Below are 56,975 nucleotides of genomic sequence, written 5' to 3' on the forward strand. Positions count from 1 at the left end.
CAACGCGGCGCGACTAAGCTGGAAACGCCCGATATAGAGACTCCTCAGGCCGTTTCTATCATTACGCGCGACCAGATTCAGGAACAGGGTGCGGCCAGCGTTCGTCAGGCGGTCGGCTATACGCCGGGTGTGTACAACAACCAAATCGGGGCGTCCAACCGCTTTGACTACATGGTGCTGCGTGGCTTTTCCGACGGCAGCCTCGATAACGTCTATCTCGACGGGCTGAAGATGATGGGGGATACCAACTCCCATAGCTCGCTGGTTATCGATCCCTGGTTTCTCGACAGCATTGAAGTGGTCAGAGGCCCAGCGTCCGTCCTCTACGGGCGTTCTTCTCCGGGTGGGATTGTGGCGCTGAATTCCTGTCAGCCGTCGTTCGATCGCAGCGGACAGATCAAGCTGTTTGCAGGCAACAATGCCCAGCGCGGTGCCGCGTTTGACGTTACCGGTCCGCTGGATGATGACGAGCGTTTTGCATTTCGTCTGGGTGGGATGGTGCGTGAGGCGGATACCCAATTTGGGCCGCTGAAAGAAGAACGCTATGCGATTGCACCTAGCCTGCTGTGGCGGATTTCCGACAAGACCCGCCTGGAGTTGATGGCGTACCTGCAACGCGATCCAGAAGGCGGCAGTCACTCGGGGTTGCCGTATGACGGTACGGTGGTCGCGCACAACGGGCGGAAAATCTCGAACACCTTCTATGAAGGGGAAGAGAATTATGAGAAATACGACCGTAAGCAAAATATGGTGGGATACAACGTTGAACACGGTTTTGATAGCGGCTGGGCGGTGCGCCAAAAAGTGCGTTATCTGCGTACCAAAGTACATTTGGATCAGGTGTACGCCTATGGCTGGACGCAGCCGACCGCCGATACGCTGACCCGTTATTACTCGGGTTCCCGTGAGTCGCTGTCTGCGCTAACGTTAGATAATCAGCTTGATGGCAGCGTGGATACCGGTGCGGTGAACCACCGCCTGCTGGTGGGGATCGACTATCAGCAGCGTAATAATAATATGGACTGGCCTTCGGGTTCCTTCCCTGCGATCGACGCATTTAACCCCGTTTACGGTTCCGGCCCAACGGACATGTCCGGTACGCTGGAAAAGCACAAGCTGCAACAGACGGGCATCTATCTACAAGATCAAATGAGCTGGGAGCGCTGGCGCTTAACGCTGGGCGGTCGTCACGATCGGGTAAAAGTGACCCACGTTAATCATACCAAGGGGACACACAGCGAGTTAGATAAAAATAACTTTAGCTCGCGTGCCGCCTTGCTCTACCTGTTTGATAGTGGCTTTGCGCCGTATGTCAGCTATTCCACGGCCTTTACGCCGACTAGCTTCGCCGATGATAACGGCAACGTGCTGGAACCGATGAAAGGCAAGCAGTGGGAAGCCGGGATGAAGTATCAGCCTGAGGGTTCTCAGGATCAGTACAGCCTGTCGGTATTCCGTATTAACCAGAAGAATGTGGCGACAAAAGTTCAGCCTAACGATCCTTACCGGTCCGTGGGTGAAATTGAGTCTGAAGGGCTGGAACTGGAGGCTGTGAGCCACATTACCGATAATCTGCGTCTGCAAGCGGCCTATACCTATACGGATATTCGCTATAAGAAAAGCAGTGTGGCTGAGCAAGGAAAACGCGCGGTGTACGCGCCGCGCAATCAGGCCAGCGCCTGGGCCAGCTATGATGTCAAAAGCGGTCCACTGGACGGTCTGACGATTGGCTCTGGCGTACGTTACGTGAATGGCGTGACCTCCGATCGCGCCAACACCCACACGCTGCCGTCTTACACGCTGGTGGATATGGCGGTGGGATACGATCTCTCGAAGGTCGGCCTGAAAGGGCTAAGTGCACAGCTTAACGTCAATAACCTGACCGATAAACGCTACGTGGCGTCCTGTAACTCGCTGGAGTTTTGTTACTTCGGTGCCGAACGCAGCGTAGTTGGTAGCGTCTCTTACTCGTTCTGATCGCGTGTTTTGCAGTAATAAACGAAAGCCGGGTTTCCCCGGCTTTTTTCACATCATGTAGTAGATAACGATCAATACAGGCCAATAACTTTCCACCACAGCAGACCCGCGCTCATGAAGATCGCCTGATTCACCAGACTGACGACGAAACCGGTGCGCCACCAGACGGCGGTGGGAACGTAGCCCGCGCCGAACAAGATGGGGCCGCGTGCGTGAGTATATTGCGTCAGTGAACAGTACAGGCTGCTGGTAAACGCCAGCATGAACGCCATCGGCACTGCTGGAATATTCAGGTTGATCCCGACACCGAGGAACACCGCAAAAAGTGCCGCGATCTGCGCGTTGCCGCTGGCGAAGAAATAGTGGGTGTAGAAATAGGCCGCATTTAGCAGTAACAACACCAATACCCAGCTGGTTCCCTGCATTAAGTGGCCGATGTTGCTACCGATGAGATCGCCAAACCAGTTGGTGAAGCCGAGCTTTTTCAACTGGTTCGCCATCATCAGCAGGGCGGCGAACCAAATCAGCGTATCCCAGGCCCCTTTCTCGCTCTTCACGTCTTCCCAGCTCAGTACGCCGGTTAACAGCAGGAAAGACAGCCCGACGAATGAGGCCGTCGTGGCATCCACACCTAATTTATCGCCAAAAATCCACAGTACCAGCAGCAGGACAACGGTGAAGGCCATCAGCCATTCACCGCGGCTCATGTTGCCCATTTTTGCCAGTTCGGCGACGGCCAGTTTTGGTGCATCCGGCGTATGGCGAATTTCTGGTTTGGTCAGCCAGTAGACGAGCAGGGGGACAACGGCCAGAGAAATCAGACAGGGAACAAGCGCCGCCAGAAACCAGCTTCCCCACGTGATGGTCACGCCCGCGTTGGCCGCCAGTTTCACCGCCAGCAGGTTTCCGGTGTAAGCGGTCATAAACAGCGCAGCGGTCACGTCGTTAACATTACCGATGCAGGTAATCAGGAAGGTGCCAATCTTACTGCGCGAGGCATCTTCCGGTTTGGAGTCGAAGCTGCGCGACAGCGAATCGGCAATGGGATAAATAATCCCGCCGCAGCGTGCGGTGTTGCTCGGCATCGCGGGGGAAAGCACCAGATCGGCAAAAGCCAGACCGTAAGCGAGACCCAGCGTGCGTTTTCCCAACATGCGGATCATCTGCAAGGCGATGCGGCGACCCAGTCCTGTTTTGATAAAGCCGCGCGCGATCATGAAAGCGACAACAATCAGCCAGATCAGCGAGCTGTTCAGGTCGCTAAGCGCGGTTTGTATCGCGCCGCTGGCCGTTGTATCTCCTGCGGCGTACGTCAGCGCAAAGAGCGTGATACTGATAATACCGATAGCCCCAATCGGGAGAACATTCGCGACAATGCTCACGATCGTGGCGACGAAGAGGACGGCGGAGTGCCAGGCGGCGGGGCTTAAGCCAGTTGGGGGTTCCATTTGCCAAAAAAAGGCGGCGATGGCGAGAATAATGATTAGCGGGAGCCAGTTCAGTCCATATGAGGTTTTCGTTTTCATCCATTTTCCTTACTCGCGGGCTGCAAGATTACGCGGGGTTATAACCCATAAGAGTTATAGGGATAAAAAAAGCATAGCGCTAACCGGGAAACGCGTGAGGCAAAATTATTGGCTTATTGATTTGGATTCTGTTTTTTAAATATTATCAGTTAAGTAATTTTTATCATGAGTTGATTGGTGGGGGATTTTGCTTCGGCGCGGGCTGCCTCGCAGTACGGTTCGCCAATATCTGGTAAGATGGTCGTTCATTACGTCATCAATACACGTTTAGCTGGAGGCGAGGACTTTTTGTTAACACTGCTGAATCTCCTTTCTGCGATTGCGTTACTGGTGTGGGGCACTCACATTGTCCGCACCGGTATCATGCGAGTTTATGGCACCCAGTTACGGCGGGTTCTCAGCGATAGCGTTGAGAAAAAACCGTTGGCTTTTATGGCCGGTATTGGCGTAACCGCGCTGGTGCAGAGCAGCAATGCGACCGCGTTGCTGACGACCTCTTTTGTCTCACAGGGGCTGGTGGCATTAACGCCTGCGCTGGTGATTATTCTCGGGGCGGATGTCGGTACGGCACTGATGGTGCGAATTCTGACGTTCGATCTGTCCTGGCTTTCTCCGCTGCTGATTTTTCTGGGTGTAATATTTTTCCTTAGCCGTAAGCAGACGCGGGTGGGGCAGGTTGGTCGCGTAGCGATTGGGCTTGGGCTGATTTTGCTGGCGCTGGAAATGATTGTCGTGGCCGCGGCTCCGATCACGCAAACGTCGGGTGTGAAGGTGCTGTTTTCTTCGTTAACGGGCGACGTCATGCTGGATGCACTGGCTGGTGCGCTGTTCGCGGTGATTACCTATTCCAGTCTGGCAGCGGTGCTGCTAACGGCAACTCTGACAGCAAGCGGTGTGATCTCGCTGGAAGTGGCGATGTGCCTGGTGATTGGTGCCAATCTGGGCAGCGGATTGCTGACGATGATGAGCACCTCGACGCAGAATGCGGCGGGCCGACGCGTGGCGCTCGGCAGCATGCTGTTCAAGCTAATAGGCTGTTTGGTCGTGTTGCCGCTGGTCGAGCCGCTTTCGCGCTGGCTGACGCGTATTCCGTTAAACGCCGAAGAACTGGTCATCTATTTCCATCTGTTCTACAACCTGATTCGCTGTCTGCTGCTGATTCCGCTTACCGGAGTGGTGGCGCGGCTGTCCTGCGCGATGATTGCTGACTCGCCGCAGGTTGATCTCCAAATGAAACCGCGCCATCTGGACACCAGTTCGCTGGATACGCCGGCGCTGGCACTGACCAACGCCGCGCGGGAAACGCTGCGCATTGGCGATGTGCTGGAGCAGATGCTGCGTTTGTACCGCGAAGTCTTGCAGGGCGACCATATGCAGCGGCGGGAGATTCGTCGACTTGATGATGATGTCGATATCCTTTACACCGCGATTAAGCTCTATCTGGCGCAGATTCAGAAAGACGGATTGGATGAGCGAGATTCCCGGCGCTGGGCGGAAGTGATCGAAGTGGCGCTGAACCTGGAGCAGGCGGGGGATATCATCGAACGCATGGCTGATGACATTGCCAATCATTCCTCTGGCGTACGCATGGCGTTTTCCGCGCAGGGGCTAGAAGAGTTGAACCATCTGCATGAACAGCTGCTGGCGAATCTGCGTCTGGGACTGTCGGTTTTCCTGTCGGAGGATGTCACCAGCGCGAAACGCCTGCGCCGTGCCAAACACCGCTTTCGTATTATGAACCGCCGTTATGCCCATGCGCATGTCGATCGCTTACATCAGCACAACGTACAGAGCCTGGAAACCAGTTCGCTCCATTTGAGCTTACTCGGGGACATGAACCGACTGAATTCACTGTTCTGTGCGGTAGCGTATAACGTCTTGATTGTGCAGCAGGATGGGGATGAAGAACGTGAGGAATCGCCGCTGACGCTGTGACAGAATCTTGTGGGGTGTTTCCCCCACAAGATAGAGTAGCTTACTCGAACAAGCTGCGGTGCAGCGTTTGCACGACTCGCTCGGCGTCATCACCCGGCACTAAGAAGCACAGGTTGTTGCTGCTGGCGCCGTAGCAGATCAGGCGAATACGGAAGGGTTCCAGTACGCCAAACACTTCTTTCCCGACGCCACAGGCCTGAGACAGATTGTTGCCGATCAACGCGACCAGCGACAGATTCTCTTCAACCTCAACCCGACACAGCGATGACAGTTCGGTCAGCAAGGCGCTGGAGAGCAGGCTGTCGCCCGTTGAGGTGGATCCGGTGGTGTCGAGCGTCAGCGCGACGTTGACTTCTGACGTCGTGATCAGGTCGACGGAGATGTTGTGACGCGCCAGAATGCTGAACACTTCGGCCAGAAAACCGCGTGCGTGCAGCATGTTCAGGCTATACAGCTTAAGCAGCGTTTGTTTACGACGCAGCGCTAACGCGCGGAATAGCGGCGGATTTTCGGTTTTATTGCACACCAGCGTACCGCCAGCGGCCGGATCTTTACTTGAGCCGACGAACACAGGGATATCGCTACGTACCGCAGGCAGCAGCGTGGCGGGGTGCAGGACTTTCGCACCGAATGTCGCCATTTCGGCGGCTTCTTCAAACATGATTTGGTCGATGCGTTTTGCCGTCGGCACCACGCGTGGATCGGTGGTGTAGATGCCGGGAACATCGGTCCAGATATCAATCCGGCTGACGTTGAGCGCTTCGCCCAGCAGCGCCGCCGTATAATCGCTACCGCCACGACCCAACGTGGTCGTGCGGCCTTTCGCTTCGCTGCCGATAAAGCCCTGAGTGATCACCAGACCTTGCTCAAGACGCGGCAGCAGCTGGCTGCGAGTCAGTTCGCCCAGTACGTCACAGTCCGGCTGAGCACGGCCAAAGTGATCGTCGGTACGCATGATTTTGCGCACGTCAAACCACTCTGCAACGACATCACGCTGGCGCAGAATCTCGACAAACAGCAGGGTAGACATGAGTTCGCCGTGGCTGACCAGTTCGTCGGTCAGGGCGTTTGACGTCGCGAGCGCCGCTGCTTCAGACAGGGTAGTGACGCTGTCCAGCATGCGATCAATCTCATCGCGAATAACGCTTTGATTGGTCAGTCTGTCGATGATGGCGTATTGGATTTGGCGGATTTTTGCCAGATGCTCGGCGCGCGTTTCCGGCGTTTGACCTTCCGCGAGCGCGACCAGTAAATTCGTGATACCCGCTGATGCTGACAGCACCACAACGCGCACATTCGGATTGGATAACACCACATCGGCACTGCGATTCATGGCGTCAAAGTCCGCCACGCTGGTGCCGCCAAATTTGGCAATAACGGTAGAGTTCGCGTTTGCGGAGACTTCAGTTGCAGACATGTCAAAAAACCTCGTGTCAGGGGGTAGGCTGTTTTTCAGTAAACAGCATTCCATTAATCAGCCTTGGCACAGGGGGAGAGCAAAAGTAGGGGGCAGGCGTAGAAAAAATGACTACGATACACCCAGAAGCGCTCCACCTTGCTGGATGTCCATCAGGACAAATCCGGTGACAACCCAGAGGATTCAGCCTCTGTAGTCGATAGGGTGAAAACCGTATTTTCACCGCATCTCGGCATCGCTCCCCCTCGGATATCATCAGCGGATTACGGTTCCTCCGATATCTTACCTGGGCGATGCGCCTCTTCTGGCTTGCACACCGAGTGTGCAAGTACGGTGTTACAAATAACGGGTTATGCCGTTTCTGTCAATAAACAAAACGGCATGAACCGCTTTTAGCAAGAAAAGGGATCTCAATCTGGATTTTAAGGGATACAATCGATTCAGTCACTTTGAACTCATGCTTAGAGAGAAAGTCGCATTATGAAAAATATTAATCCAAGCCAAACTGCCGCCTGGCAGGCATTACAACACCATTTTGACGCGATGAAAGACGTGCAAATCAGCGAGCTGTTTGAACAAGATAGCGATCGTTTCGCGCATTTTTCCGCGACGTTCGACGATCAGATGCTGGTGGATTACTCCAAAAACCGCATCACGGCAGAAACGATGGAAAAACTGCACGCGCTGGCACGGGAAACCGACCTGTCTGCGGCGATTCAGTCCATGTTTGCCGGCGAGAAAATCAACCGCACGGAAGACCGCGCCGTTCTGCACGTTGCCCTGCGTAACCGCAGCAACACGCCGATTCTGGTGGATGGCAAAGATGTGATGCCGGAAGTCAACGCGGTGCTGGCGAAGATGAAAGATTTCAGCGAACGCGTGATTGGCGGTGAGTGGAAAGGCTATACCGGCAAAACCATTACCGACGTGGTTAACATCGGTATCGGCGGCTCCGATCTCGGCCCGTTCATGGTAACGGAAGCGCTGAAGCCTTATAAAAATCACCTCAACATGCACTTTGTCTCTAACGTTGACGGCACGCACATCGCTGAAACGTTGAAGCCGCTGAACCCAGAAACCACGCTGTTCCTTGTCGCCTCAAAAACCTTCACCACGCAGGAAACCATGACCAACGCGCACAGCGCTCGCGATTGGTTCCTGAAAACGGCGCAGGACGAGAAACACGTTGCTAAGCACTTTGCTGCGCTGTCCACCAACGCGAAAGCCGTCGGCGAATTTGGTATCGATACCGACAACATGTTCGAATTCTGGGACTGGGTTGGCGGACGTTACTCTCTGTGGTCGGCGATTGGGCTGTCGATCATTCTCTCTCTGGGCTTTGATAACTTTGAGAAACTGCTCAGCGGCGCGCATGCGATGGACAAGCACTTTGCTTCCACGCCAGCGGAGAAAAACCTGCCAGTGCTGCTGGCGCTGATCGGCATTTGGTACAACAATTTCTTCGGTGCTGAAACTGAAGCGATTCTGCCGTATGACCAATACATGCACCGTTTTGCCGCCTATTTCCAACAGGGAAATATGGAGTCCAACGGGAAATCTGCCGATCGCAATGGCAACCCAGTGGATTACCAGACTGGGCCGATTATCTGGGGTGAACCGGGTACGAACGGCCAGCATGCGTTCTATCAGTTGATCCATCAGGGCACCAAGCTGGTTCCGTGTGATTTCATTGCGCCGGCGGTGAGTCATAACCCATTGAGCGATCACCACAGCAAGCTGCTGTCGAACTTCTTTGCACAGACGGAAGCGCTGGCGTTCGGTAAGAGCCGTGAGGTGGTAGAAGCAGAATTTGCGGCGGCAGGAAAAAGTCCAAAAGAAGTGGAACACGTTGCGCCGTTTAAAGTATTCGAAGGCAATCGCCCGACCAACTCTATCCTGCTGCGCGAAATCACCCCGTACAGCCTGGGTGCGCTGATTGCACTGTATGAGCACAAAATCTTCACTCAGGGCGCGATCCTGAACATCTTCACATTCGATCAGTGGGGCGTGGAGTTAGGGAAACAACTGGCGAACCGTATTCTGCCAGAGCTGGAAAATGACAGTACGATCGACAGCCATGACAGTTCTACCAACGGACTGATCAACCGCTTCAAAGCGTGGCGTAATTAATCGGGCCTGTGCCCTTTGGTTTTTCAATCGCAAGGAGGAAGACATGCAGGTTCGTATTTTGTTGGGTCTATCAGCAGCCGTTTTGCTGGCGGGGTGCAGCAGCACCAGTCAACTCAGCGCTGCTGGGCAAGCCGTGTCGTTCACGGATACCAAACCAGGAAGCGAATGCCAGCTGTTGGGGCAGGCCAGCGGTAGCCAGTCTAACTGGTTGGCAGGCAACCATAGCGACGGTAGTTCTATGCGCGGTGCGGCAAACGATCTGCGTAATAAAGCGGCGGCGATGGGGGGCAATACCATCTATGGCGCAACCAGTTCGAGCGAAACCTTCTGGTCAAGCTTTGCGCCGCTAGACAGCAAGATGAACGGCAGCGTCTACAAATGTCCTTAAGCTAAAGAAAAACCCGGTGAGAGTGGAACGATCCACTCTCACCGCATTATCGACTCACTCAGTCAACGTAATAACCCTGCGTCATCCTGATGCTGCTTCATCCCTAAATCCAGCGGCGTTTTACTGGCTTCCCCACCGATTTCCCGCGCCAGACGGGGTACCAGATAACCGGATACCTTCTTCAGCAGCGCTTTGACTAAGATGCGCGCCTCGTTGTCATCTACCAGAAAATGCGCGGCACCCTGAACCTTATCCAGCACGTGCAGGTAATAAGGCAGAATTCCTGCGTCAAATAGCGCATTACTGAGCCGGGCGAGTGTCTCTGCGTTGTCATTCACTCCGCGCAGCAACACGCTTTGGTTGAGCAGCGTCACACCTGCACGGCGCAAACGCGCCATACTTTGTGTTAAATCAGGATCAATTTCCTGCGGGTGGTTAATATGCGTCACCAGCAATACCTGAAGCGAACTGCGTGACAGGCGATCGCACAGCGCATCGGTAATACGTGCAGGGATCACCACCGGCAAACGGCTGTGAATGCGCAGACGTTTTAGATGTGGGATGTGTTCCAGCTCGGTGATCAGCCAGTCCAGCTCGTGGTCTTTAGCCATCAGCGGGTCGCCACCGGAAAAAATAATTTCATCCAGTTCTGGGTGCTGGCGGATATAATCCAGCGCCTGACGCCAGTTTGCCTTGTTGCCCTGATTATCCTGATAGGGGAAATGGCGGCGGAAGCAGTAGCGGCAGTTTACCGCACAGCCGCCTTTAACCAGCAGCAGAGCACGGTTGTGATATTTGTGCAGTAGCCCCGGCACGACGCTGTGTTGCTCATCAAGCGGGTCATGCGTGAAGCCCGGAGTGGCGATAAACTCTTCACGCGCGGTCAATACCTGTAGCAGCAACGGATCGTCAGGATTGCCTTTTTGCATCCGTGCAGCAAATGCGCGCGGCACACGCAGCGCAAAAAGCCTGCGTGCATCACTGCCTTGCCGGAGTTTAGCGTGATCGTTCAGTGCCAAAAGTTGCAGTAATTCATCAGGATCGGTAATTACGTCCGCAAGTTGCTGCAACCAATCTTCTCTGGAAGGTATATTTAGGGTTACAATGTGTGCCATTTTTTGGCTTCGTACCAGTATTAAAATTGTAGAGGGCCTTTATGGCGACTTATTCTAGCAACGATTTCCGTTCCGGTCTTAAAATCATATTCGAAGGCGAACCGTATGCCGTCGAATCCAGTGAGTTTGTTAAGCCGGGTAAAGGCCAGGCTTTTGCTCGCGTAAAAATGCGTCGCCTGTTGACGGGCTCTCGCGTTGAAAAAACCTTCAAGTCTACCGATTCTGCAGAAGGCGCAGACGTCGTTGATACCAACATGAACTACCTGTACAACGACGGTGAGTTCTACCACTTCATGCACCCTGAGACGTTTGAACAGCATCAGGTTGAAGAGAAGACCGTTGGTGAGGCTGCAAAATGGCTGCAAGACAACGCCGAATGTATCATTACCCTGTGGGATGGTCGTCCTATCGCTGTTCAGCCACCGAATTTCATCGAAGCTGAAATCACCGATACCGATCCAGGCTTGAAAGGCGACACTGCCGGTACTGGCGGTAAGCCAGCAACGCTGAGCACTGGTGCAGTCGTTAAAGTGCCATTGTTCGTGCAGATCGGCGAAGTTGTCAAAGTTGACACCCGCTCTGGCGAATACGTATCACGCGTTAAGTAATTAATGCGAAGAAGGTCGCCTTCTGTGAGGGCGGCCTTTTTAATTCATTTTTTCTCATTCAAGTCTCTCCCCTGTTTTGCTCCTCATCCGAAAAAACCTCCACAAGAATTAAAATTGGCTACGCTTAAAAAGCAGTTACTTTCGTACCGTTGAAATCCTACTCTCATAAAGAAGGAATCGAGTATGTTGAAGAAAGCTTTTGTTGCCATTTTCTCTCTGGTTATTCTCTCTGCGGTGGTTGGGTGTAATACCACCCGCGGCGTTGGGCAAGATGTTGAAGCGGGTGGGAAGGCTATTCAGCGCAGCGCCCAATAGCCCAACGTGGGAAATAAGTCGTAATAACGTTTCCGAGTGGAAGAAAATGCCGCGATGGTGTTTTCTTCCTCACGGCGGGATGACGTGAAAGTGAATCACTCGGAGAGGTAATGATATCGCCTCTTTTCATTACTGTCGGCATGCTGACGTTGAGCAATATATTTATGACGTTCGCCTGGTACGGGCATTTACGCTATTTCAGCGGCCGTATCTGGATAATTGAACAGCCGGAGTATTGTATTATCTGAATGCTTTTTGCAGGTATCTGCAAATCGGATTAGCTATCAGCTCGCCTGTGCCGGAATAGTGAAAATATTGCTGGACGCGATCGGTCTTTCCTTGTTTATTCCTTTTTCCATGTTCATGTTAAAAGCACTGCTTCGAACCGATTATATTTGTCTGCTGGGTGCCGTTTTCTTTCTGTTTTGCGTTAAATGCTCCGCGATAAGCTTAGGGGATAACCCAGCGGTTATCCCTGTGTCGCGGTCAATATAATCAGATTACTGATTGACCCAGATAAGCGCCTCTGTCGGGAAGCCGTAGCGTTTGGCCGTGGCGACCAGTTTGTCGCGTGTCGCAGCATCCAACGTTGGTGTGCGTGAGAGAATCCACAGGTAGTCGCGGTTCGGCCCGCAAATCAGGGCGTAGCGGTAGTCGTCGTCCAGTTCAACAATGTTGTAGCCGCCATAGAACGGCCCGAAGAACGACACTTTTAGCGCGCCACGCTGAGGCGAACCCGTGAAATACGCTTTCCCGATGCTTTCTTTCCATTCTTGTTTTTCGACGTTAAAGCCACGATTGATCACCTTGATACCACCGTCATCCCTTGGGCTATAGGTTGCCGTCACGCGTTCCATATTGCGCTCAAAACGGTGGTCGAGGCGGGCGATCTCATACCATGTGCCGAGGTAACGATTGACGTCAAAATTTTCCACGACGGTGACGTTATCGGGCGGCGTCACGCTACAGGCGACAGAAAAGAGCGCTATCAGCGCGGCAATGCAGGCTTTCCCACGTCGTCTGATTGTGAAGAAAAGGCTTTTGAATAACGTGGTATTAAAGCGAATAGCGTTAAAGGGCATCATATTGACATCTCATCGTTTTCATCTTTGTTCCAGTGTAGACGATGGACGTGGTCAGGCGGGGAAATAATACGGCCTGCGACGATCTCGTGCAGGCCGTTAGGTACAAATTTACAGATGTTACCTCTACAGCGTAACGACACCGATAACGGTAACCACGGTCAGGATTGCCGCCAGGCCGTAGAACACCCATTTTCCGGCAGGAACGTGGATTTTCAGGTCATGCATCGCGTGGTGGATACGGTGCAGGCCACACCAGAGCGGCAGTACAATCATCAACAGTAAAAAGACACGGCCGATAAAGCTCTGGCTGAACGCGGCGATGCGCTCATAGGTTAACGCATCTGGGAACAAGCCCAGAGGCAGCATCACGCCGATCAGCAGAATGATCACCGGAGCAAAGAACGCGCTCCACATCCCACCAGCGCCGAACAGGCCCCAGAAAGGCGGTTCGTCAGAACGTTTTGGCGTTGGGTTAATCACATTATTTCTCCTGTTCAGAATAGTAAGGCGATCGCCAGAACGGCTACGGTTACCACCACGGTGACAGCCCAAAGCCCTTTAATGATCGGCTCTGGCCCCATTTTTTCATCTTTAATCACGATGATGCTGGCCTTCGGTGCCAGTTCAAACCAGGTTTTGGTATGCAGCGCAGCAGCGAGCAGAGCAATGATATTGATCAGCAGCACCAGCGGGTTTTGCAGGAAGCTGACGAAGTTTGCCCAGCCTTCCGGCCCGTTTTTCAGCGCGAAAACGCCAAACATCAGCACGATGCTGAACCAAACGGCAGGGACGGCAGTCCCTTCACGCAACATATAAAAGCGGTAGAACCCCAGCTTTTTCCACCAGGTCGGCGACATACCGCGAACATACGCTTTACGTTTAGATGTCATCATTGTCCCTCCCTTATTGTGGTTTCAGCATGGCGATCATGAAGTCTTTCGCGCTTTCGACTTTGCCTTGCTGGATGGCAGCGGCAGGATCGACGTGCTTCGGACACACTTCTGAGCAGTAGCCCACAAACGTACAGGTCCAGACTCCGTTATTTCCGTTCAACTGCGCCATACGCTCTTTCTTGCCGTGATCGCGGTTGTCCAGGTTATAACGGTGCGCCAGCGTAATTGCCGCCGGACCGATGAACTCAGGGTTCAGGCCGAACTGTGGGCATGCCGCATAGCACAGGCCACAGTTAATGCAGCCGGAGAACTGGTGATACTTCGCCATTTGCGCCGGAGTCTGCTTGTTTGGGCCGTCAGCAGGTTTACGATCGTTGCCGATGATGTACGGCTTGATGGCTTCCAGACTCTCGATAAAGTGGGTCATATCGACCACTAAATCGCGCTCGATGGGGAAGTTGCCCAGCGCTTCGACCTTCAGACCGTTCGTGTATTCACGCAGAAAGGTTTTACAGGCCAGTTTAGGGACGTTATTCACCATCATGCCGCAGGAGCCACAGATCGCCATACGGCAGGACCAGCGGTAGGAGAGGTCCGGTGCCAGGTTATCTTTGATATAACCCAGCGCATCCAGTAGGGACGTCTGCGTGTTGTACGGGACATCGAACGTCTCAAAATACGGTTCGCTGTCCTGTTCAGGGTTATAGCGCATGACTTCCATTTTCAGGGTTTTGATCATCTCAGCCATTCGCCTGCTCCTTCTTGCTGCCTTCCTGCGTATCACCTTCTGCACCGTATACGCGTTTGGCCGGTGGAAGTTTGGTAATCTTCACATCGCTATACTCCAGACGAGGTGCGCCTTCTGGGTTATAGAACGCCAGCGTATGCTTCAGGAAGTTAACGTCATCACGTTCGGTGCAACCGTCATCCAGACGCTGGTGGGCACCTCGAGATTCTTTACGGTTGATTGCCGAGTGCGCCATACATTCCGCAACATCCAGGCTATGGCCCAGCTCAACGGTGTACAGCAGGTCGGTATTGAATACGCTGGAGCGGTCGGTGATTTTCACGCGTTTGAAGCGTTCTTTCAGCTCTGCCATCTTATCGACGGTTTTCTGCATCAGATCGGTGGTGCGGTAAATGCCGCAGCCTTCTTCCATCGACATGCCCATTTCGTCGCGGATTTTCGCCCAGCTTTCGGTACCTTCCTGATTCATCAGGTCATGCAGACGCTGTTCGATGTCGCGGGTTTGTGCATCCAGCGCCGTGCCGTTGGCCGGTGCCGCCGCCTGTGCGCGCTGTACGGCGTGTTCGCCCGCAACGCGACCGAAGACCACCAGTTCGGCCAGCGAGTTGGAACCGAGACGGTTCGCACCGTGCAGACCAACCGAGGAACATTCGCCGACGGCGAACAGACCCTTGATGCGGGTTTCGCAGTTTTGATCGGTTTCAATGCCGCCCATCGTGTAGTGCGCGGTAGGACGGATAGGAATCGGCTCTTTCACCGGATCGACACCGACATAGGCTTTTGCCAGTTCGCAGATGAACGGCAGACGTTCCTGAAGTTTCTTCTCGCCGAGGTGGCGCAGATCGAGGTAAACCACATCGCCCAACGGCGTTGAGACGGTGCGGCCTGCGCGCCATTCGTGCCAGAACGCCTGCGAGACTTTATCGCGCGGCCCCAGCTCCATGTATTTGTTTTTCGGCTCGCCAAGCGGCGTTTCCGGGCCCATGCCGTAGTCTTGCAGGTAACGGTAGCCGTCTTTGTTGACCATGATGCCGCCTTCGCCGCGACAGCCTTCGGTCATCAGGATACCGGAGCCGGGCAAGCCGGTCGGGTGATATTGAACGAATTCCATATCACGCAGCGGGACGCCGTGGCGGAACGCCATGCCCATGCCGTCACCTGTGACGATGCCGCCGTTGGTGTTGTAACGGTACACGCGGCCTGCGCCACCTGTCGCCAGCACCACGGCGTTAGCACGGATCTGAATCAGCGAACCTTCCATCATATTGATGGCAACAAGACCGCGCGCTTGTCCGTCATCGACCAGAACATCGAGGACAAAGTGCTCGTCGAAGCGTTGAATTTGCGGATATTTAAGGGAAGTTTGGAACAGGGTATGCAGCATGTGGAAGCCGGTTTTATCGGCGGCAAACCAGGTGCGTTCGATCTTCATTCCGCCAAAGCGGCGAACGTTGACAGAACCATCCGGTTTACGGCTCCAGGGGCAGCCCCACTGTTCCAGTTGAATCATCTCTTCCGGGCAGTGTTTGACGAAGTGCTCAACCACGTCTTGTTCACACAGCCAGTCGCCACCCGATACGGTGTCGTTGAAGTGATAATCGAAGCTATCGTGTTCCTGAGTCACTGCTGCTGACCCACCTTCTGCCGCCACGGTATGGCTACGCATTGGGTAGACTTTTGAGATCAGCGCAATTTTCAGTTGAGGGTTGGCTTCTGCGGCAGCAATTGCCGCTCGTAGGCCAGCTCCCCCGGCCCCGATAATGGCCAAATCGGCATTAAAGGTTTGCAATGCATTCCTCCAGTTACTTAAGTTAATTAAGTTAAAATAAAAAAATAATATCTATTCGTTTCTGTCTTTATATCCGAGCTTAATATCAAACCCGCTGAAAATTATGTGATAGATGTATAAAGAATAGATAAACCTATAATTTTTGTGTGGGAATGATTATACCGAATTATGGGTAGATGAAATTTGATGTGATCCTGCATTTTGTGGTTTTTTCAGCAGGCTGCGTATTTATTGATAAAAACGTGATCGAAAGGCTTATTTAGCGGGAAATGATGCTTTTATTTCTTTAATAACCCTTTTGAGGTGGATATAAGAAAATGATCCACTGGATATAATTTACGGCGACTATCCTGATTGCTCCCTCTTGGAGGGTAGAGCATGTATTGCTGAAAAGCGAGTCTGGCCTTTTTTCCGCTGGAAATTTGGGCTGATGCGGGTAGACTGCACCCCCTGTTTGACTTTGGAGTAAGAACCATGAGCGAGACGACAAGTTGGCAACCTAGTGCTTCTGTCGCTAATTTGTTGAAACGAGCGTCGATCATTGCTGCTGTCCGACGTTTCTTCACCGATCGTGGTGTACTGGAGGTCGAAACGCCCGCGATGAGCCAGGCGACGGTAACGGATATTTTCTTATACCCGTTCCAGACCCGCTTCGTTGGCCCCGGTGCTGCGGACGGCATGACGCTGTATTTGATGACCAGCCCGGAATACCACATGAAGCGGCTGCTGGCCGCCGGTAGCGGACCGATCTTTCAGCTGTGTCGTAGTTTCCGCAATGAAGAATCAGGCCGACACCACAATCCAGAATTCACTATGCTGGAATGGTATCGCCCTCACTATGATATGTACCGCCTGATGAATGAGGTCGATGACCTGTTGCAGCAGGTACTGGATTGTGAAAGCGCCGAAATGCTCTCCTATCAGCAGGCGTTTTTACGCCATCTGGAGATCGACCCTCTGTCTGTTGATAAAGCGCAACTGCGCGAAGCAGCAGAAAAACTCGGGCTGGGCGATATCGCCTGCCGTGAAGACGATCGCGATTCGCTGGTGCAGATGCTGTTCACCTTTGGCGTTGAACCGCATATCGGACGCGACAAACCGGCGTTTGTCTATCATTTCCCGGCAACGCAGGCTTCACTGGCCGAGATCAGTTCGGAAGACCATCGTGTCGCCGAACGTTTTGAAGTCTATTTCAAGGGGGTCGAGCTGGCGAACGGCTTCCGCGAATTGACCGATGCTGATGAGCAACGTCAGCGCTTCGAGCAGGATAACCGCAAGCGTGCCGCACGGGATTTGCCACAGCAGCCGATTGATGAAAACCTGCTGGCGGCGCTGAAACACGGTCTGCCGGAATGTGCCGGTGTGGCGTTAGGTGTGGATCGTTTGATCATGCTGGCACTGAATGCCGAAAGGCTGAGTGATGTGATCGCGTTTTCCGTCGATCGCGCGTAATCCGTTTGAAGTAGGGCGGAGCCACATCTGGCCGCCGCCCGTTTTCCCTTCTTATAAGCTGCCCGGCGTCCGCTGCCGTGGCGTCAGCGTTTTTCCACTGCGCGACAGATTGTCCATTTTCACCTGGAACGGTGGGAAAGGAAGCTCCAGATTGTGTTTGCGGTAGTTTTCCAGAATCAGCTGATGCAGTTCGTGGCGCAACGGCATACGGTGCCCCATTTCGGCGGCAAAAATACGCAGTTCGAAAATCTGAAGGCCCTGTTGCAGGTCGACAAGAAAGACTTCCGGTTCCGGCGTATCCAGAATCAGCGAGCAACGTTTTACCGCATCCATCAGCAGTTCAGTCACTTCCTGGCTGTTCGCATTTGCTGGTGCTGGAACCGTCATCACAACACGCGTGACCGAATCCGACAGCGACCAGTTGATGAACTGCTCGGTGATAAAGGCCTTGTTCGGCACGATGATCTCTTTGCGATCCCAGTCTGAAATCGTGGTGGCGCGGGTATTAATGCGCATGACACTGCCCGTGAGATCGCGGATTGTGACGGTATCGCCAATACGCATGGGTTTTTCAAACAGAATGATCAGACCGGAAATAAAGTTGGCGAAGATTTCCTGCATGCCGAATCCCAATCCCAGGCCGAGAGCGGCGACGAGCCATTGTAGTTTCGACCATTCGATCCCGATAAGCGAGAAGCCCATCATGCAGCCAATTAACATCAGAATATACTTACTGATCGTGGTAATGGCGTAGCCGCTGCCCGGTGACAGATCCAGATGTTGCAGGATCGCCAGTTCCAGCAGTGCGGGAAGATTGCGTACCAGCTGCGCAGTAATAATGAAGATCAGAATCGCGATCAATACCGATCCCAGCGTAATTGCCTGTACGCTCTCTACGCCTTTAACCGTGCTGGAGACATCCCATAGGCTGATGTTTTCCAGAAAGGCGAAGGCCGAATGAATCTCCGACCACAGCGCGATCACAGAAACCAAGGCGATTAGCGTCAGGATGGAGCGCACCAACTGCAAGGATTTAGCGCTGATGGCGTCCAGATCGACGACGGGTTCTTCCACCGCTTCCGAGCTGCTTTCATGGGACGACGCAGACGGCGAGTCTTCTTCACCTTTGGCACGCTGCGCCAGAATTTCCGAACGTCGCTGTTTGGCGCGGTCGAAGGCGATGCGACGGCGCTGAATCAGCATCCAACGGCGAATAATGTGGTAAACCACCAGCAGGAAGAACCAGATAGAGACGGAGGTTTCCAGACGGGCTAACAGCGCCTGTGCGGTCGCCAGATAACCGATGCAGGAGGCCAGCGCGGCAACAAGCGGCATGGCGATCAGGATGTTCCACATCGCCCGGTTAACGGAGTTTTCACCCGAGCCTTCTTTATCCAGATACAGCGGGATGCCCGCGCGCTTTAATCCGGTCGTGACCAGACTCAGCGCCATACAGAGCAGGATGAAGCAGAGCCGTCCCAACGTGCTGGAAAACTCGCGATCGTTGAGCTTATCGAACGTAATCAGCGCCATAATCAGCGGCACGATAAAGGCAATGGAGAGACGATAGTAGCGCATCGCTCTGGCTACGCGCTCCGGCGACCAGCGGAAGTGGACAATGAACAGTCCCTGCGGATGCGAGAATGAGGCGCTGATCATCACCAGCCACATCAACGGCACGGTGGCAGTCACGCTGTCGCCGATAGCGACGGCAATCGGGTAAGGCCAGGCGTTTTGCAGCCCGTATCCCAGCGCGGCCCAGAGCACCGGCAGCGGCAGGGCGGTAAGGATAGACCAGAATACGGTACGCAGCGTCAGCATAAAGTGATCGAGCGTGACCTTGCCGACGCGGCTGCTGGCACGTTCCATAAACGCATGATAGTGACGACGCGAGCTGATACTAAAGCCAACCAGCAGCAGTGCGCCCAGCAGCGGTAGCACGGTTTCCTGACTGGTCACCATCATCACCAGCGCGCTACCCAACTGCGTCAGCGTGTCTAATGACAGCAGGCGCGTCAGATCCTGTACCAGTTTGAGCGGATAGGCGAACGTCACGGGGTCAACATCCGCCACCCAGAACAGATCGCGATGGGCTGCTTCCCGAGTTTCGGTTAGCGCATCCGCCAACTGGTTATTGGCGACTTTAAGCTTGGTCAGTTCGAGTATCTGTGAATCGCAGCCGGAGATCAGCGAAGTCAGCAGGTCGCGCTGGGTACGCATCTGGTCGGCCAGAATACGTTGCTGTGCACTGGTCAGCGGATCGCCGTTGTCCTGTTTGGCTTTATCAAGATCCTGCGGTTTGTTGATCAGGTCTTCAAAGTGCAGCCGCTGTACGCGCAACTGCGCCATGTCGCTATCCAGCAACTGAGGCTTGGGCATTTCCGGCAGGCGGGCGATCTGTGCCCGTAAGGTTTCACCCAATATCGGTGAAACGCCGAGCCACTGTGCCTGTTCGCGGATGGTGCTCAGCGCCTGACGAACCTGAATGGTGTGTGTGGCAGCCTGACGCTGCTGAGAAGCAATGAGATCCATACGCTGCGCTTGCTGGTTCAACGCGACGGAGAGCTCGCGGTTAACCTGTAGCTGCTTGCTGATGACGCTAGGCAAATCGCCACTTTGTTCAGCGAGCAGCTCTGTGCGTTCTAATGCCTGTTCGGCTTCGCGCTGGCGCATATTGTTGAGTCTGCTGCGTAAATCCTGTTGCAGCAGATCCAGCCTGTCGTGGCGCTTTTTATACAGTTCGACACGTAGCCGGGATAGCTCCTGACGATTGCTGGCTGAAAGCTGTGCCAGCTCCAGTTCGTCCACCCGGCTTTTGCGCAGGGCAGATTCTGCCTGAAGCGCGACGAGCTGCGCTTGCCCCAGCGGGGTAGCTGGCGTACCGAGAGACTGAATACGGCGTTCCGCATCGCTTTGCATGCGGCTGGCTTCAGTTTGCTGCTGCGGAAGCTGGCTCAGTGAATCACCGATTTCACGCAGTCGATCCTGCTCCTGCTGGAGCTGGCGAGCCTGTTCCAGCAGTTGGCTACTGGTTTGCAGTAACTGCTGTTCAAGATCGTTGCTGGAGAGACTGTCTGAAATAGACGACGGTTTGCCGTCTTCGGCATTAAGCTGGCGACGCAGCTCCTGAACCAATTTGGGGAAATCATCAATAACGCGCTGATACTGTGTGGCGCGCTCTAGTGACTCTTTGCGATCTTGCAGGGTATTCAGTGCAGCCTGATATTCCTCAATGATTTTCGCCTGATCGGCTGCACCTTTGTTGGCTTCCGCCTGCTGCAGTTGCTGGCGTAACTGCGCCTCATTGGGCGCAGTGGCAGCCAACGCGGCAGTTGATAATAAACATCCCAAAAGAAAAGTCAGAATCAGACGCACGTTAGCTACCTTTATTACAAACAACACTCTTACAAGTGACTAAAGTTGGACGTTATTTACGGCGCGTCGGGTTTGTGGCCCGTCTGGCCGGATGCATCAACCGCAGGATTTTGTCCCTCAATCTGAGCGGGCTCCGATGCTACCGCGGCAGGCGACAGTGCAGAGTCGTTGGCTTCCAGCTCGGTTCCTTCCGGGAAGACAACAGGCGTTTGCTCATCCTGACGGACTTCGGCAAACGGCTCGCCCATACGCGTCACGCTCATGGTATTCAGGTGAGCAGCAAACTGGAGATTATTGCCTGCGGCAAACAGGTTAATCACGGTTGAGCCCAGCTTGAAGCGACCCATTTCCTCGCCTTTTGCCAGTACGACGGCACCTTCTTCACCCGCCTGCGGGTAAGTCCAACGCTTGATGATGCCTTCACGCGGTGGTGTTACCACGCCTGACCACACGGTTTCGATGCTGCCGACAATGGTCGCACCCACCAGAATCTGTGCCAATGGGCCGAATTCAGTATCAAACAGGCAAATGACGCGTTCATTACGTGCAAACAGATTCGGCACATTATCGGCCGTCAGCAGATTGACGGAGAACAGATCACCCGGCACATAAATCATTTCGCGCAGCACGCCGTCGCACGGCATGTGGAGGCGGTGATAATCACGCGGCGAAAGATAAATTGTGGCAAACAGACCGTCGCGGAACAGATCGGCCATCACATAGTTGCCAGCCAGCAACGCTTCCAGCGTGTAGTCGTGGTTTTTCGCCTGAATTAGTTTGCCGTCAGTAATGGGGCCAAACTGCGACAGCACGCCGTCAGCGGGTTGCACCAGACGGTGCGCATGGGGATCGACAGGGCGAATGCCAGGACGCAGAGGGCGAACGAAAAATTCGTTAAACGTGCGGTAGGAAGCGGTATCCGGCTGCTGCGCTTCCTGCATGTTGACGTTGTATTGGCGGACAAACAGATCGATCACCAGCTTGGTGAGTTTTCCTGCTCGCTTATTTGCTCCCCAGCCCGCTAAGCGGGTCAGCCAGATCTTGGGAAGCCAATACTGTAATTTGATTTTGATATTATCCAGCACTGTGAGCCTCTTGGATTAATAGTGCGCCATAAAATAAGCTGTCTGGGAAACACGCCTGACGTTGCCAGCGGTAGCCCAGAAAGAGAGTTAGCGGATTCGTTAACTCTCAAAGGGGGCGCATTGTAACGATGGTCATGATAAATGTCAGTTATCTGTATCCGAAAAGCCTTTACGCGTTTTTACTTGCGCCATGCTTTCCAGAATCCGGTGATAGTTATCAAAACGCTCGATGGCAATCTCTCCGCGCGCAAGTGCAGCATTGATCGCGCAGCCTGGATCGTTTTCATGTTTGCAGTCGCGGAACTTACAGGAGCCGATGTATTTACGTAACTCAATGAAACCACTCGTCACCTGTTCAGGCTCCAGGTGCCACAGACCAAATTCGCGCACGCCCGGTGAGTCGATCACGTCGCCGCCGTGCGGGAAGTGGTAAAGCCGGGAGGCGGTGGTGGTGTGTTGCCCCAATCCTGAGTTATCAGACACCTCATTCACCAGAATTCGTTCTTCGTCCAGTGCGAGCAATGCGTTAAGCAGGCTGGATTTCCCGACACCTGACTGTCCGGCGAAAATACTGATACGGTCGGTGAGGGCTTGCTCCAGTTCAGGGATACCCTGTTGGGTATGGCTGGAAACCATCAGCACGCGATAGTCGAGGGCGCGGTAGATATCCATTTGTTTATCAACAAACTGGCGGGATTCGTCATCCAGCAGGTCAATTTTGTTCAGCACGATCAGCGGGTCGATCTCTAGGGTTTCGCAGGCGACCAGATAGCGATCGATAATGTTCAGCGACAGCTCAGGCAAGATTGCCGAAACGATCACGATCTGATCGATATTAGCGGCGATCGGTTTAATGCCATCGTAATAGTCGGGGCGGGTCAGGACGGAATGGCGGGGGTGAACGGCTTCCACGATCCCGCTGATGCCAGCAAGTGATTCATGGCCGGGGCGCCAGACGACGCGGTCGCCCGTGACCAGCGATGAAATGGTCCGACGAATGTTGCAGCGGTGCACCACGCCATCGGTGGCTTCCACATCGGCGTGCATACCGAATCGGCTGATGATAATGCCTTCCTGCGCATCGCCCAGTTGGCTATCTTCCCATTCGACTTTGCTTTCCGTTTTTTTCAGGCGACGCTGGTGGTTTGCGCTAACCCGACGCTGCTGACCTTTCGACAGTTTCTTTTTGCTCACTGAGCCTCACTTAAGACGATTTATCGTTCACGACAGCGGGTTGTCGCTCGCCGCGTTTGAACGGACTATAATACACCCTATTTGATTTTAATTAACTGATACCACCTTGTCGGTATCAGCATTGAGATGGTTACTGGTATCCTTGTATCGACGACAGGGCACAATGCAACAGGAATTCCCACGATGGTAGATGAAAATAACCTGATCTGGATCGATCTTGAGATGACGGGTCTGAACCCGGATCACGATCGCATCATTGAGATCGCAACGCTGGTGACGGATGCAAATTTAAACGTGTTGGCTGAAGGGCCGGTCATGGCGGTGCACCAGTCAGACAGCCAACTGGCACTGATGGATGACTGGAATGTGCGTACGCACGGTGCCAGCGGCCTGACGGATCGCGTCAAAGCCAGCACCACGGATGAACGTGCTGCCGAGTTGGAAACGTTGGCGTTTCTGCAAAAATGGGTACCGGCGGGTAAATCACCGATCTGTGGCAACAGCATTGGCCAGGATCGCCGCTTCCTGTTCCGCTATATGCCAGAGCTGGAAGCCTACTTCCACTACCGCTATCTGGATGTCAGCACGCTCAAAGAACTGGCGCGACGCTGGAAGCCAGAAATCCTGACGGGCTTTAAGAAGCAAGGCACGCATCAGGCGATGGACGACATTCGCGAATCACTGGCGGAATTGGCCTATTACCGTGAGAACTTTCTGCGGCTGTAGTCGTTGAAGCAAAATGGGTAGGACGTGATGTGCCGCGATCTGCTGCTATTTACCTCACAACGCCTGTTTTGTCAGCGTATTGTTTTTTTTATCAGCAGTCAGACAATTTTTCATTTTGGGGGGCTTGCGGTTAAACGGATTTCTCGTATAATGCGCACCCCATACCGATGAAGAATTTCAATTAAAGAACTTCAACGTCACGTAAAGATTTCCCGGGCGGGAATAGCTCAGTTGGTAGAGCACGACCTTGCCAAGGTCGGGGTCGCGAGTTCGAGTCTCGTTTCCCGCTCCAAGTTTTATCACTGTTTGTCACCATACAGGCAGTGCGTAGTAATCAGACATAGCACCTGTTAATGTCTGTCCGATATGCGGGAATAGCTCAGTTGGTAGAGCACGACCTTGCCAAGGTCGGGGTCGCGAGTTCGAGTCTCGTTTCCCGCTCCAATCTTTTAGTTTCTTTCTTCAATCCAGTACCCTTTTCTCTTTTCATGCATCAAACCCGTTAAACGCTTTCTGCTTTCTTATCGCCTAAGAAACCCATGCTGTGCGCGGATTGATGTCTCTGGGCTGTGCCTGCTCATTGATATCGTAGATAAATCATTTTATTAAATACTTAGTCTGATTATATTTATTCTGATGCCTGTTTCTATTTTATTTTTATGTCGGTTTAATTTTGACGCAATATTAAAATTTGACTATGTTTATAACCAGAATGCATTTATAAAAATCACATCGTTTAAAATGAAGAAGATTGTTATTGTTTTTAGTGATTTTTTCTATCCGACCTATCTGGGGAGTATCATTTAAATTTCATGAGGCATTCCGGTTATTTATTTAATAAATAACGGATTGTTATCATGGATCATATGGTTATCCCTACAGATAGATAAAAGAGGATGGAAAAATGAAAGCAATAAATAACACTATTTTACATGTTGTAGCGACGGCGGCTTTAGTGATGAGCGGGTTTGCTCAGGCCGACGACACGGCAAAAGCACATACCGGAAAAGATCAAGTTGAACTCAAACATATTCATGCTGTCCTGCAAAATGGCACGCCCAGCCCGCAGCACGATGCGATGTGTGAGAAACAGTTGAATATGCCTGAATCCAAATACATCGGTATGAAAGTGACAACAGAATATAACATTAATCCCCAGTCAATGATGATGTCGGCAAAATCCATGTTCCCTTCGCCACACAGTACACAACCCATGGAATTAACGGCTGATTTATCCGCTTTGGGTCTCTCTGATAGCTACTCATTTGGTGCATTTAAACCGAGTTCCTTACCCAATGCTTATATTATTTTCTCTGTTGATAAAAAAATGAAAAACCCGGTGAGCACTTTTATGGTTATTAATGAAAGTGAAACTTATAACTGTGTTATTAGCAGTTCAACGCATGGGTTAAGCAAAGAGGCAATGAAAAGCCTTGAAATGAAGAAATAGTCATTTTTTATTTTCTACCGTAGATTGCAGGCCGCCGTCTGCAATCTACGGCTATTTACTTGACCCACGCAGCCATTCAGAGGGTGAACGAATATTGCCGTGCCATATGTACAGAGCAAGTACGGGTTCTTCTTGCGCTCGAGTCGCATGTGTCACACCGCTAGGGTGAAAAATTAACTCATTGGGCTGGCGCGGAAAATAGCCGCTATTCCCCATCGACCACAAACCCGTACCAGCCAGAGGAAGGTAAATCTCCGTCGCGGGATGGCAATGCGCTGGATAATGGGTTTCTGGCGCAATGAGCGTCAGCCCTATTGCTAAATGAGACGATATCCAGAAATCCTCAGGTCCTACAAATTGCGTAAAGGCGATTTTCTCGTCCAGATACGGAAAATCAGGATGAGGGGAATAATCAAAATTCCAACTTAATGCCGGAGCTAATAGCCCGATCATTGAGCATAGCTCTCTGTCTCCCGATGCTTCTCCGATGTTCAACGCTTGTTCAAGATAATCAACCGCAGGCTGCCGTGCGGCGGTACTCGGTCGCGTATTTTTTACTAGTCGAAAAGGCCAGCCATTGATGATGGGGATGAGATCGCCACGTAAATGTTGTTCTACAGGTATCGAGACTAACCGTTTGTGGATCGTGAAAAGTAAGTGTTCGAGAATATTGTCACTGCTGATCATTATGTTCGCCCCATAAAAGATTCACCGTGCCATCAAGCTCGGTAAGAAAAGATTCAATACCAGAGGAAAAAGGCGTACCGTGAATCAGCACCAGCGCAGGGCCTTGCCCCATGCATCCCCAGGCGACAGGCTGGCCTTCGAAAATAAAATTATGTTTTAGCTCAAGCATGTTATCATCATATTCAATATTAGCTATATGACTATATAATACGAAAGATGAGTATGAGATCAACCCAGATTAAGGCATTAGCCAGTGAACCGCGATTGGAAATACTCCGGTTACTGAAGCATCCGCAGCAACATTTCAGTGGGCAGACGTCAGCCGATCCACAGGAATTTGGTGTGTGTATTACGCTGATCGCTGATGCATTGCATATCGCCCAGCCAACGGCCAGTCGGCATGTTGATCTGCTGCGGCAGGCGGGTTTCATCACGATAAAACGCTACCAGAAATGGACGTATTGCCAGAGAAATGAGGCGGCTTTAGCGGACTACATTCAGTGGTTGACGGGTGAATTGTGTGGGAAAACTGAGAGCTGATACTTGGGGCCTACTGGGTGGCGCCCTGCGTGTCATCGGGCGTTTCCTCGTGGCAACATTACAAGTGTCGAACATCATGTTACCTGTTTGTATACGGATGTAGTGATATCATCTCTGTTCAGGTGGCGAAATTCAGTGTGCCACGACAGGTCCGCGTTACAGGTAAATAATTATTTTGAGTGCAAATCGAATCCCAACCCCGTCTCTCCCTGTGTTAAAGCTCCTCGCACTTGCGACAGCCGCGTTTCTGACCTTACTGACTGAGATCATGCCGGCAGGGCTCCTCAGTGCGATCGCGACGGGACTTGAGGTTTCTGAAAGTCTGGCCGGCCAGTTCATCACTGCGTTTGCTCTGGGAGCGCTGTTATCTGCGATTCCTGCTACGGCGCTAACGCGAGGCATGCGACGCAAGCCCTTGCTGCTCATCGCGATTAGCGGATTTGCCGTCGTGAATGCGGTGACTGCCTTTTCAGACAACTACGTTTTATCATTGGCCGCCCGCTTTGTTGCCGGTCTGTTCGGTGGCGTGGTCTGGTCGATGCTCGCCGGGTACGCCTCCCGTATGGTTCCCAGATGGTTACTCGGGCGTGCCATTGCCATTGTCGGTGCGGGCTCTACGGCGGCGCTGGTTCTTGGCGTACCGATTGGCGGCCTTCTCGGGTCAGTCATCGGCTGGCAGGGCGCATTTGGGCTCGTGTCGGTTATCGCGGTGCTCCTTGTCGTTTGGATCGCGTTTTTTGCTCCCGATTTTCCAGGTGAATCGGCGGATAAGCGATTATCGCTGCCTCAGGTTGCCGCCAAGCGTGGCGTCGGAGCGACGCTGGCGCTGATCCTCACCTACATCGTCACGCACAATATTCTGTATATTTACATCGAGCCTTTCCTCGTGGCTTCCGCCATGGGGGACTGGCTCAACGGTGTGTTGTTCATTTTCGGGGCGGGTGCGGTTTTTGGCCTCGTACTCTCAGGCATTATCGTCGATGGAAATCTCAAGCGTCTCGGTCCTGCCGAGGTATTCTTATTCGCTGCGGCGACGCTCCTTCTGGGCCTTTGGTCCGATGTACAGGTCATTCTGATTCTGGCAGTCTTTATGTGGGGCATCTCTTTCGGGGGATTCTCCGTCGTCACGCAAACGGCAATGACTCACCTTTCTTCTGACGCCGTGGACGTCGCACAGTCGATGTCTACCACATCGTGGAACACCGCGGTGGCCTCAGGGGGCGTCATCGGAGGATTGCTTCTCAGCAGCGCAGGCCCGGGCGCGTTTCCGTGGGTGATGATTGGGCTATTGACGCTATCATTCCTCGTCGTACTTCTGGGGGTTAACCGCGCGCTAGCGGCTGCTAAGCCAGCGCAGTCCGTCTCCGTCAGAAGTGATTCCTTGATGCAGAGTAACCAACATTTATGAAATACCGCCATTTCCTGTTTGACCTTGACGACACGCTGCTGGACTTCAAAGCCTCTGAGCGTCTTTCATTTGCGCGTACGCTGACGAGCCTTGGCGTCGATATTGAAAATACGACCCTGTTCGCAGACTATCAGCGCGAGAATTCCCAGCTATGGAGCGAATTTGAGAAGGGAGAAATCACCAAAGATCTCCTGAAAGTCGAACGATTTCGGCGCACTTTTTCCCTTAACGGAATCGATATCGATCCCCACAAAGCGAGCAATCTCTATCTGGAATGCCTGCCTGAGACCGTGGTGCTGGTGGATGGGGCTGTTCAGATCTGTGAAACACTGGCCGAGATCGGTGAGGTTGGCATTATTACCAACGGCATCGAGTATGTGCAGGCGCAGCGAGTGGCGAACTCGGGTCTGGCGGATTGGCTCTCGTTTGTCGCTACCTCTGAGGCTTGCGGCTTTGCCAAGCCGGATGCGCGCTTCTTCGAGTTCTCCGCCAGCAAGTTCCGCTCTTTCAAAAAAGCCGAGGCAATTATCGTGGGCGACAGGCTCGATGCCGATATTCTTGGGGCGAACCTGTACGGCATAGACAGCTGCTGGTTCAACGCAGGCGGAGCCGCCAACGATTTGGACATCGCGCCAACCTACGAAGCCGCAACACTCCAGGATGTCTTCACGCAGCTCAGCGCCAAGTCTTAAGCCAATATAAAACCGCATCGACGACAATCACCATGGTTAAATCGCGGTGGATTGTCGTCGTTCTCTGGTTGTCAGTTTCCTGAATAAGAAAACTGTTCAAGATAAAAGGAGCGTCTGAGACGAGTTACTTAATAAGCTTTAAGTCGGCTTTTCTGTGACGCTTTTGATCATCATAGAAATTTTCATGTGAACCGAGGCTCAATAAGTATATTTCAAGTTTAGCGTCAACCCAGCTATAACTCAGGAGATATTGCTGGTTACTCATATAAAATTTATGTACCCAAAGATAATTCAGGTCACCCTTTTTGCGCTCCCCAATCTCAGGTTCGTCAATGATGATTTCAATCTGTTCATCGACGGTTTTCTGTTCTTGTTCTGTCAGAGAGGCAAATTTTTTCTCAAAACGGCGTGACTGATATATCTCAAGATTTTTCCCGGTCTCTTCTGCGCACATATTTTGTCATTCTTCCATTGTCGATTTCTGATTTCGCCAGCAGGATTTCGTTGATGAAGGAAAAAGGTAATTCAGGGTTATCCTCAGCAATACGGCCAATTTTAGCCCAGTACTCTATTTGCTTTGGCACGCTTCGGCTCATTGCTTCTGCATGCACTTTCACCTCTTCAACAAAATCGTCATCCAGGCGGATGCTTGTTGCCATATTTTTGTACCCCATAATGTAGTCACCACAGCCTTTTAGTGGTGGTTTCAATGATACGTCACCTTTCGACGCACTACGGATTTTAGTTTGCGACAAATTGTCGCAATGCGCAATCTATTTTCTTGCGACAGCCCGCAACATAGTCATGTCTTGTCTCTGCGACCATTTTCATGAAATGCTCATTCTCAGTAGTCGCAGACCAGAAATACGCGGTCGAAGCGCAGGGCGGCAAGATCGGTACGATGAATAATGAAATTCAGCATGCCGTCATCCCACTGAAATTGTCCGTCCAGACAGACCTGAAACAGCACCAGCCAGTCTTGTGCTTCTCCCCCCAATTTCTGTGCTGCCTGCAACTCTGGCAATTCATGCTGGCTGAAGCCACAGCCGTTGACTCGGGCAATGCCGCGATATTCAGGCAGTGGAGCATCAAGCGGAAAACCCGATGGCAGCATGTCGTTGTTGATCATCCAGGCTAGCTGTTCTTCCGTCGCTTTGCTGTCAGGCAGCAGATTGAATGCGCCCAGTTGCCGTAACTGCCAGGCGTAATATTGTGCAAAGCCAAGGCGGGACAGTGCATCGTCGTATGTATCATCGTCCAGCTCTGCCTGCTGCCCTAGACTCAGGCGCGAGCAGAGTATGGATCCAATATGAGGGTTTTGGCGCAATGCGTAAAAGCTGGGGACGGCGACGCTGGTTCTCGGATGTAGTTGAAAAGCGGGCTTTTGCCCGAGCGTCTTCTCATCATTGAAGGCCTGGTCGGCAAAGCGCATGCCGCTGCACAGACTTGTTGCATCCTGCACATAAATCACCTTCCCTCGGGTTGTTACAGGGCTGCTTCCACATTCCAGAAAGAAGAATAGGGTTCCCTCGCGCGGCAGATAGTCCTGTAATGGAGCCAAATCGCGGCAGTCTATCTGCGCAATAAATTCCAGCGGTACACGGTAAGTTTGTGTGGTGTCATCCCAGGGGAAGATACAAATATCTTTTCCATCTTCACTTTCTTCCCTGCACTCCTCGTATTCGAGCAGAATGTCTTCTGCGACGCTGACACTCGGGTAGGGGATATCGACAGGTAAATCTGGCAGTCCACCGAGTCGGTGGTTGCCCAGCGCTGTCTGATCGTCCTCTGCGCCATGATAGAAATCGACGCTGCTGCGTAAAGTACCAGCCACTGCATGGGCTATGGGGGTGATGGTATCCGCTGAGAGCAGTGCATCCACAAGGTGCCGCCGTAATGGAGAATGCTCCGCCAGCAGTGGGTGCAAGGCTGGATCTATGGGCATAGGGGTAAAGGTTGGCGGCTCGGTTGTCTTTTCCTGCTGTATTTCTGCTTTGCTTTCCTGAATGGCGCTGGCCTCCGCGTCTTCTTCCTCTAATGCTTTTTGATGGCGGCTCAATGCCATCTCTGGGGTTGTGGTAACAATCCGCAGGCTGCGCAGCGCGGTTTCTATGGTTTTGAAATGTTCTTGTCGCCGTTCCTGCGGGCAGTATCCCCCAGCGAAAAGGCAAACCGTATCCGTTAAGCGGATAAACGCGAACAGGTAGGCGAAGCCGTAAATCCCTTCAGCCGTCATTAACAATGCGCTGTCGTTTTCGAGGGTTAACGTCTTTTCCTCAAGCCAGGTGAGTTTGCCATAGCTCTTAGCGCAGAAAGCACGATATCGCTCTACTTGCCCCGTTTCTACTTTATGCAGCAGTTCCCTACTCACCGGATAAATGTTTAGCGCAACGATGCCGTCGTCGGTGGCGTACTGGCCGAGTGCCCCTTGTCCTATCTGCTCAATGGACGTGAAAGTTGAGGGGAAATCTATAGATAAAACATCCGTGTGCATGATTGGCATAACGATCCCTAACGTAGAAAAGATATCGCCTTTGATGGGGTTTTTATGATGCCACATTTGTCTACCTCAGCAAGGCGGCAATGTGCTGACTGCTTGTCACTCTGCATCACTCATAATGCATTTTTGTAACGTATTGCTTTTTTTTGGTGCGCTAACGCAGCCGGATCGGCGTGTTTGCTGGGGTTTTATGGTGCTAATAAACATGGCACGGCCTGTGCTTAGTCTTACATACCATCTTGTGTACAAGATGGGGCGACTCAGGTAATTGACCTGATCGGTTTTTCAGGCTGGTGGTTATCGGCTGTTGTTAGCTCACCGTTGAAGGGGGAATACAATGAAAAATAACAATGACAAGATCGATCGTAAACGCAGGCAGTTGATGAAGTGGTCAGCGGTTAGCGCAGGGGCGCTGACGCTAAGTAGCTTGCTGCCGGGAATGGCTTTGGCTGCCGAAGGGGAAGAAATTCGCATTGGTTACTGGCCGATTGTGGGTGGCTTGCCTTTATATGTGGGCGTTGAGCGGGGCTTTTTCAAAGAGGAAGGGTTGAATGTGCGAGCAGTGAAGTTCGCTAGCCCGCAACAGATTGTCGAGGGGATGATCACGGGCCGTATACACGGATGCGCCAACGGTACGGCCACCGGTGCGCTGGGATTAGGGGCGATTACCTCACCCGGTCTGTTCAAGATCATCTGCTCGAACCCGTCGAATCATCAGATGGTATTGGATGAATTTCTGGTGCCGTTAAACAGCGACGTAAAAAGCATCGCGGAGCTAAAAGGCAAGCGCATCGCCTGTGGGCCGGGTATTCAGAATGTGGTGATGACCAAAATCATTCTGGAGAAAAATGGCTTTACGGCGGATGAGCTGCGCGTGACGGAATTGCCCGTCGGGCAACATGTGGCTGCGCTTGCGGCTGGTCAGATTGATGGTGTTTATACGCTGGAACCTACGGGAACCATCGGGCGGCTGAAAGGGCTGTCGCGTACCCTGGAAACCGGTGTGATCTCGCGTTATGTGCTCGATAACCCCGATGCGCCGTGGTTTGGCGGTGCGGCGGCGTTAAATAGCGGTTTTATCGAAAGCCGTGCGGCGGATGCAAAACGCTTCACGCAGGCCTATGCCAAATCGGTGCAGTTTATTCAGCAGAACCCAGAAGCCGCTCGCGATCACATCACTGGTTACACCAGCATTGAGGCCGAATTGAGTAAAGAAGTGCCGCTGCCGGGGTTTGTCATGTACGACGAGCTAAAAGGCGACAATCTGGCGTGGTTCCAGAAGTTCTATGACGTGTTCACCGAAAGAAAAATTTTCCGGCAGCCGGTGGATGTCAGCAGCCTGATTTATCAGCCTTAAGGGAGGTGCTCGATTATGCGCCAGCATTGGACGTCTAAATTATTACCCGCTGTCGGCCCGATTCTGCTGTTTCTCTTTTGGCAGTTGGCCGTCAGCGCGAAATGGCTGAACCCTATTTTATTGCCATCGCCCGTCGAAACGCTGGGCTATATGTTCCAGTCTTTCGCGGATGCGGGCATGCGTACCGATATCGGTGCGACGCTATACCGTACGCTGGTGGCGTTTGGTTTTGCTGCACTGATTGGCGTGCCGCTCGGCATCATTTTAGGTAGCAACGAAAAGATCTACCGCAGTCTGGAGTTCTTGATCGACTTCTTTCGTTCTACGCCATCATCGGCGCTGATTCCGTTATTTTTGCTGATTTTCGGGATAACCGATGCGAATAAGATTGCCATTTCGGCTTTTGCCGCCGTGCTGGTGATTCTGTTCAACAGCGCCTATGGCGTGATGAATGCAAAGAAAACCCGTCTGATGGCGGCGCAGGTCATGGGGATTTCCCGCTGGCATATTTTTAAAGACATCATGCTATTGGAAAGTCTGGCGCAAACCTTTGTCGGCCTGCGCACGGGTGTGTCGATGGCGTTGGTGATCGTCATTGTCGCGGAGATGTTTATTGGCTCGGAAACGGGGCTGGGGCACCGCATCATTGATGCCCAGCAGGTGTTCAATATTCGCGATATGTACGCCTCGATTCTGATTACGGGCGCACTGGGATATCTGCTTAACGTCCTGTTTTTAGTGGTAGAGAAACGAATTGTTCACTGGAGTGGCAAAGCATGATGACATCTCATACAGCACAAGTGGAAAAACTGGATACCGCTTTCCCGCCTTATCCAGCACCGAACACCCACGTTACCATTCGCGGCTTGAACAAGTCGTTTGCGGGTCAGCCGCTCTATACCGACCTGAATCTGGATTTACCGCGTGGCAAAATCGTGTCTATTTTCGGGCCGAATGGCTGTGGTAAATCGACGCTGATGAACATGATTGCCGGGCTGATTCCCGTCGATAGCGGCGATATCCTGTTTGATGGCAAAACGCTGTCAGAAACCAGAATCGGCTATGTGTTTCAAAACTATCGTGATGCGCTTTTCCCCTGGATGAGCGCGTGGAAGAATATTGCTTACCCGCTGGTGCGCAGCGGCATGCGCAAGCAAGATGTTCAGGCACGGATGGATGAATTGATCGCGATGTTTGATATTCGCTTCGATCTTCAGCGTTATCCGTATGAGCTTTCAGGTGGACAGCAGCAGACGGTATGTATCATGCGGGCGTTGGCGACGGGACCAGAGGTGATGTTTTTGGATGAGCCATTCTCCGCGCTGGATTTTGAAATGACGCTGTTCATCCGTGACAAGCTGCAAGAAGTTCAGGTGGCGACCGGCGTGACGATGGTCATCGTGTCACATGATTTGGAAGATGCGGTATTTCTGGCGGACGAAATTCTGCTGCTGACGCGCCGGCCAACGACGGTGTCGGAGATTGTTCCGTTCAATTTAGCACGCCCACGCGGTGCGGAGGCGATGAGCGATCCTGAGTTTATCCGCGTCAAGGCACACACGCTGGAGGTGTTCAAACGCGAAATGGCTGCATAAGTCGCCCATCTGGCGTATCTATTTCTGGCTCACCCAGCCGTAGCGGTCTGGGTGAGCCAGATTTCAACATTCACTCTTCACCCAGCGAGCGCGATACGCGTTCTTTTCTTAATACGCCCTGTATACCGACAAACAGCACGCCGGTTAGCAGCAAGATGGCGATGAGGCCGTCGTAGCCGTAAAACGTGATGGCGGCACCAGAGAATAGCGGCCCGCTAATACTGCCAGCCGACCACACCAGCCCCAGAAGTGAATTCATCACAATCAGCCGCTGACCGGCAAATTTCTGACCTGCCCGAACCAGAGACAGCGTGTAAAGCCCGCCTGCCGCGGCACCCAGTACGATACAGACGGGAACCAAAAGTGAAGGGGAGGAGAACGAGAAGGTGATCAAGACCAGCATCACACAGAAAAGGATGCCGCAGCCGATGTGGGTTTTGATGATGCCGCATTTGTCTGCCAGCCAGCCAATCGGCGTCTGAAATACGGCATCGCCCAGAAAAATGAGTGTGACCAATAAGATCGCGGATTTTTCGTCTAAACCCTGTTCCATGCCGTAAAGCGGAAAGAGCGAAAGGATACTGGCATCGAAGAAGGAGAAGCAGAGCACGCCAGAAGCGATTGCCGGGAGAAAAGGAATAAGGTCCCGATAAGACGCTGAGGACGATTCATCTGCCTGAACCATCGTGGCGCAGTTCCTCAGCATGAACGCACACGCGGCGGATAGCGCGCAAATCAACCATAGCGCATAGGTTTGCATCGGCTCGCCAGCGGCAATGAGCAGCGGCCCTATTAGCTGACACCCTGTGAAAACGGCGGCATACAGCCCCGTCAGCGTCGCTTTGTGTTTGTCTGACGCCCGACTGGTGACCCAGGTTTCTCCCAGCACCACCAAAACCCCCGATGCGAGCCCGGTTAACAGACGGGGAAAAATGAGCGAAACAGGGTGTGACAGCAGGAACGAGGCAACGGTGGATGCCGCCAGAACGATCAGGCTGCCGGATAACAGATAGCTGGCGTGCAGGTGGCGGCTGAGCCACGGCGTAACGAAAGAGGATAGCATCATCCCCGCCGCGGGAAGGGCTGCCAGAATACCAAGTGTCGCGGTGCTGTGCCCGAGCTCGGCCAGCTTTAGGCTGATGAGCGGCAGCGTGTACCCCGTAACCAACCCCACGAGTGAGGCGGCGATAATCATGTTCAGTGTCGTGAAGTTGGCTCCACGGGCATATGCTGTCATTGTCTTTCCAGTGCGGTTTTAACAAGCATTTTCAACCCCGGAAAGGCAGGTGGACACTTCCTGCATTAGCCAGGTATGAAATCGTACGTACTTTTCATTTTGCTCAAGGGGGATAGGCGATAATAGATAATAAGCAGACCCCTCCCGCGCAAATCCATACGGTGCATGCAGTTGCCCGTTTGCAATCTCGTCCTGCACCATCAGGAAAGACGCCATTGCCATGCCTAATCCCGATACCGCCGCCTGAATACACAGATAAAAGTGTTCATAGTCCGCTCTGGTGCTGCCTTTGAGTGACACATGCGTCTGTCGTTGCCAGGTTGCCCACGCTTTCGGTCGTGTTCCGGTATAGAGTAAACGCATTCCCTCCAGACTCTCCTTGCGCTCGGTTTTATTGCGGCTTACCGGCCCCATCCATTCGTCACACACCTTTACCTCATGCGTTTGCGGATCCCAGTGAAAATCGTCACGCCGCAGCGCGAGGTCAACGCCGCTACGCACAAAATCAATCGGCCCGCCCGCAGCCACCAGATGAAGTTTGATATCGGGATTCGCCTGATTAAACGCCGGTAGCCGCGGAATCAGCCATTTCATGGCAATCGTGGGCTCGCATGACAGCGTCAGTACCTCATCCTGCGCACCTTGCTGTAGCCGATAGACCGCGCCTTCGAGCTGTTCGAAGACGGACTGCGTGACCGTATGCAAAGAACGACCCGCCGCGTTTAAAAAGATCGCGCGGTTGCGTCGTTCAAATAGCTCAACCCCCAGCGCCTCTTCCAGCAATCTGATTTGCCTGCTGACGGCACCATGCGTGACGTGCAGGGACTCGGCGGCTTTAACAAAGCTACCGGTTTGTGCGGCCGCTTCAAAGAAGCGAAAAGAGGCTAACGAGGGGATTTTCATATACACGATGAAATTTGACAGATTTATACCAAGATAAATCGCTTTTTTGCCACATGCAAACGCTGAATAATCGCACTGTCTTCAGATTTAAAAAGGCCTAATGGCCTAAATAATGAGGAAATATTGTAGGGGTTGCACCTTTGCTAGCCGTATTGCGTCAGTGATTTTTGCATTGCTCCTTTAGCCTGTCTGTTACCCATCTGTGCAAAATCATCGTGAAAGTGATGGCTTGCCGAACAAGGAAAACGTTAATGAATGAGTTAATTGCCGTCGCGACGATCACCATTTTGGCGGTGATCAGTCCGGGGCCTGATTTTGCCATGGTGACCCGCAACAGCTATGCCTTTGGCTCACGCGCCGGTTTACTCAGCGCGTTTGGCATTGCCTGCGGCGTCCAGATCCACGTGATGTATACCGTTTTTGGCATCGCGGTATTCATTGTGAACTCTCCGATACTATTTATGGCGATGAAAGTTCTGGGAGCGTCATATCTGATTTATCTGGGGTATAAATCATTAACTAATAAAACAAAAATAACATTAGAAGAAGCGTCCGGTCATGCGCCGTCATCGCTTGCCGCGTTTCGCATGGGCTTTCTCACCAACGCGCTTAACCCAAAAACCATGCTATTTGTTGTCGCCACCTATACTCAGGTTGTGCAGCCCGGTAGCCCAATGAGCCATAATTTTGGCTATGGGGTATTCATGTCGGTGGCACACTGGGTCTGGTTCAGTATCGTGGCACTGTTTTTTGCCGCACCGGCCATGCGTCGCCGACTGCTCGACAAGCAACGTCTGGTCGACAAAGGTATCGGCGTTGCACTGATTGCGTTAGGTGCTTCGCTGGCGTTCACCAAAATTACCCTTTGAGAAATACGGTGGTGAATAAAGCCGTCTGTAATACGTCGTGCACCTGATTGGCATCGTGTGAACATAAAAATGGAGAATTAGGCAAGAAAACAAGCGGAATGCTATACCTGTTTGCTGGGGGAATTGAGGAAAATATACCCGTCATACTTCAAGTTGCTTGTGCGTTGGCTGCCCTTACTCACCCCAGTCACTTACTCGTGTAAGCTCCTGGGGATTCGCTCGGTTGCCGCCTTCACGCAACTCGAATTATTTAGGGTATAGCGTGTTTCTCAACATAATCGGTTTCTCAACAGAAAAGGAAATAGCCATGCTTGTACATGCGTATGGAGCCCATGCGGGCGATAAACCTCTTGAACCGTTGCAGATCGTCCGTCGTGCGCCGGGAGCCCACGATGTCCAGATTGAGATTGCGTACTGTGGTATCTGCCATTCGGACCTGCATCAGGTGCGTGCTGAATGGGCAGGAACACAGTTTCCCTGTGTGCCCGGCCATGAAATCGTCGGGCGGGTGTCGGCAGTAGGGGCTCATGTCTCAGCCTTCAAGGCTGGCGATCTGGTGGGGATCGGTTGCATCGTGGACAGCTGTCGGCACTGTGAAGAATGCGATGATGGTTTAGAAAACTACTGTGACGGCATGGTCGGCACGTATAACGGCCCGACGGCGGATGAGCCTGGCTGGACGCTGGGTGGCTACTCCCAGCAGATCGTCGTACATGAGCGCTATGTGCTGCGTGTCCGTCATTCCGAGGCGGAACTGGCTGCGGTCGCACCTCTGCTGTGCGCGGGGATTACCACCTATTCTCCGCTGCGTCACTGGAATGCCGGGCCGGGTAAGAAGGTCGGTGTCGTAGGTATCGGTGGACTTGGCCACATGGGGATCAAACTGGCGCATGCCATGGGGGCTTATGTTGTGGCGTTCACCATGTCTGAATCCAAACGTGAAGATGCCAAGGCGCTGGGTGCAAATGAAGTCGTGGTGTCTCGTAACGCGGAAGAAATGGCGGCGCACGCGGGCAGCTTCGATTTAATCCTGAATACCGTTGCTGCGCCGCACGATCTGGATGCGTTTCTGGTGCTGCTGAAGCGCGATGGCGCGCTCACGCTGGTCGGTGCGCCTGCGTCACCGCACCCTTCTCCTAACGTGTTCAACCTGATCATGAAACGCCGCACGGTGGCGGGATCGATGATCGGTGGTATTCCTGAAACGCAGGAAATGCTGGATTTCTGCGCCGAGCACGGGATTGTGTCCGATATTGAGCTGATCCGCGCCGACGAAATCAATGAAGCCTACGAGCGGATGCTCAAAGGCGATGTGAAATACCGCTTCGTCATTGATAACGCCACGCTGCACGCCTGATTAGCTGTATCCCACAGCACGGATTTCCCCGTGCTGTGGGATTGTCATTGACTGATTTATCACGCCTTCTCTACATCATGAGAAAAACCAAACCAGCGTAATTTCCTGTCACCAACGACGCGTGAATGCGGTACTATTCGTTGTCATACCTTTATACCAACGCGTTGATTTTCCTTCTCTATCACAGCAAAAAGACAGTTTAAAATGGAAATTTATCTTGGTTTAGCTCTGGTTGGTTTGGTGATTATCTGGGCGATTTTTACCTACAACCGATTGATATCTCTGCGACGTTTTAAAGATGAAGCCTGGAGCGGTATTGCGGTGCAGTTAAAGCGCCGACACGATCTGGCCCCTAATCTTCTGACGTTGGTCAAGCGCTACGCGCAGCATGAAAAAGATCTGCTGGAAGCCATTTCCCGCCAGCGTACTAGTCAGACTGGCAGCACGCGGCAAATTGCTCAGAATGAACGGGAATATTCAGGGACGCTGGGGCGCTTTTTTGCGCTGGCGGAGGCTTATCCTGACCTGAAAGCCAACCAAAATTTCTTCGCCTTGCAGCAATCGCTCTCTGAAATTGAAGAGCAGCTTCAGATGTCTCGCCGTTATTTCAATGCCACGGTGCGGGATTTGAATATTCAAGTGGAGTCCTTCCCCAGCTTGCTAATCGCAAAACTGTTCCAGTTTAAAACCGAAGCGTTCTTTGAACTGGAGAATCCCGCAGAGGGTGACGTTCCACGGATGGAGTGACGTGATGGCAAGGTGGATGGATGCGCTGCGCCGTTACGGCTGGCTGGTTTTACTTGGATGGAGTGTTTTAGTTCAGGCAAACGCGCTGGATAATACGTTTATCCCCGGGGTTAGCGTTGCGCCGGGAACGACGGCTGCTCACCAGACGGCTGATGAACGTATCTTGCTGTTTGATTCGCAGGCTCGCTTCCAGACGGATGGCACCATGCTGGTGGATGAGACCATTCAGGTTCAGTCGACCGGCGAGCAGATCAAGCGAGGGATTTTCCGCACGCTTCCGCTGGTCTGGTATCGGCAGGATGGCAGTACGTTCCGGCTGGCGTACCAGATTACACAGGTGCTGCGAGATGGCGAGCCGGAACGCTACAGCATCGATCAAACGGGCGAACAGATTAAGGTATTGATTGGTCGCACCGATCGTCAACTGCAACCTGGAGTCTATCGCTACCGTATTCAGTATCAGGTGAGTAACCATTTCAGCCGCTTTCCCGATTGGGATGAGCTGTATTGGAACGTCACCGGCAACGGTTGGAGTTATCCAATAAATCAGGTACGTTTTCGCCTGTATCTGCCGGAGCAAGCCGCGTTTCTCTCTGCCAGCGGTAAAGACACACGCCTGCAATCGATTGATGTCTATACCGGTCCGGTGGGCAGGAAAGGTGACAACGCCCGTATTCTGGCTGATGGCAGTATCGAGACGCTCGCGCCGCTGCAGCCGGGGGAAGGTGTAACGGTCGCCTACACCTGGCCACGGAGTATTCTGGCTTCCGCCCCTGCACCGCAAGAGGATTCCCTGCTGGGGAATTGGCTCTCACCCACATTGAAAAGCGGGATACTGTGGTTTCCTCCCTTTCTGATCGTGGCTTACTACCTGTTTTGGTGGAGTAAGCATATAACCCCCCTTGGCTTAACGAAACCCGCAGTCATGCCGTTGTATAGCGTTCCCAATGGCATTTATCCCGGCTATGTACGTTACCTCTGTCAACGAACCTACGATAACGTGGCTTTCTCCAGCGATGTCTTGGATCTGGTTGCCAGGCGTGCGATTGCGCTGACAAAAGTCATCCATAAGCCGAGAAAAAACCGAAGTGGTATGACACAGAGGCGAGAAGAGCAGTGGCTCACTCGCTTACCTGAAAGCGGGTCTGTGAAGCTGACTCCTGAGGATAAACAGCTCCTCAGCACCTTGTTTCCCGGCAAGACGAAGAAACTGGATATTACGGAAACCAGTATGCGTTCGGTGCCAATGCAGAAGGCGCGTAAGGCTCAAGAGGCGCATTATGAAAAAATGCACCCGACGCTGTTTTTATCGAGTGCAGGAGCCGTGAGAGTGGGTCTTGCGCTAAGCCTGCTGGTTCCAGTGCTGTACGGTTTTTTCTTCAATCTCTGGACGGCAATAAGCACGGTTATCTGCATGCCTTTCCTTCTGTTCAGTATGATGCTGTGTCTGCAATTACTGAAATACGCACGCTATTCCGCACTGCTAAAGAATAGTGAGAAAAGTAAAGCCTCGCTTTTTCTGGTGGTGGCCGGGTTTCTCTTTACGCTGCCGTTTGGTCTCGGACTGTTTCGCTTACTGACATCGTCTCAACTGTCGACAGACTATCAGGGAGCCTTATCGGTAAGCCTGTTACTGTGTTTGGGGTTCTTCTGCATTGTCCCGCGTCATACCCAGAAAGGGCTGAATGGCCTGGCCGTAGCCAAAGGGATGACCTTGTACCTCCGCGCCGCAGAAGAGCGCCGTTATGAGACGCTGTATCCGCCCGATGAGCAAGTGACGCATTTTGAACGTATGCTGCCTTATGCGCTGGCGTTGGGCGTGGGGGAAACCTGGGCCAATACGTTTGCTCAGTATCTGAAAAGCCACCAAATGGTCTCTGACGTGTTCTCCAGTACGCAGTGGGGCGGTATTTCCCAGTTCAATAGCGCGTGTAGCGCCTCGTCAAAGACGGTGGTGAGCTCCGGCTCTGGTGGGGGAGGCGGCAGCTCCAGTGGTTCAGGCTCTTCCGGCAGGGGATCGTCGGGAGGCGGTTCCGGCGGTGGTGGAGGTGGCGGGTGGTAAACATCATCAAGCACCGTGCTTTGGGGCAATGTTTCATCTGCGATAAATAATAAGGAAAAATAGAAAAATGACGGACAGGCATTCAAACGAAACCGGGGTATCACCACAAGACGACCTGCCGATGCGGGACGAGTCGCTTGCGGCAATCAACAAATGGTTTGATACGCAGGAGCAAAGGGACGGGCTCGATGAGATTATATCGCGAACGACATTGCAGGCGGGCATCCATCACGATGTGATACTGGATTATGCGCCGGGCCACACGAAGATATCCCCGGAGTCGAAGCGTGATGCCGACGGGCTGTATCCCGGTAGTCGCAAAGGCGCGTTGAGCGTCGCGCAAATACAGGAAGAGGTGATTCCGGCACTGACTCAGACTATCGCGCAGCGAGTTGAGAAACTGGCCGATACGGCGCTGATTGACTACCGATTTTGTTTCCGTGCCGTGTTCCCGGCAATCGAAGGTCGCCTGCTGGTCACGCTATTTACGTTCACCAACGAGGTGAAAAAACAGAGGCTACTTGAGTCTATCCACGTCTATACCGATCGGTATCTTACCCACGGTAGTGCGCCGACGGAGCCGCTGCAAACGTTCTTTCTGGCTCGTCACCTGCTTGATGTACAGCTCTTTCCCTCGCAGGATATCCGCTGGATCATGACTCAGTTTGAGCGTATTCAGCAACGAAACTCAGGACAGGCTGAATTATCAGAGCATCGACGCAATATTGTCGGCGCATTAAAAAAGTGGGTAGAGCCGCAATTTCTGTTGCGGTATTGCGACGTGCCCCAGCCTAAGCAGTCCTTTCAACCGGTAATCTATACCCTTAAACCCGGAATCAGTTTGGATTGGCAGGATTCACAACTGCTTCACCCCGTCGAGCTCGTGCTCTATGCGGCAGTCATGATCCTGCGTTATGAGCCTTCCTACAGTAAGTCTCAGGCGCTGGAATATCTGGATATCGCGAAGCAGTTGGGCTACCCGCGTGCAATCAGCATGATGGAAGAGGGAAGTGGTACGTTTGAGAAAGCGCAGATTAACCTGAAGAACGAATCGGTGGAATGCGTGGCGAATGATGTGTTTTCTACCATCACGATTCGTATTCGTCAGGAAAGCGCCGAAGCGTATGAGCAGGCTCTGCTTTTCATTACGCGCTTACTGACGCTTGGTTTCCCAAAGAGCTACAAGATCATCCTGAAATCGTCGGTGCGACAGTACCTTCCTATCAAGGGGCTGGCAAAATCAGATACCCATCGTTTTTTTGCTAACGCGTTGCAGTATGCATCGAACTATCCGCTTCTTGAGGATTATGCGCGTACTGCGATTGAAGAATTTGAATGGTACGCCGATTCGGAAGGCGAAAAGTGCTGTATGCCGGGAAGCTATGCGGTATTTGGTCTAGGTCTGACCGAGTCGGGATACTTCCCACTCGTCAAAGATTACATGGAAAGTGTGGATGATGAGCATCAATCGGTACAGGATGCCTTCATTCGTGCATTTTTTGATAAGCATAGCGTGACGGCGCAGAACGTGGCGACGCTGGTTGCCTGTCTGAGCCATGCGACAGAAAGCCTAAAGTTGAATATGTTGCCCGCGCTAGAGAATGATGCGTTGTTCGAACAACTGGTTGAAGCAGTGCGGATGCGGGAACCCGCCGTGATAGAACATATTTTGTATCTCATCTGGGGCAACACTAAAAAGCTCGCTGCACTGGTGAAAAAATTGGAAGCGAAGCGCGGCGCGCTACTGACGTCGCTCATTCAGGCTTCTGCCTAATCGTAAACGTAATGAAGATAATAATCGGGGTGAGGCCGAAGGTGCCTCACTCTGCTAAGGAACGTGCTTATGACCGCTATTCTGCTGCTGGACTCGCGGGCCGATGAGATTGGCTCTGTCTTAAACCATGCGACACCAGAGCTTGAGCTGGTGCTCTCGAACGGTACGGCAGAGCAGGCCGCAAGCTGCCCGATTTGGCTTGGTGAACCTGATACCGCTGCCGCATTGCTGGCTCAGGGAGCCAAACCAAAGTGGCTACAGTCGACCTGGGCAGGGTTCAAACCGCTGTTGGCTGATGAGTTGCCGCGTGATTACCGTTTAAGTCGTGCCGTTGGCGTGTTTGGGCAGCCTATCGCCGAATATGTGATTGCCTATATGCTCAGGCATGAACTGCGTCTGGGGGAACGGCAAATCAGTCAGGAAGAACGGCGCTGGGATCACCGTTTACCAGGATCGCTGGCGGATAAAAACGTGCTGATTGTCGGTGCGGGAGAGATCGGCTGTGAGGTCGCAGGTTTTCTACGGCCGTTTGGCGTTGAGTTATATGGCATCGTCAATACGCCGAGGCAGCAGCCTGATTTTAGACGGATCATGAGCTTAGCAGAGTTACTCGCTGCGGTACCGAAGGCCGACTATGTCATCAATCTCCTTCCTGATACTGCGGCAACCACCGATATCTATGATGCCCGTCTGTTTGCTGCCATGAAGCCTTCGGCGCTGTTCATTAATGTCGGGCGCGGTAGCGCCGTGGTGGATGATGATTTACAGGCAGCGCTGCGTGATGGACAGATTGCGGGCGCAGTGCTTGATGTATTCAGGCAAGAGCCGCTACCGTACCGTCATCCATTCTGGAACACTCCGAATCTGACGCTGACGGCGCACATTGCGGGGCCAATGGTGCCGGGGCTAATGGGACGATTATTTCTGGAGAATCTTGTTCGCTTCCAGGCTGATGATACGCTGCGTGGCGAGGTGGATTTTAGTCGCGAGTACTAAATAATTATTGAGTAAATTATCAATGAGCGAGTTAATTATATTTGATAATAATTAACTCGCTCATTTAAAAGATTTCATTTTAAATATTTTTGTAAGATTTTATTGAGATCATACAGCGTGTCGGTGTAATACTACGTCCGCTTAACGTTCACTATTCGTTAATTATTAAATAATAAGTCTGCGTTCTATTTTAGAATCCTCAAGGATAAGGAAATATTGGGATGAAATACCATAGTTTAAATCTATATCTTGCAGCTGCCGGATTGGCGTTCTGCATGGGGTCAGCGATTGCTGAAACCAGCGTTTCTGTCGAAGTGAAGGATATTGGGAAACTGCAAAAGAAAGGCACGGTTTCTGTATTTGATGCTCCTAATAGCATACAAGCGCATGCTGCAAGTAATTATAAATTTCACAAAGCGGAAAATGAGGGGGTTGTTGTTATTGCTCCCAATGCACCAGCTGCACAGGCTGATGCAAAAAGCGCACAAAAAAAGCCGTTATCAAGCAGTCAGGCTCTGGCCAATGACAGCTCATTCACCCCGCTGTGTCCGACTCTTTCCGTAAACTCTATTTATACGCTGGACGGGCTGCAAAGTGGAGGCAGCGCCTGTTATCACTTTGAAATCACTCAGCGTGCTAAGACAACCGCCTTCGTCGTAGGCATGAGCCCTGAAACAGATATTGCGCTTAGCTTGATGCGGGATGATGGCCAGAATAATGTGACGGCAATTAATTATTCAAACCAAGCGGGGAATGCTGATGAGGCTACGTTGGATTTAACGCCACCGGGGCATTATTACTGGTTTATGGAAGCCAATACGGCAGATGGTTCTGCTTTTAATTTTGGTGCCATTGTTAATACGAACGTTGATGCTTATGAGCTGAACGATATTCCCTCTTTAGCCTATCCCTTGTCCGATAGTCTTAGAGAAATTGAAGGTAACTCTGATAGTGATTCTGATGCGGATTACTACGTATTTACCGCAACCCGTGGCCAGCATGTTTTACTTCGCTTTGATGGCATAACAAGTGGAACAAATAATAACTGGTTACTGGCGTCTTCCACTGATGGTGGTAATACCTGGACAACCCGTAATGCCGGACAGGAAATTACGATCATCCCTTCTCAGCCGAATGAGAAAATTTTGGTGAGAGTGTTGCCTAATCCATCAAGATTACCGACGGTGTCTCAGAAATATAAGCTAACTTTAGGCTCCAAAATTGTCAGGTTTAGCCATTCTGTTACGGGGGAAAGTACCGTCCTGCGTATCCCAAGTTCTGCACCGACAGCTTTTGGTTTTATGACCACGCAAGCCTATCGGGATGTTACCTGGGGAGTGACGATGGCGGACTCCACCGGCGCGGGTATCCCCAATATTGTGGCGATTCTTATACTCGACCAACGAGAAAACAACGGTGAGCTAGAGTTTAATGCTGCCAATGCTCACGGAATAATCACTGATGCAAACGGCAACGCTTCTGGGTCTGTGAAATTGGATAACTGTTATGCTGATTACACGACACAGTTCCAGGACTACAGTCAGGGCTATATTAATACGTGGAGAACAACCTACGATGTGGGTGCATGGCGTATTGAAGTCCCGGCTCAGAGCGGTGTTGGTGTGGGAGGTAATGTCTCTACTCACGTCACATTTGGACACATCTGTAAGCAAACGTTGTTGAAAAGCGTAAAATCCTAATACGCATAAGCCAATGAAATATCAGGCCGCCTTAACTTCAGGCGGTCTGGTTGTGGAGGTGGGCCTATAGCTTTGCCTCCACTGCGTTGGTGCTGGTTAAAACTGGATGGTAAGGTTTTCAGTGAAAAGGGCTTGCCACGTAAAGTTGATTGGTACATAATGCTGACCGTCGAATCATATTGTTAGTAAATAGTGATTAAATTCATTAGGTTACACGTGATTTGACAGGGTTTGGTCAGTCTTAGTTTCAGCACAGTTTGCTTTTTGCTGAAAGTAAAAGACAATAAATCCGATTCTCTGCGGGAATAGCTCAGTTGGTAGAGCACGACCTTGCCAAGGTCGGGGTCGCGAGTTCGAGTCTCGTTTCCCGCTCCAATTATTGTTCTATAGATGTCCATTAACGTCTGTAGCCTCTTGATTCAACAGGGTAATCGCTCTGTTGAGCATCCAGCGAAATCCGCTGAAAACCACCGTCAACCACGCCGAAGTAGTACACAAATTAGTACACGACAATCGGGTGAACGGCGGGTGCGGATTGTTTGCTGAGTCGCTTCCCTGTGCGCGGTACACCTCTCTTCAACCCTGAAGGAGGCAACCCCTATGGCGTTAACCGATGCCGTCGCCCGGCAGGCCCGCACCACCGGCAAAGCCTACACCCTGAACGATAGCGAGGGGCTGTCGCTGTTCGTGACCGCCAGAGGCACGAAGAAATGGCACTTCCGTTTTTCGTTGCAGGGCAAACAGCAGCGCATTTCCTTAGGTTCCTATCCTGAATTTTCCCTTAAACAGGCGCGCCAGCAGCGCGACGAACTGCGCGCGCAGTTGGCCGGGGGCGTCGATCCGCGCAGCTATCGCCAGCAGTCCAACGCTGCGACGCAAAATACCTTTGATGCGGTGTTCCGCCAGTGGCGCGACTTCAAGGCGCTGAGTCTGGAGAGCGGACGGCAAAGCACGCTGTCGCAGATCGATCGCATCTTCGCCAAAGATGTGCTGCCGTCGCTGGGCGACCTGTCGATTTTCGACGTGGAGCCATCATATATTCTGGCGGTTCTGCGCCGGATAGAGCAGCGCAAGGCGTTTACCACCGCTGAGAAAGTGCGCACCTGGCTGAACCAGCTATTCCGCTACGCCAAAGTGGAAAAGGGCGTGCGCTACAATCCGGCTAGCGATCTGGATATCGTAGCCGCGCCCCGACCGCCGGTGACGCACAATCCCTTTTTACGCATGGATGAATTGCCGACGTTTCTGCGCACGCTGCGCGACTACGGCGGTCAGGAAACGACCAAACAGGGGTTACGGCTGCTGTTGCTGACCGGCGTACGTACCGGCGAACTACGCCTTGCCGAACCTGACCAGTTCGATCTCAAACGCGGGTTGTGGATTATCCCGCCCGCATCGGTCAAACAGTTGCAGGTGAAAATGCGCCGTGAGGGTAACGGCGTGCCGCCGTATGTGGTGCCGCTGCCGACACAGGCTATTGATATTGTGAGGCAGCTTCTGGCGTTGCAGAAACACCGCCCGGCGCAGCGTTACCTGCTCGCCCACCGCAACAATCTGCAAAAGCGCATCAGTGAAAACACGCTTAACGGCGCATTGAAGCGCATGGGCTATGCCGATCAACTGACCGGCCACGGCATCCGGGCGACGATCTCGACGGCGTTAAACGAACTCGGCTATCCGAAAGAGTGGATCGAGGTGCAGCTATCCCATGCCGATCCGAACAAGATCCGCGCCGCCTACAACCATGCGTCTTACGTTGAACAGCGGCGGATGATGATGCAGGAATGGGCCGACCGGCTGGATCGGTGGGAAGCCGGGGAACCGGTGGCGAAAACCGCAGCGACGCAGGGCGTCGGCGCGTTTGGCATGGCGGCGAACAGTCGGATATGGCCTGCTGAGGGCTCGCCGTTGTTACGCGAGGTTATTTTGCGCTAAGCGGCTTATCCCTTTTTCCACTGAACGGTTTCGCCTTCATATAATTTCAGGATGAGTTCTGCGAAGCCGTCATCGACGGTGTAAAAGTAACTTTCAGGCACATTAAGAACGCGGGCAAAGGCGCACATCATTTCGAAAGTCGGGCGGTGTGTGCCGCTTTCATACTGAGAGACGCGCGACCGTGCGGTCGCTTCTTCAATGCCCGCAAGCACGCCCAATTTTTCCTGCGTCATTTTGGCACGTAAACGGGCCACTTTAAGGCGAGTAGGTAACATACTGGCACCATTAATCATCCGTAGTGATGCCATGTTTAGCATTGCTTTACATATGAGTTGCTTAGAGTCCCTGAACAGGCGTGGTTTGCCAAAAAAGAAGGATCAGAGGGTGTGTGTTTTATATTGGCGATAAAGATCGAGCAGAATTTCCGCAAATTTGTCATCGACGGTATAGAAATAGCTTTCTGGTACATTCAGCACCTTCGCAAAGGCGCACATCATTTCAAATGTCGGGCGATGTATCCCGTTTTCATATTGCGAGACGCGTGAACGCGCGGTTTCCTCTTCGATCCCCGCCAGTATTCCCAGTTTTTCTTGAGTGAGATGCGCATTAAGCCGCGCGGATTTAAGCCGTACAGGAAGCATAGTCAACGCCGTGGCTGGATATTGACTTGCTGTTTAGCATTACTTAACATCGTAGTTGTTTAGAGGTGCTGAACATTTGGCGATAACGGCATAGGGGAAGGGAAGATGGACGGTAATGACTGGCATCCGGCAGATATCATTGCGAGTTTAAGAAAACAGGGAACAACATTGTCGGCGATTTCCAGAGAGGCGGGATTGGCGTCGTCCACGCTGGCAAACGCGCTGACGCGGCACTGGCCGAAAGGCGAGCGCCTGATCGCCGAAGCGCTGAATAAGCGCCCTGAAGAGATCTGGCCTTCGCGCTATCAAAACACCGGGCGCGGACGGGGTAGGGTAGGGAAGCCGGATTGAAAATCAACTTAGCAGGGATTTACGAAACTTTACATTTTGCACGAATGGATCTCGGCGCTCCCTAACGGATTTCTATGGAATGGGAATCCGTTAGGGAGCCAACAAGCGCAGCGCGTTAGCCGCTTGATGCGGTAAAGCTGACGCAGTAAGTTATGGGTGCTTTATCGCTGCGAGACGCAGCATCCCATGTTGCCGCGACCTTCAAGGCAATGCGCAGGCCAAACCTGTGAGGTCGGCACCCAGCCCGCCATTGCTGCCATTCTGCGGGCGCTCGCTTCGGCAACGGCAGTTACCTTATCTCCGCGCCTTAGTGCTGCATCCTGTTCGTGAAGCCACCGCTTTGATGCTATCCGTTTACGCGCTGATGCGTGTTTACACTCTTATCGCCAGTGACTGGCGCAACCGTCCGCGGCCTTTTGCTGCCTCAGCGAATGTATTCATGAGGCAGCGGCGTCACTTCATACGGCGCAAAGCCGTTGCAAGTGACGCCGCTAACGATCTCTGCGCCAGCCCTTGCGCCACAGCGCTTTCCGGCACGACCTGTCATCTGACGCACATATTCTGCGTCAATTCTCATCACCCCACTTATCAGAGGAGAACTGAACCGATACCTGAGGCAGGCTTTCAGCCTGAGGGGATTACCCTGCTGATGCAGGCGGCTGCACCGAGTGCATAACCGATATCCCCGCCATACCTCAACCGCTGCCGCTCCGGCGCGCAGGTATTGTTCAGTGCGGCACAGTAAATCCGTGTCGTAAATCGCCGTGCGCCGGAGAACAGAGGTTATTAAGGATGGGGGATAGCATATGTCACGATTAAGCCGGGAAATGCAGACGCTGGCCCGACAGGCCGGCGGTTGCCATAATGACGGTTCATGACCGACTAAAAATTGCAGAGCGGCTTTCCAGTCATCTGCTGTCTTTGAATATTCAGATCCGCACGGTGCAGCATCTGAAAGCAAAATGCTTATTCTATTGATTTGATTTAAGGATTACCGACGAAATCCAGCTTAGCGGGGTTGAATAGGATGACTGGCCTCTTTTGAGCGAGTTGGGCTGGGATTATTTGACGTGCAAAAAGTCTAGCGAATGCTTCGAATTCAAACATGCAGTCTGGCTTTGAACAGGAGTAGAACGCCCCGTGAGCGGAGGAGACCATCTTCTGGTCCTTACAACTGTCTCTTCAGCTCGAATCAAGACATTGGAAGAGCGCATCGCCGCTGCAAGAGGCGCGTGAAATCGTATTTAAAATGTCGTTTCCAAATTCGATCTCAAAAGCATCGGGCATCCATTTCTTAAAGCTGCTGTTCCTAATGTGCCCCACCATTGAGTCGCAATTACCAATTAAGAATAACTGCGTAAGTGCCCCCATTGCTTCGGCGATATCGTCGTCCTTGTAGGGCAGATTTCGCATGCCATTCCATGCGGATTGAATTGCGCATAGATACTGGTCGACTTCCAATTGCCCCACAAGCCCATCGACTTTCCAAACCGTTGCACGGGCCCGCAAGCCTGATTCTCGCGACAGAGCGCCAAGAAATGCGGTTCTGACCTGCAAATGAGCGGAAGGTGCACCGAGCCCAGACCGAACACGGATGTCGATACTATTTCCCACTACGTCATGGAACTGTTCCTGACGCTCCAAGAGCCATGGAGAAAGCTTCGCCTTGCTCCAGCTTTCGAGTTGCACTGGTGCTTTGGCAAACACCGACTTCTCGTATCTTGCCGGATCGCTGATCAACGATGCTATCTTGACCTTTACCCCTTTCCTGATTAGATCATCTATCATCTTATGCATGTATTTTTGCCCTCTTCTCCGCTGTTCTAAGACTTTAAATTCGTCGAGGAGTTGTTCAAGATGGCTCTTTTGTGTGGGATAAATTTGATGTCGAGGCGGATACGCAGGTAACCCAGTCCATGGAAATTCAATTCGATCCATGTCGTATATGCGATACCAATCGTGGTTTACATATAGGAAGTGGCCGTGCTGAGCCTGAAGACGCCATAGATTGCTGACATCAACTGACACTGGTTCGACCTTGATATCCGCACCAATAAACTTTGCGTGTTCCTTGTAGAAGTTGACAAGATGTTCGGTGTTAAGACAGAAGATTGCTGAGACTGTGCTTTCATCGAGTTGCTGCGACGTATCCGATGCGAAAAATCCGGCGACGCTCGGATCAGTGGTGAAGTCGATGTAAGTTGTCGGGTAGCCGTAATGTTGTAGTATTGCGAACAATGAATTTTGGTTGGCGGTGTCTGCGAGGTACGCCAATTCAGGGACAAGACGTGCCCAATCAAGGAAACGGGCAATATCTTTGTTGAGGTCGTCCAGTTTCGCGCCATATTTCAGCTTCCGTTCCATTGACGATGATGGCATCCAATCAGCCCGCACTTGGCCGCGAAACCAGTTGTATTTCCCCTCACGCTTGAGGTTCGAGGCGAGTTCAATCGCCTCTTCGACGTTCGCCACTGTTGCAATTCGCATAAATATTTCCGAAAGCTCGCCATATGATGCAGCAAGCATAGTGCGACAAGGAGGTTTTTCAAAAAGAACTTTGCAATGACGAACTCCTTCAGCAATCTTCCAGCGCTGCTCGTCACGAACTGTGCCCACAACGATAACTGTGGTTGTTTAGTACTGTGGGGCGATCTCATTGTGCCTACCCACTGCGACGAGCTAAGAATTAAGGATAGACCCTGTATACGGCTTTACTAGCGTGCATGGATGTCGTGCGCTCTTCAAGCTCGATATCAAATCACAATTGAAGGGCTTGACAGCGTAGCTGGGTAGTTGTGAAGCCACACACTAGCCAGCGTACCTTGTGTCCGGCCACCTGCGCCGGGTCGCCGCCATATACGAACACTCGCCGAGAACCTGCTGTTCCTAGGGGGGAGACAATCGTTTCCAGACTGGCAGCTTGGGAGTACTGCTTACCTCTGTAGAGCGTCTACCTTTTGCAATATAGCGACCCTACACGTCAGAACTGTGATCGTGAGGCTCGCTACAAAGCGGTCACCGGCCTGCGACAGCCCTTATGCTTCCGAGGGCTCTGGCATTACCTGTCATCTGACACACATTTTTTGAGCCAATTCTTATAAACCTACTCATCAGAAGAGGACTGAACCTATACCTGAGGCAGGCTTTCTGCCTGAAGAGGTTACCCTGCTGATGCTGGCAACTGCACTGAGTGTATAACCGATATCCTAACTGCTCCGGTGTGCTGGTATTTTTAATAGTGTGGCACGGTAAATCGGTGTCGTAAATCGCCGTGTGCCTGAGAACAGAGGTTATTGAGGATGGGGGATATCCTATGTCACGATTAAGCTGGGAAGTGCAAGCGTTTGCAGCTCTGCAACAGAAATGCACAGGACTAGCGCTGATGTTGCAATTGGCTAAAATGATAGATTGGTGATGGGCACGAGCGGTTTGTGAAGCAGGGTTATGGTAGAATATAATAGGCCAGTTAATTTATAATTTCTGTCTGCTAGCGAGACCAAAACGACGCAGCGTTCAGAATATTTTAGGCATATTTCAGCACAAAATTACTCCGTGCTGACCAAAGAAAATCCTTTAATATGTAAATTTTTAGTGAAATCATTCAGGTCGATGCTGCATTTCGACGTTGCTTAATTCAGGCGTTATACCTAAAAGGAGACAGATGTATGGAATGGTATTGGTGGGTAATATTTTTAATTGTTGGTTTTGTAGTGTTAAATGCCTTCCATAATAAGAATAGGCGAGCGAAACTCATGAATAAATACGGTGACGCTGCTCTCGTAGATAGGTTGATGAAACGAATGTTTTGGCAGGGGCAATCAAAAGAGCAATTATTGGATTCTTTGGGTAAACCATTAGATATTGACCAGAAAGTTTTTAAAACAAAAGTCAAAGAAGTTTGGAAGTATAATCAAACTGGAAAAGGCCGTTATGCCTTAAGAATTACTATAGAAAACGGAGAAGTTATTGGATGGGATAAAAAATAGTCATAGAAACGGCTATTTTTTATTTTTTTTCACGGATTTTCTTCTATTTTTTAGATAAGGTTGAGTGTCGATTTTTATGGAGAATATATGATTGTAAATGAATCCTGTAATCTATATGGGGCATGGGTAGAGCCTAAATATATAATCCCTGCTTTTATGATGCTGTTATCTTCGGGACTATTTCCATTTATTCTCCATAAATATAAGATGATAAGGGAGCGTGAAGAAAAGTTATTTGATACTCGAAAAACGGAGTATCAATCCTACTTCAAAACAATGGAGGCAGCAGCCAAGCTGGCAGGACAGGACTACGATAAATTCCTTTCGGAAACACTTCCGGCTGCGAGTTTAAAACTGTATCAATCAAACAGCTCTCCTGAGTCAATCGTTGAGTATCAAAGAGTAATGCAGAATTTTACCAAGGGAATAAATGAAGGATTTCAAAAGGCTACAAATGAGTTGGTCAGCCTTCGTATTGTATGTTCGGACTCGCTCACAGAGTTATTAGACCAGTTTGAAGGTATTTATCATAAAATTATGAGCTTGCAACCTCAAATGCTCGAAGAACTTAGAAGTACAGTGACTCTTGAATCATTTATTACAGGTCAATTTGATTTTGATACTCCCAGTAAGGTTAAAATTATGGAATTAGGGTCCGAGTTAGTTGAAGTAAGAAACCAAATAATCAAGAGAATGAGATATGAACTAGGCTATAAGAATTAATAAAATTTATCTATTAACTAATGTTAATTCGTGAAATGAGATGTCGGAGATTTAAATGGATTGTTGACGATTTTAATTTGATGTAGATATTAGATTTCTCTTGAAATAATATCATCTTCGTATTATAGATAATAATATTTTACTAAACATTAAAATTATTTATGATTGAATCAAGGGACATAATAATAGACTGTTATTAATTAATAAATAAAATTTCATATCCTAATTGGAAATTAATAATAAATGATCACGAAATATTGAGATACTTGCTTTCTTGGGTGTTTGATCAAAAATTGACCACTACGAAAAAAGTCATATTGGAAGATAAAATATAATTTACCGACACCTTGCCAACGTCCCCAACCTAGTACACAATATAGACAGTCAACCAACAAGGTGTACCGAAAATCCTTGTTGAATCAGCCGATTGAGCGAGAAATACTTATCTCGTTTCCCGCTCCAAAATTCTTCATCTTCGTCATTACTCCCCTTTTTCTTAATCTGACATCCAGTTTTATCACTGTCTGATATTTCATCCTGCTTCATTAAACGCCGACATTATCCTTCGGATAAATGGAATTCCTGTTAAACATCATCATTAACGTTCTGCAATCGGTGCGCTAACACTTTGGCTATCGCACAGTAAAACCAGTAAAGTCCTCGGTTGTTGTGGTCGTTATCATCAATATCCTACGTGCTGCTGAAACCAGCGAGACAAGTATCCGGCGCTGGTGGCAGAATTTGTTGCAGTAACGTGAGTATGAGCATAAGCCTATAAAGGGTACCTTCATTCATTGAAAACTCATGAGCGGGTTAACCAATGATGGAGAAAGCGCCTTAGGCCGCTTTTCCTAAAGCGCAAACAGTAGGATAATTCGACTACTGTAATGCTTTCGGGGATCAGCAAAGAGGCAAGGATGTCTAATGAAAGAATAACGGATCTGATCTGTTTACAAGGTATTTCACACCTCTATAGTACCGGTGCTTCCTCTCAATCGGTGCTGCACGATATTTCACTGTCCATTCCTGCCGGACAAAGTTGTGCGATCGTGGGCGCATCGGGTTCCGGCAAAAGCACCTTGCTCAACATCATCGGTTTACTCGATCAGCCCGTATCTGGCCGTTTATTGATCGCTGGGCAAGATATGTCTCAGGCGAGTGCTGATGATCGTGCGATCGTGCGCAATCAAGTCATTGGCTTTGTCTTCCAGAGTTTTAATTTACTGCCGCGCCTGGATGCGTTGGACAACGTTGCGCTTCCCTTGACCTATCGTGGCGTCTCGCGGCAGGCTGCCCGACAAGCCGCGCAAGTACAGCTAGCGCGCGTTGGTCTTGCCGAGCGAACCCACCATCGGCCAGCCGACCTGTCTGGCGGCCAACGTCAGAGGGTGGCCATTGCGCGAGCACTGGTTGGTGAACCCGCACTTTTGCTAGCGGATGAACCTACTGGCAACCTCGACAGCCAAACTGCCGATGACATCATCACGCTATTGCTGGCATTGAACCGCGAGCAGGGGACGACACTCGTGATGGTGACGCATGACGAAGGCATGGCTTGCCGTATGACCCGACGCATTCAGGTACAAGATGGTCGAATCCATGAGGTGAATCATGCCTGATTCTCGTTCACGGATGAAAGATCGTCAGGTGCGCCGATACCACTATGGCCCTTCACTGCAACAGCGTCTGCTTGAGCCGTTGAACAGCCTGATTCTTCTTGGTCGGCGTGCTGTGCTGGCCCTATTGGGGATCGCCGTGGGATGCGGCTCCGTTGTCGCTTTGCTTAACGTTGGCCACAATGCGGAAGCCGAAGCCATGGGGGTATTCAGAGGAATGGGGAGCGATCTGTTGGTCGCCACCGTTCAGAATCGGGTGGGAAATCATGCAATGAGTTCGGCTCCTGCTGACCTGGATATCCCCGTTTTGCGAAAAAACCTGCCTGATATCAAGGCGGCAACCCCGTTAATTGTTACCTCCACCGAGGCGCGGCTGCGCGGCCGTTCACTCAGCACTATGGTGGTGGGGAGCAGAGCGGAATTGTCGGACGTATTAGAGCTGAAGCTTGCGCAGGGCCGCTACCTGAGTGATTTCGATGAGCAAAGTACCTACATCGTGTTGGGGGCGAATGTTGCCGAACAGTGGGCATCGCAGGGGGGCGTAGCTGCTTTAGGTGAGCGCGTGCAGGTGAGTGGATACTTGTTTGAGATTGTAGGAATCCTTCAGCTACAGGGGCGTAATCCTCTGGTTCCCGTTTCGGTTGATGACTCCATCCTGATGCCTATCTCAGGTATGCGCCGTGTCATGCCTGCTCCACAAATCGTCAGCGTGATTGCACGCAACAGCAGCAGCGATACGCTGATGAAAACGGGTTCACAGTTAAAGGATTATTTGACCCCTCTGATGCCGAAGCTTGATATCGCTGTGCAAATCCCACAGCAGCTACTGGAGGGAATGGCGCAGCAGTCGCGGATGTTTTCATGGCTGCTGGCGGGGCTGGGAGGGATTTCCCTGCTTGTGGGTGGGGTGGGGGTGATGAACGTCATGGTGATGAATGTGTCCGAGCGGCGCCGTGAAATTGGTGTTCGTATGGCATTGGGCGCGCGACCGCGTGATATTGCGGGGCTGTTTTTGCTGGAGGCTGTTGTGTTGTCTGCTTGTGGAGCCCTGATCGGGGCGGTGTGTGGCGTTGCGGCGGCGTGGCTGTTTGTCTTTTTTTCAGATTGGTCCACCTTTTCACTTTCGATATTGTCACTTCCCCTTGGCATTGGCAGTTCATTGGCGATTGGTTTGTTTTTTGGGCTTAACCCAGCAATGACTGCGGCTCGGCTCGAACCCGTACAGGCGCTACGCGATGCGTAAATCTATCCTGTGTTTACTGATTTTGTTTTCTGCCCATCAAGGGTATGCAGAAACGGCTTTGAATCCTTCTCAGGCGACGCGGCAGGGGTTGGTGGCAGTCAGTACATCTCTGAATGCACAAACTATCGATCTTACGCTGAGCGATGCGATTTATCTTGGATTACGTGACAATCGCGCGATCCGCAGCGCCTATCTGGATCGTATCGCGCAGAAATTTGATCTTCGTGTTGCGGAGGATCGTTTTACTCCCAAGCTGTCGCTGACGGGCAGCTACCTTTCCAATCGTAATCAAAGCGATCGTTATCGGCAGGGCAATCTAACGCCGACGTCGACACTGCTCACGCCTTATGGCACCCGCTTTAGCCTGGGCTGGACCTACCGCCACACGCAGGCTGATAGTGTGGGGTTGTCACGTAATGATGGAGCCAACATCACGGTGATTCAGCCTTTGCTTCGCGGTGCCGGTAAAGATGTCACGACCGCACCCGTTCAGATTGCGCAACTGACTGAGCAGTTAAATCGTCTGACGCTGAAATCCACCGTTTCACAGACGATTACCCAGATTATCACCGCCTATCGGGAACTGCTGCGCTCGCAGGAGCAACTGCAAATCGCTCGTGATGCGCTGACACGAGCACGCGAACTGGTTGAGGTTAACCGTGCGATGATTGCCGCAGGGCGCATGGCTGAATTTGAAATTGTGCAAACCGAAGCGGAAGTTGCCACACAGGAACTGGCGCATGAGGAAGCCAGAAACCAGCTGGATACCGCGCGCCTTGCGTTGCTGCAACTTCTGGCACTGGATTTAAATACGCTGATTGTGGCAACGGAATCGATGCAGGCACAGC

54 protein-coding genes, 3 tRNA genes, 1 pseudogene and 1 riboswitch (2 of these 59 cut by a window edge) are annotated in these 56,975 nt (G+C 51.9%); of the genes and pseudogenes, 35 read left to right on the forward strand and 23 right to left on the reverse strand.

From position 1 onward, the window contains the following. Nucleotides 1-1,977, forward strand: partial view of a ferrioxamine B receptor FoxA gene (gene foxA / locus H4F65_RS20650; protein WP_010283157.1) — the 3' portion only. Its footprint begins 129 nt before the window's first position; only the last 1,977 of its 2,106 coding nucleotides appear in the window; its start codon lies off the left edge, out of view; its stop codon occupies nt 1,975-1,977. A 71-nt stretch (nt 1,978-2,048) separates the two neighbouring features. Here the strand turns inward: foxA and H4F65_RS20655 are convergent, their stop codons facing one another. Further along, complete coding sequence (locus H4F65_RS20655; protein ID WP_010283156.1) at nt 2,049-3,503, reverse strand: DASS family sodium-coupled anion symporter; 1,455 nt, start codon at nt 3,501-3,503, stop codon at nt 2,049-2,051. 288 nt (nt 3,504-3,791) lie between these two features. Here H4F65_RS20655 and H4F65_RS20660 point away from each other — a divergent pair, with 288 nt between their 5' ends. Then, on the forward strand, nt 3,792-5,438 hold the full coding sequence (locus H4F65_RS20660) for a Na/Pi cotransporter family protein (protein WP_039320606.1): 1,647 nt from the start codon (nt 3,792-3,794) through the stop codon (nt 5,436-5,438). Nucleotides 5,439-5,478: 40 nt separating this feature from the next. Here the strand turns inward: H4F65_RS20660 and lysC are convergent, their stop codons facing one another. Then, nucleotides 5,479-6,855: a lysine-sensitive aspartokinase 3 gene (gene lysC, locus H4F65_RS20665; RefSeq protein WP_010283154.1), complete on the reverse strand. Its 1,377-nt coding sequence runs from the start codon at nt 6,853-6,855 to the stop codon at nt 5,479-5,481. A gap of 118 nt (nt 6,856-6,973) precedes the next feature. Next, a riboswitch (Lysine riboswitch) is annotated at nt 6,974-7,167 on the reverse strand. A 168-nt stretch (nt 7,168-7,335) separates the two neighbouring features. Here lysC and pgi point away from each other — a divergent pair. Continuing rightward, the gene (gene pgi / locus H4F65_RS20670; RefSeq protein WP_010283153.1) at nt 7,336-8,985 is read left to right on the forward strand and encodes a glucose-6-phosphate isomerase; all 1,650 of its coding nucleotides are present in this window, start codon (nt 7,336-7,338) and stop codon (nt 8,983-8,985) included. Between the two features lie 43 nt (nt 8,986-9,028). Next, a complete protein-coding gene (locus H4F65_RS20675; protein WP_010283152.1) occupies nt 9,029-9,373 on the forward strand; it encodes a DUF4156 domain-containing protein in 345 nt (114 codons plus the stop codon). 62 nt (nt 9,374-9,435) lie between these two features. Here the strand turns inward: H4F65_RS20675 and epmB are convergent, their stop codons facing one another. Then, nucleotides 9,436-10,488 (reverse strand): EF-P beta-lysylation protein EpmB, encoded by a 1,053-nt coding sequence (epmB, locus tag H4F65_RS20680; protein ID WP_039317627.1) that lies wholly within the window; start codon nt 10,486-10,488, stop codon nt 9,436-9,438. A gap of 41 nt (nt 10,489-10,529) precedes the next feature. Between epmB and efp the strand changes: the two genes are divergently transcribed. The 4 genes from efp to H4F65_RS22180 all read left to right on the forward strand — a co-directional run bounded on the left by efp (nt 10,530) and on the right by H4F65_RS22180 (nt 11,906). Further along, nucleotides 10,530-11,096 carry an elongation factor P gene (gene efp, locus H4F65_RS20685; protein WP_010283150.1) on the forward strand — a complete coding sequence of 189 codons (567 nt, stop codon included), beginning with the start codon at nt 10,530-10,532 and terminating at the stop codon, nt 11,094-11,096. A 183-nt stretch (nt 11,097-11,279) separates the two neighbouring features. Then, nucleotides 11,280-11,411, forward strand: coding sequence for an entericidin A/B family lipoprotein (locus tag H4F65_RS20690; protein ID WP_005972977.1), 132 nt, complete (start codon nt 11,280-11,282; stop codon nt 11,409-11,411). Nucleotides 11,412-11,575: 164 nt separating this feature from the next. Next, nucleotides 11,576-11,659, forward strand: coding sequence for a DMT family protein (locus tag H4F65_RS22175; protein WP_253271669.1), 84 nt, complete (start codon nt 11,576-11,578; stop codon nt 11,657-11,659). Between the two features lie 7 nt (nt 11,660-11,666). After that, on the forward strand, nt 11,667-11,906 hold the full coding sequence (locus tag H4F65_RS22180; RefSeq protein ID WP_080727621.1) for a DMT family protein: 240 nt from the start codon (nt 11,667-11,669) through the stop codon (nt 11,904-11,906). A gap of 5 nt (nt 11,907-11,911) precedes the next feature. Here H4F65_RS22180 and H4F65_RS20700 read toward each other — a convergent pair whose 3' ends face one another. The 5 genes from H4F65_RS20700 to frdA all read right to left on the reverse strand — a co-directional run bounded on the left by H4F65_RS20700 (nt 11,912) and on the right by frdA (nt 15,926). Further along, complete coding sequence (locus H4F65_RS20700) at nt 11,912-12,496, reverse strand: lipocalin family protein (RefSeq protein ID WP_010283141.1); 585 nt, start codon at nt 12,494-12,496, stop codon at nt 11,912-11,914. Nucleotides 12,497-12,619: 123 nt separating this feature from the next. Then, entirely contained in the window at nt 12,620-12,976 is a 357-nt protein-coding gene (gene frdD / locus H4F65_RS20705) for a fumarate reductase subunit FrdD (RefSeq protein WP_010283140.1), read from the reverse strand. A 14-nt stretch (nt 12,977-12,990) separates the two neighbouring features. Next, nucleotides 12,991-13,386 (reverse strand): fumarate reductase subunit FrdC, encoded by a 396-nt coding sequence (gene frdC, locus H4F65_RS20710; RefSeq protein WP_010283138.1) that lies wholly within the window; start codon nt 13,384-13,386, stop codon nt 12,991-12,993. Nucleotides 13,387-13,399: 13 nt separating this feature from the next. Continuing rightward, the gene (locus H4F65_RS20715) at nt 13,400-14,137 is read right to left on the reverse strand and encodes a succinate dehydrogenase/fumarate reductase iron-sulfur subunit (protein WP_010283136.1); all 738 of its coding nucleotides are present in this window, start codon (nt 14,135-14,137) and stop codon (nt 13,400-13,402) included. Next, entirely contained in the window at nt 14,130-15,926 is a 1,797-nt protein-coding gene (gene frdA / locus H4F65_RS20720; protein ID WP_010283134.1) for a fumarate reductase (quinol) flavoprotein subunit, read from the reverse strand. The genes H4F65_RS20715 and frdA overlap by 8 nt, the downstream gene beginning before the upstream one ends. A gap of 474 nt (nt 15,927-16,400) precedes the next feature. On the opposite strand from frdA, the gene epmA reads away from it, so the two are divergent. Continuing rightward, entirely contained in the window at nt 16,401-17,378 is a 978-nt protein-coding gene (gene epmA / locus H4F65_RS20725) for an elongation factor P--(R)-beta-lysine ligase (protein ID WP_010283132.1), read from the forward strand. Between the two features lie 51 nt (nt 17,379-17,429). On the opposite strand, the gene mscM is transcribed toward epmA, so the two are convergent. The 3 genes from mscM to rsgA all read right to left on the reverse strand — a co-directional run bounded on the left by mscM (nt 17,430) and on the right by rsgA (nt 23,032). Continuing rightward, complete coding sequence (gene mscM, locus H4F65_RS20730) at nt 17,430-20,753, reverse strand: miniconductance mechanosensitive channel MscM (RefSeq protein ID WP_010283130.1); 3,324 nt, start codon at nt 20,751-20,753, stop codon at nt 17,430-17,432. A 56-nt stretch (nt 20,754-20,809) separates the two neighbouring features. Continuing rightward, the gene (gene asd / locus H4F65_RS20735; RefSeq protein ID WP_010283128.1) at nt 20,810-21,838 is read right to left on the reverse strand and encodes an archaetidylserine decarboxylase; all 1,029 of its coding nucleotides are present in this window, start codon (nt 21,836-21,838) and stop codon (nt 20,810-20,812) included. 144 nt (nt 21,839-21,982) lie between these two features. Next, on the reverse strand, nt 21,983-23,032 hold the full coding sequence (gene rsgA, locus H4F65_RS20740) for a small ribosomal subunit biogenesis GTPase RsgA (RefSeq protein WP_010283126.1): 1,050 nt from the start codon (nt 23,030-23,032) through the stop codon (nt 21,983-21,985). A gap of 183 nt (nt 23,033-23,215) precedes the next feature. Between rsgA and orn the strand changes: the two genes are divergently transcribed. The 4 genes from orn to H4F65_RS20760 all read left to right on the forward strand — a co-directional run bounded on the left by orn (nt 23,216) and on the right by H4F65_RS20760 (nt 25,208). Next, on the forward strand, nt 23,216-23,758 hold the full coding sequence (gene orn, locus H4F65_RS20745) for an oligoribonuclease (protein ID WP_010283124.1): 543 nt from the start codon (nt 23,216-23,218) through the stop codon (nt 23,756-23,758). A 216-nt stretch (nt 23,759-23,974) separates the two neighbouring features. Continuing rightward, a tRNA-Gly gene (locus tag H4F65_RS20750) sits at nt 23,975-24,050 on the forward strand. Nucleotides 24,051-24,126: 76 nt separating this feature from the next. Next, nucleotides 24,127-24,202, forward strand: a tRNA-Gly gene (locus H4F65_RS20755). Between the two features lie 460 nt (nt 24,203-24,662). After that, entirely contained in the window at nt 24,663-25,208 is a 546-nt protein-coding gene (locus H4F65_RS20760) for a hypothetical protein (protein ID WP_010283122.1), read from the forward strand. A gap of 51 nt (nt 25,209-25,259) precedes the next feature. Here H4F65_RS20760 and H4F65_RS20765 read toward each other — a convergent pair whose 3' ends face one another. Further along, nucleotides 25,260-25,895, reverse strand: a complete 636-nt coding sequence (locus tag H4F65_RS20765) for a dimethylsulfonioproprionate lyase family protein (protein WP_010283120.1) — start codon at nt 25,893-25,895, stop codon at nt 25,260-25,262. Continuing rightward, nucleotides 25,882-26,064 carry a hypothetical protein gene (locus tag H4F65_RS20770; RefSeq protein WP_010283119.1) on the reverse strand — a complete coding sequence of 61 codons (183 nt, stop codon included), beginning with the start codon at nt 26,062-26,064 and terminating at the stop codon, nt 25,882-25,884. The genes H4F65_RS20765 and H4F65_RS20770 overlap by 14 nt, the downstream gene beginning before the upstream one ends. A 53-nt stretch (nt 26,065-26,117) precedes the next feature. On the opposite strand from H4F65_RS20770, the gene H4F65_RS20775 reads away from it, so the two are divergent. From H4F65_RS20775 to H4F65_RS20785, 3 genes are all read left to right on the forward strand, one after another. Then, entirely contained in the window at nt 26,118-26,435 is a 318-nt protein-coding gene (locus H4F65_RS20775; RefSeq protein WP_010283117.1) for an ArsR/SmtB family transcription factor, read from the forward strand. 175 nt (nt 26,436-26,610) lie between these two features. After that, nucleotides 26,611-27,843, forward strand: coding sequence for an MFS transporter (locus H4F65_RS20780; protein ID WP_072014231.1), 1,233 nt, complete (start codon nt 26,611-26,613; stop codon nt 27,841-27,843). Then, nucleotides 27,840-28,535 (forward strand): YjjG family noncanonical pyrimidine nucleotidase, encoded by a 696-nt coding sequence (locus tag H4F65_RS20785; RefSeq protein WP_010283111.1) that lies wholly within the window; start codon nt 27,840-27,842, stop codon nt 28,533-28,535. Before H4F65_RS20780 ends, H4F65_RS20785 begins: the two co-directional genes overlap by 4 nt. Before the next feature lie 124 nt (nt 28,536-28,659). Here the strand turns inward: H4F65_RS20785 and H4F65_RS20790 are convergent, their stop codons facing one another. The 3 genes from H4F65_RS20790 to H4F65_RS20800 all read right to left on the reverse strand — a co-directional run bounded on the left by H4F65_RS20790 (nt 28,660) and on the right by H4F65_RS20800 (nt 31,095). Further along, nucleotides 28,660-28,989, reverse strand: a complete 330-nt coding sequence (locus tag H4F65_RS20790) for a type II toxin-antitoxin system RelE/ParE family toxin (RefSeq protein WP_010283109.1) — start codon at nt 28,987-28,989, stop codon at nt 28,660-28,662. Beyond that, a complete protein-coding gene (locus tag H4F65_RS20795) occupies nt 28,958-29,194 on the reverse strand; it encodes a TA system antitoxin ParD family protein (RefSeq protein WP_039317656.1) in 237 nt (78 codons plus the stop codon). Before H4F65_RS20795 ends, H4F65_RS20790 begins: the two co-directional genes overlap by 32 nt. A 185-nt stretch (nt 29,195-29,379) precedes the next feature. After that, complete coding sequence (locus tag H4F65_RS20800; protein WP_010283105.1) at nt 29,380-31,095, reverse strand: DUF1963 domain-containing protein; 1,716 nt, start codon at nt 31,093-31,095, stop codon at nt 29,380-29,382. Nucleotides 31,096-31,372: 277 nt separating this feature from the next. Between H4F65_RS20800 and H4F65_RS20805 the strand changes: the two genes are divergently transcribed. From H4F65_RS20805 to H4F65_RS20815, 3 genes are read left to right on the forward strand one after another with little or no spacing between them, the layout of a single operon-like run. Beyond that, nucleotides 31,373-32,392 carry an ABC transporter substrate-binding protein gene (locus tag H4F65_RS20805; protein WP_010283103.1) on the forward strand — a complete coding sequence of 340 codons (1,020 nt, stop codon included), beginning with the start codon at nt 31,373-31,375 and terminating at the stop codon, nt 32,390-32,392. A 15-nt stretch (nt 32,393-32,407) separates the two neighbouring features. Further along, entirely contained in the window at nt 32,408-33,172 is a 765-nt protein-coding gene (locus H4F65_RS20810) for an ABC transporter permease (protein ID WP_010283101.1), read from the forward strand. Further along, entirely contained in the window at nt 33,169-33,987 is an 819-nt protein-coding gene (locus H4F65_RS20815; protein ID WP_010283098.1) for an ABC transporter ATP-binding protein, read from the forward strand. The genes H4F65_RS20810 and H4F65_RS20815 overlap by 4 nt, the downstream gene beginning before the upstream one ends. A 70-nt stretch (nt 33,988-34,057) precedes the next feature. Here H4F65_RS20815 and H4F65_RS20820 read toward each other — a convergent pair whose 3' ends face one another. Both H4F65_RS20820 and H4F65_RS20825 read right to left on the reverse strand, forming a co-directional pair. Beyond that, on the reverse strand, nt 34,058-35,224 hold the full coding sequence (locus tag H4F65_RS20820) for an MFS transporter (protein WP_010283095.1): 1,167 nt from the start codon (nt 35,222-35,224) through the stop codon (nt 34,058-34,060). Nucleotides 35,225-35,242: 18 nt separating this feature from the next. Continuing rightward, nucleotides 35,243-36,127, reverse strand: a complete 885-nt coding sequence (locus H4F65_RS20825; RefSeq protein WP_010283093.1) for a LysR substrate-binding domain-containing protein — start codon at nt 36,125-36,127, stop codon at nt 35,243-35,245. A 251-nt stretch (nt 36,128-36,378) separates the two neighbouring features. On the opposite strand from H4F65_RS20825, the gene H4F65_RS20830 reads away from it, so the two are divergent. The 9 genes from H4F65_RS20830 (at nt 36,379) to H4F65_RS20870 (ending at nt 47,567) form a co-directional block, all read left to right on the forward strand. Beyond that, nucleotides 36,379-36,996 carry a LysE family translocator gene (locus H4F65_RS20830; RefSeq protein ID WP_010283091.1) on the forward strand — a complete coding sequence of 206 codons (618 nt, stop codon included), beginning with the start codon at nt 36,379-36,381 and terminating at the stop codon, nt 36,994-36,996. 307 nt (nt 36,997-37,303) lie between these two features. Next, nucleotides 37,304-38,353 (forward strand): NAD(P)-dependent alcohol dehydrogenase, encoded by a 1,050-nt coding sequence (locus tag H4F65_RS20835; protein ID WP_010283088.1) that lies wholly within the window; start codon nt 37,304-37,306, stop codon nt 38,351-38,353. A gap of 204 nt (nt 38,354-38,557) precedes the next feature. Then, entirely contained in the window at nt 38,558-39,100 is a 543-nt protein-coding gene (locus H4F65_RS20840) for a LemA family protein (protein WP_010283086.1), read from the forward strand. Nucleotides 39,101-39,104: 4 nt separating this feature from the next. Beyond that, entirely contained in the window at nt 39,105-41,162 is a 2,058-nt protein-coding gene (locus tag H4F65_RS20845; RefSeq protein WP_039320600.1) for a DUF2207 domain-containing protein, read from the forward strand. A 67-nt stretch (nt 41,163-41,229) separates the two neighbouring features. Then, on the forward strand, nt 41,230-42,936 hold the full coding sequence (locus H4F65_RS20850; RefSeq protein ID WP_010283082.1) for a DUF6138 family protein: 1,707 nt from the start codon (nt 41,230-41,232) through the stop codon (nt 42,934-42,936). 69 nt (nt 42,937-43,005) lie between these two features. Further along, nucleotides 43,006-43,932, forward strand: coding sequence for a D-2-hydroxyacid dehydrogenase (locus H4F65_RS20855; protein WP_010283080.1), 927 nt, complete (start codon nt 43,006-43,008; stop codon nt 43,930-43,932). A gap of 221 nt (nt 43,933-44,153) precedes the next feature. Then, nucleotides 44,154-45,632, forward strand: a complete 1,479-nt coding sequence (locus H4F65_RS20860) for a hypothetical protein (protein ID WP_010283078.1) — start codon at nt 44,154-44,156, stop codon at nt 45,630-45,632. 299 nt (nt 45,633-45,931) lie between these two features. Next, nucleotides 45,932-46,007, forward strand: a tRNA-Gly gene (locus H4F65_RS20865). Between the two features lie 225 nt (nt 46,008-46,232). After that, nucleotides 46,233-47,567, forward strand: a complete 1,335-nt coding sequence (locus tag H4F65_RS20870; protein ID WP_010283077.1) for a tyrosine-type recombinase/integrase — start codon at nt 46,233-46,235, stop codon at nt 47,565-47,567. Between the two features lie 5 nt (nt 47,568-47,572). On the opposite strand, the gene H4F65_RS20875 is transcribed toward H4F65_RS20870, so the two are convergent. Further along, nucleotides 47,573-47,842 carry a helix-turn-helix domain-containing protein gene (locus H4F65_RS20875; RefSeq protein ID WP_039320615.1) on the reverse strand — a complete coding sequence of 90 codons (270 nt, stop codon included), beginning with the start codon at nt 47,840-47,842 and terminating at the stop codon, nt 47,573-47,575. A 102-nt stretch (nt 47,843-47,944) separates the two neighbouring features. Then, the gene (locus tag H4F65_RS20880) at nt 47,945-48,208 is read right to left on the reverse strand and encodes a helix-turn-helix domain-containing protein (protein ID WP_010283075.1); all 264 of its coding nucleotides are present in this window, start codon (nt 48,206-48,208) and stop codon (nt 47,945-47,947) included. Nucleotides 48,209-48,313: 105 nt separating this feature from the next. Between H4F65_RS20880 and H4F65_RS20885 the strand changes: the two genes are divergently transcribed. After that, a complete protein-coding gene (locus H4F65_RS20885) occupies nt 48,314-48,559 on the forward strand; it encodes a helix-turn-helix domain-containing protein (RefSeq protein WP_010283074.1) in 246 nt (81 codons plus the stop codon). A gap of 424 nt (nt 48,560-48,983) precedes the next feature. Here the strand turns inward: H4F65_RS20885 and H4F65_RS20890 are convergent, their stop codons facing one another. Further along, nucleotides 48,984-49,136: a hypothetical protein gene (locus tag H4F65_RS20890; protein ID WP_155278065.1), complete on the reverse strand. Its 153-nt coding sequence runs from the start codon at nt 49,134-49,136 to the stop codon at nt 48,984-48,986. A 229-nt stretch (nt 49,137-49,365) separates the two neighbouring features. On the opposite strand from H4F65_RS20890, the pseudogene H4F65_RS20895 reads away from it, so the two are divergent. Next, nucleotides 49,366-49,522: pseudogene (locus tag H4F65_RS20895) on the forward strand (phage integrase N-terminal domain-containing protein); the annotation flags it as partial. 219 nt (nt 49,523-49,741) lie between these two features. Here the strand turns inward: H4F65_RS20895 and H4F65_RS20900 are convergent. Further along, nucleotides 49,742-51,175: an FRG domain-containing protein gene (locus tag H4F65_RS20900; RefSeq protein ID WP_146235401.1), complete on the reverse strand. Its 1,434-nt coding sequence runs from the start codon at nt 51,173-51,175 to the stop codon at nt 49,742-49,744. 1,049 nt (nt 51,176-52,224) lie between these two features. Here H4F65_RS20900 and H4F65_RS20905 point away from each other — a divergent pair. After that, a complete protein-coding gene (locus tag H4F65_RS20905; protein WP_010283069.1) occupies nt 52,225-52,545 on the forward strand; it encodes a hypothetical protein in 321 nt (106 codons plus the stop codon). Between the two features lie 87 nt (nt 52,546-52,632). After that, nucleotides 52,633-53,268 (forward strand): hypothetical protein, encoded by a 636-nt coding sequence (locus tag H4F65_RS20910; RefSeq protein WP_010283067.1) that lies wholly within the window; start codon nt 52,633-52,635, stop codon nt 53,266-53,268. Nucleotides 53,269-53,652: 384 nt separating this feature from the next. Here H4F65_RS20910 and H4F65_RS20915 read toward each other — a convergent pair whose 3' ends face one another. Beyond that, on the reverse strand, nt 53,653-53,814 hold the full coding sequence (locus H4F65_RS20915; protein ID WP_010283065.1) for a hypothetical protein: 162 nt from the start codon (nt 53,812-53,814) through the stop codon (nt 53,653-53,655). 371 nt (nt 53,815-54,185) lie between these two features. On the opposite strand from H4F65_RS20915, the gene H4F65_RS20920 reads away from it, so the two are divergent. The 3 genes in view from H4F65_RS20920 to H4F65_RS20930 are tightly spaced (each overlapping or abutting the next) and all read left to right on the forward strand, a layout consistent with a single transcriptional unit that may run on beyond the window. Next, nucleotides 54,186-54,887 carry an ABC transporter ATP-binding protein gene (locus H4F65_RS20920; RefSeq protein WP_010283063.1) on the forward strand — a complete coding sequence of 234 codons (702 nt, stop codon included), beginning with the start codon at nt 54,186-54,188 and terminating at the stop codon, nt 54,885-54,887. Continuing rightward, nucleotides 54,880-56,127: an ABC transporter permease gene (locus H4F65_RS20925; RefSeq protein WP_080727623.1), complete on the forward strand. Its 1,248-nt coding sequence runs from the start codon at nt 54,880-54,882 to the stop codon at nt 56,125-56,127. The genes H4F65_RS20920 and H4F65_RS20925 overlap by 8 nt, the downstream gene beginning before the upstream one ends. Beyond that, nucleotides 56,120-56,975: the 5' portion of a TolC family protein gene (locus H4F65_RS20930; RefSeq protein ID WP_010287027.1), read on the forward strand. Its footprint extends 611 nt past the window's final position; the window shows 856 of its 1,467 coding nt (coding positions 1-856); its start codon is at nt 56,120-56,122; the stop codon falls past the right edge of the window. Before H4F65_RS20925 ends, H4F65_RS20930 begins: the two co-directional genes overlap by 8 nt.

Origin of the sequence: Pectobacterium brasiliense, assembly GCF_016950255.1 — a bacterium.
GTDB lineage: Bacteria > Pseudomonadota > Gammaproteobacteria > Enterobacterales > Enterobacteriaceae > Pectobacterium > Pectobacterium brasiliense.

Coding starts and splice junctions, on each gene's coding strand:
- H4F65_RS20655 (WP_010283156.1), bottom strand. CDS start 3,503: ATGAAAACGAAAACCTCATATGGACTGAACTGGCTCCCGCTAATCATT.
- lysC (WP_010283154.1), bottom strand. CDS start 6,855: ATGTCTGCAACTGAAGTCTCCGCAAACGCGAACTCTACCGTTATTGCC.
- pgi (WP_010283153.1), top strand. CDS start 7,336: ATGAAAAATATTAATCCAAGCCAAACTGCCGCCTGGCAGGCATTACAA.
- H4F65_RS20675 (WP_010283152.1), top strand. CDS start 9,029: ATGCAGGTTCGTATTTTGTTGGGTCTATCAGCAGCCGTTTTGCTGGCG.
- epmB (WP_039317627.1), bottom strand. CDS start 10,488: ATGGCACACATTGTAACCCTAAATATACCTTCCAGAGAAGATTGGTTG.
- efp (WP_010283150.1), top strand. CDS start 10,530: ATGGCGACTTATTCTAGCAACGATTTCCGTTCCGGTCTTAAAATCATA.
- H4F65_RS20690 (WP_005972977.1), top strand. CDS start 11,280: ATGTTGAAGAAAGCTTTTGTTGCCATTTTCTCTCTGGTTATTCTCTCT.
- H4F65_RS22175 (WP_253271669.1), top strand. CDS start 11,576: ATGACGTTCGCCTGGTACGGGCATTTACGCTATTTCAGCGGCCGTATC.
- H4F65_RS20700 (WP_010283141.1), bottom strand. CDS start 12,496: ATGATGCCCTTTAACGCTATTCGCTTTAATACCACGTTATTCAAAAGC.
- frdC (WP_010283138.1), bottom strand. CDS start 13,386: ATGACATCTAAACGTAAAGCGTATGTTCGCGGTATGTCGCCGACCTGG.
- H4F65_RS20715 (WP_010283136.1), bottom strand. CDS start 14,137: ATGGCTGAGATGATCAAAACCCTGAAAATGGAAGTCATGCGCTATAAC.
- epmA (WP_010283132.1), top strand. CDS start 16,401: ATGAGCGAGACGACAAGTTGGCAACCTAGTGCTTCTGTCGCTAATTTG.
- orn (WP_010283124.1), top strand. CDS start 23,216: ATGGTAGATGAAAATAACCTGATCTGGATCGATCTTGAGATGACGGGT.
- H4F65_RS20760 (WP_010283122.1), top strand. CDS start 24,663: ATGAAAGCAATAAATAACACTATTTTACATGTTGTAGCGACGGCGGCT.
- H4F65_RS20765 (WP_010283120.1), bottom strand. CDS start 25,895: ATGATCAGCAGTGACAATATTCTCGAACACTTACTTTTCACGATCCAC.
- H4F65_RS20770 (WP_010283119.1), bottom strand. CDS start 26,064: ATGCTTGAGCTAAAACATAATTTTATTTTCGAAGGCCAGCCTGTCGCC.
- H4F65_RS20775 (WP_010283117.1), top strand. CDS start 26,118: ATGAGATCAACCCAGATTAAGGCATTAGCCAGTGAACCGCGATTGGAA.
- H4F65_RS20785 (WP_010283111.1), top strand. CDS start 27,840: ATGAAATACCGCCATTTCCTGTTTGACCTTGACGACACGCTGCTGGAC.
- H4F65_RS20790 (WP_010283109.1), bottom strand. CDS start 28,989: ATGTGCGCAGAAGAGACCGGGAAAAATCTTGAGATATATCAGTCACGC.
- H4F65_RS20795 (WP_039317656.1), bottom strand. CDS start 29,194: ATGGCAACAAGCATCCGCCTGGATGACGATTTTGTTGAAGAGGTGAAA.
- H4F65_RS20800 (WP_010283105.1), bottom strand. CDS start 31,095: ATGTGGCATCATAAAAACCCCATCAAAGGCGATATCTTTTCTACGTTA.
- H4F65_RS20805 (WP_010283103.1), top strand. CDS start 31,373: ATGAAAAATAACAATGACAAGATCGATCGTAAACGCAGGCAGTTGATG.
- H4F65_RS20810 (WP_010283101.1), top strand. CDS start 32,408: ATGCGCCAGCATTGGACGTCTAAATTATTACCCGCTGTCGGCCCGATT.
- H4F65_RS20815 (WP_010283098.1), top strand. CDS start 33,169: ATGATGACATCTCATACAGCACAAGTGGAAAAACTGGATACCGCTTTC.
- H4F65_RS20820 (WP_010283095.1), bottom strand. CDS start 35,224: ATGACAGCATATGCCCGTGGAGCCAACTTCACGACACTGAACATGATT.
- H4F65_RS20825 (WP_010283093.1), bottom strand. CDS start 36,127: ATGAAAATCCCCTCGTTAGCCTCTTTTCGCTTCTTTGAAGCGGCCGCA.
- H4F65_RS20830 (WP_010283091.1), top strand. CDS start 36,379: ATGAATGAGTTAATTGCCGTCGCGACGATCACCATTTTGGCGGTGATC.
- H4F65_RS20835 (WP_010283088.1), top strand. CDS start 37,304: ATGCTTGTACATGCGTATGGAGCCCATGCGGGCGATAAACCTCTTGAA.
- H4F65_RS20840 (WP_010283086.1), top strand. CDS start 38,558: ATGGAAATTTATCTTGGTTTAGCTCTGGTTGGTTTGGTGATTATCTGG.
- H4F65_RS20845 (WP_039320600.1), top strand. CDS start 39,105: ATGGCAAGGTGGATGGATGCGCTGCGCCGTTACGGCTGGCTGGTTTTA.
- H4F65_RS20850 (WP_010283082.1), top strand. CDS start 41,230: ATGACGGACAGGCATTCAAACGAAACCGGGGTATCACCACAAGACGAC.
- H4F65_RS20855 (WP_010283080.1), top strand. CDS start 43,006: ATGACCGCTATTCTGCTGCTGGACTCGCGGGCCGATGAGATTGGCTCT.
- H4F65_RS20860 (WP_010283078.1), top strand. CDS start 44,154: ATGAAATACCATAGTTTAAATCTATATCTTGCAGCTGCCGGATTGGCG.
- H4F65_RS20870 (WP_010283077.1), top strand. CDS start 46,233: ATGGCGTTAACCGATGCCGTCGCCCGGCAGGCCCGCACCACCGGCAAA.
- H4F65_RS20875 (WP_039320615.1), bottom strand. CDS start 47,842: ATGTTACCTACTCGCCTTAAAGTGGCCCGTTTACGTGCCAAAATGACG.
- H4F65_RS20880 (WP_010283075.1), bottom strand. CDS start 48,208: ATGCTTCCTGTACGGCTTAAATCCGCGCGGCTTAATGCGCATCTCACT.
- H4F65_RS20885 (WP_010283074.1), top strand. CDS start 48,314: ATGGACGGTAATGACTGGCATCCGGCAGATATCATTGCGAGTTTAAGA.
- H4F65_RS20890 (WP_155278065.1), bottom strand. CDS start 49,136: ATGAGAATTGACGCAGAATATGTGCGTCAGATGACAGGTCGTGCCGGA.
- H4F65_RS20905 (WP_010283069.1), top strand. CDS start 52,225: ATGGAATGGTATTGGTGGGTAATATTTTTAATTGTTGGTTTTGTAGTG.
- H4F65_RS20910 (WP_010283067.1), top strand. CDS start 52,633: ATGATTGTAAATGAATCCTGTAATCTATATGGGGCATGGGTAGAGCCT.
- H4F65_RS20915 (WP_010283065.1), bottom strand. CDS start 53,814: ATGAAGCAGGATGAAATATCAGACAGTGATAAAACTGGATGTCAGATT.
- H4F65_RS20920 (WP_010283063.1), top strand. CDS start 54,186: ATGTCTAATGAAAGAATAACGGATCTGATCTGTTTACAAGGTATTTCA.
- H4F65_RS20925 (WP_080727623.1), top strand. CDS start 54,880: ATGCCTGATTCTCGTTCACGGATGAAAGATCGTCAGGTGCGCCGATAC.